The 57,009-nt window shown below is 68.4% G+C and carries 44 protein-coding genes and 7 pseudogenes (1 of these 51 only partly in view); 25 read left to right on the forward strand and 26 right to left on the reverse strand.

What is annotated here, in order from left to right; translation table 11 throughout:
• Positions 1–751 precede the first annotated feature (751 nt).
• From ACIOHP_RS45435 to ACIOHP_RS45465, 7 genes are all read left to right on the forward strand, one after another.
• Positions 752–1,666, forward strand: a complete 915-nt coding sequence (locus tag ACIOHP_RS45435; protein ID WP_401897031.1) for an ABC transporter ATP-binding protein — start codon at positions 752–754, stop codon at positions 1,664–1,666.
• A 149-nt stretch (positions 1,667–1,815) separates the two neighbouring features.
• A complete protein-coding gene (locus ACIOHP_RS45440; protein WP_401897033.1) occupies positions 1,816–2,544 on the forward strand; it encodes an ABC transporter permease in 729 nt (242 codons plus the stop codon).
• A 48-nt stretch (positions 2,545–2,592) separates the two neighbouring features.
• Entirely contained in the window at positions 2,593–3,297 is a 705-nt protein-coding gene (locus ACIOHP_RS45445; RefSeq protein ID WP_401897035.1) for a response regulator transcription factor, read from the forward strand.
• Complete coding sequence (locus ACIOHP_RS45450) at positions 3,294–4,811, forward strand: ATP-binding protein (RefSeq protein WP_401897037.1); 1,518 nt, start codon at positions 3,294–3,296, stop codon at positions 4,809–4,811. Before ACIOHP_RS45445 ends, ACIOHP_RS45450 begins: the two co-directional genes overlap by 4 nt.
• 284 nt (positions 4,812–5,095) lie before the next feature.
• Positions 5,096–7,348, forward strand: a complete 2,253-nt coding sequence (locus ACIOHP_RS45455) for an MMPL family transporter (protein WP_401897039.1) — start codon at positions 5,096–5,098, stop codon at positions 7,346–7,348.
• A 103-nt stretch (positions 7,349–7,451) separates the two neighbouring features.
• Positions 7,452–8,708 carry a sensor histidine kinase gene (locus ACIOHP_RS45460; protein WP_401897042.1) on the forward strand — a complete coding sequence of 419 codons (1,257 nt, stop codon included), beginning with the start codon at positions 7,452–7,454 and terminating at the stop codon, positions 8,706–8,708.
• Positions 8,632–9,303 (forward strand): response regulator, encoded by a 672-nt coding sequence (locus ACIOHP_RS45465; protein ID WP_401897044.1) that lies wholly within the window; start codon positions 8,632–8,634, stop codon positions 9,301–9,303. Before ACIOHP_RS45460 ends, ACIOHP_RS45465 begins: the two co-directional genes overlap by 77 nt.
• 95 nt (positions 9,304–9,398) lie before the next feature.
• Here the strand turns inward: ACIOHP_RS45465 and ACIOHP_RS45470 are convergent, their stop codons facing one another.
• A complete protein-coding gene (locus ACIOHP_RS45470; RefSeq protein ID WP_401897046.1) occupies positions 9,399–10,004 on the reverse strand; it encodes a transposase in 606 nt (201 codons plus the stop codon).
• 468 nt (positions 10,005–10,472) lie between these two features.
• Between ACIOHP_RS45470 and ACIOHP_RS45475 the strand changes: the two genes are divergently transcribed.
• Positions 10,473–11,435, forward strand: coding sequence for a helix-turn-helix domain-containing protein (locus ACIOHP_RS45475; RefSeq protein ID WP_401897047.1), 963 nt, complete (start codon positions 10,473–10,475; stop codon positions 11,433–11,435).
• A gap of 59 nt (positions 11,436–11,494) precedes the next feature.
• On the opposite strand, the pseudogene ACIOHP_RS45480 reads toward ACIOHP_RS45475, so the two are convergent.
• The 3 genes and pseudogenes from ACIOHP_RS45480 to ACIOHP_RS45490 form a co-directional block, all read right to left on the reverse strand.
• Positions 11,495–12,626 (reverse strand): annotated as a pseudogene (locus ACIOHP_RS45480) (RNA-guided endonuclease InsQ/TnpB family protein).
• A gap of 122 nt (positions 12,627–12,748) precedes the next feature.
• Positions 12,749–13,603, reverse strand: coding sequence for an alpha/beta hydrolase (locus ACIOHP_RS45485; RefSeq protein ID WP_401897050.1), 855 nt, complete (start codon positions 13,601–13,603; stop codon positions 12,749–12,751).
• A 14-nt stretch (positions 13,604–13,617) separates the two neighbouring features.
• A complete protein-coding gene (locus ACIOHP_RS45490; RefSeq protein WP_401897052.1) occupies positions 13,618–14,550 on the reverse strand; it encodes an alpha/beta hydrolase in 933 nt (310 codons plus the stop codon).
• A 175-nt stretch (positions 14,551–14,725) separates the two neighbouring features.
• On the opposite strand from ACIOHP_RS45490, the pseudogene ACIOHP_RS45495 reads away from it, so the two are divergent.
• Positions 14,726–14,978 (forward strand): annotated as a pseudogene (locus ACIOHP_RS45495) (IS5/IS1182 family transposase); the annotation flags it as partial.
• A gap of 620 nt (positions 14,979–15,598) precedes the next feature.
• Here the strand turns inward: ACIOHP_RS45495 and ACIOHP_RS45500 are convergent.
• On the reverse strand, positions 15,599–16,222 hold the full coding sequence (locus ACIOHP_RS45500; RefSeq protein WP_401897054.1) for a DUF6000 family protein: 624 nt from the start codon (positions 16,220–16,222) through the stop codon (positions 15,599–15,601).
• Positions 16,223–16,843: 621 nt separating this feature from the next.
• Positions 16,844–18,538, reverse strand: a complete 1,695-nt coding sequence (locus ACIOHP_RS45505) for a SulP family inorganic anion transporter (protein ID WP_401897056.1) — start codon at positions 18,536–18,538, stop codon at positions 16,844–16,846.
• 150 nt (positions 18,539–18,688) lie between these two features.
• On the opposite strand from ACIOHP_RS45505, the gene ACIOHP_RS45510 reads away from it, so the two are divergent.
• The 3 genes from ACIOHP_RS45510 to ACIOHP_RS45520 are packed head-to-tail and all read left to right on the forward strand — an operon-like array spanning position 18,689 to position 22,079.
• On the forward strand, positions 18,689–20,002 hold the full coding sequence (locus tag ACIOHP_RS45510; RefSeq protein WP_401897058.1) for a DUF1254 domain-containing protein: 1,314 nt from the start codon (positions 18,689–18,691) through the stop codon (positions 20,000–20,002).
• A gap of 12 nt (positions 20,003–20,014) precedes the next feature.
• Positions 20,015–21,391, forward strand: a complete 1,377-nt coding sequence (locus ACIOHP_RS45515) for a DUF1254 domain-containing protein (RefSeq protein ID WP_401897060.1) — start codon at positions 20,015–20,017, stop codon at positions 21,389–21,391.
• 7 nt (positions 21,392–21,398) lie between these two features.
• Positions 21,399–22,079, forward strand: a complete 681-nt coding sequence (locus ACIOHP_RS45520; protein ID WP_401897063.1) for a GAP family protein — start codon at positions 21,399–21,401, stop codon at positions 22,077–22,079.
• Between the two features lie 282 nt (positions 22,080–22,361).
• On the opposite strand, the gene ACIOHP_RS45525 is transcribed toward ACIOHP_RS45520, so the two are convergent.
• Entirely contained in the window at positions 22,362–23,300 is a 939-nt protein-coding gene (locus ACIOHP_RS45525; protein WP_401897066.1) for a serine protein kinase RIO, read from the reverse strand.
• Positions 23,301–24,087: 787 nt separating this feature from the next.
• Here ACIOHP_RS45525 and ACIOHP_RS45530 point away from each other — a divergent pair.
• Positions 24,088–25,659, forward strand: a complete 1,572-nt coding sequence (locus tag ACIOHP_RS45530; RefSeq protein WP_401897068.1) for a cation acetate symporter — start codon at positions 24,088–24,090, stop codon at positions 25,657–25,659.
• 26 nt (positions 25,660–25,685) lie between these two features.
• Here ACIOHP_RS45530 and ACIOHP_RS45535 read toward each other — a convergent pair.
• Positions 25,686–25,790, reverse strand: a pseudogene (locus tag ACIOHP_RS45535) (IS5/IS1182 family transposase); the annotation flags it as partial.
• 95 nt (positions 25,791–25,885) lie between these two features.
• Here ACIOHP_RS45535 and ACIOHP_RS45540 point away from each other — a divergent pair.
• Positions 25,886–26,635, forward strand: coding sequence for a Ku protein (locus tag ACIOHP_RS45540; protein ID WP_401897071.1), 750 nt, complete (start codon positions 25,886–25,888; stop codon positions 26,633–26,635).
• An 814-nt stretch (positions 26,636–27,449) separates the two neighbouring features.
• A complete protein-coding gene (locus ACIOHP_RS45545; protein ID WP_401897073.1) occupies positions 27,450–27,968 on the forward strand; it encodes a pyridoxamine 5'-phosphate oxidase family protein in 519 nt (172 codons plus the stop codon).
• Between the two features lie 329 nt (positions 27,969–28,297).
• Here ACIOHP_RS45545 and ACIOHP_RS45550 read toward each other — a convergent pair whose 3' ends face one another.
• The 6 genes from ACIOHP_RS45550 to ACIOHP_RS45575 form a co-directional block, all read right to left on the reverse strand.
• Entirely contained in the window at positions 28,298–31,681 is a 3,384-nt protein-coding gene (locus ACIOHP_RS45550; protein WP_401897075.1) for a S8 family peptidase, read from the reverse strand.
• A gap of 94 nt (positions 31,682–31,775) precedes the next feature.
• Positions 31,776–32,795, reverse strand: a complete 1,020-nt coding sequence (locus tag ACIOHP_RS45555; protein WP_401897077.1) for an ABC transporter permease subunit — start codon at positions 32,793–32,795, stop codon at positions 31,776–31,778.
• Positions 32,792–33,739: an ABC transporter ATP-binding protein gene (locus tag ACIOHP_RS45560; protein ID WP_401897080.1), complete on the reverse strand. Its 948-nt coding sequence runs from the start codon at positions 33,737–33,739 to the stop codon at positions 32,792–32,794. Before ACIOHP_RS45560 ends, ACIOHP_RS45555 begins: the two co-directional genes overlap by 4 nt.
• On the reverse strand, positions 33,736–34,233 hold the full coding sequence (locus ACIOHP_RS45565; RefSeq protein WP_401897081.1) for a GntR family transcriptional regulator: 498 nt from the start codon (positions 34,231–34,233) through the stop codon (positions 33,736–33,738). Before ACIOHP_RS45565 ends, ACIOHP_RS45560 begins: the two co-directional genes overlap by 4 nt.
• A 550-nt stretch (positions 34,234–34,783) precedes the next feature.
• Complete coding sequence (locus ACIOHP_RS45570; protein ID WP_361558876.1) at positions 34,784–35,134, reverse strand: PRC-barrel domain containing protein; 351 nt, start codon at positions 35,132–35,134, stop codon at positions 34,784–34,786.
• Positions 35,135–35,265: 131 nt separating this feature from the next.
• A complete protein-coding gene (locus ACIOHP_RS45575) occupies positions 35,266–35,526 on the reverse strand; it encodes a hypothetical protein (protein ID WP_401897083.1) in 261 nt (86 codons plus the stop codon).
• 242 nt (positions 35,527–35,768) lie between these two features.
• On the opposite strand from ACIOHP_RS45575, the pseudogene ACIOHP_RS45580 reads away from it, so the two are divergent.
• A pseudogene (locus ACIOHP_RS45580) lies at positions 35,769–36,461 on the forward strand (glutamate synthase-related protein).
• 368 nt (positions 36,462–36,829) lie between these two features.
• Here ACIOHP_RS45580 and ACIOHP_RS45585 read toward each other — a convergent pair.
• Both ACIOHP_RS45585 and ACIOHP_RS45590 read right to left on the reverse strand, forming a co-directional pair.
• Positions 36,830–38,064, reverse strand: a pseudogene (locus ACIOHP_RS45585) (IS701 family transposase).
• Positions 38,065–38,197: 133 nt separating this feature from the next.
• Positions 38,198–38,818 (reverse strand): GNAT family N-acetyltransferase, encoded by a 621-nt coding sequence (locus ACIOHP_RS45590; RefSeq protein WP_401897086.1) that lies wholly within the window; start codon positions 38,816–38,818, stop codon positions 38,198–38,200.
• A 359-nt stretch (positions 38,819–39,177) separates the two neighbouring features.
• Between ACIOHP_RS45590 and ACIOHP_RS45595 the strand changes: the two genes are divergently transcribed.
• A complete protein-coding gene (locus tag ACIOHP_RS45595) occupies positions 39,178–40,431 on the forward strand; it encodes a phosphatidylserine/phosphatidylglycerophosphate/cardiolipin synthase family protein (protein ID WP_401897087.1) in 1,254 nt (417 codons plus the stop codon).
• A gap of 338 nt (positions 40,432–40,769) precedes the next feature.
• Here ACIOHP_RS45595 and ACIOHP_RS45600 read toward each other — a convergent pair whose 3' ends face one another.
• From ACIOHP_RS45600 to ACIOHP_RS45620, 5 genes and pseudogenes are all read right to left on the reverse strand, one after another.
• Positions 40,770–41,411: a hypothetical protein gene (locus ACIOHP_RS45600; RefSeq protein ID WP_401897089.1), complete on the reverse strand. Its 642-nt coding sequence runs from the start codon at positions 41,409–41,411 to the stop codon at positions 40,770–40,772.
• 56 nt (positions 41,412–41,467) lie between these two features.
• Positions 41,468–41,848 (reverse strand): annotated as a pseudogene (locus ACIOHP_RS45605) (TetR/AcrR family transcriptional regulator); the annotation flags it as partial.
• A 259-nt stretch (positions 41,849–42,107) separates the two neighbouring features.
• The gene (locus tag ACIOHP_RS45610; RefSeq protein ID WP_401897090.1) at positions 42,108–43,583 is read right to left on the reverse strand and encodes a class I adenylate-forming enzyme family protein; all 1,476 of its coding nucleotides are present in this window, start codon (positions 43,581–43,583) and stop codon (positions 42,108–42,110) included.
• Positions 43,584–43,620: 37 nt separating this feature from the next.
• Positions 43,621–44,544 (reverse strand): alpha/beta hydrolase, encoded by a 924-nt coding sequence (locus tag ACIOHP_RS45615; RefSeq protein WP_401897092.1) that lies wholly within the window; start codon positions 44,542–44,544, stop codon positions 43,621–43,623.
• A gap of 7 nt (positions 44,545–44,551) precedes the next feature.
• Positions 44,552–45,520, reverse strand: a complete 969-nt coding sequence (locus tag ACIOHP_RS45620) for an enoyl-CoA hydratase/isomerase family protein (protein ID WP_401897094.1) — start codon at positions 45,518–45,520, stop codon at positions 44,552–44,554.
• Positions 45,521–45,781: 261 nt separating this feature from the next.
• On the opposite strand from ACIOHP_RS45620, the gene ACIOHP_RS45625 reads away from it, so the two are divergent.
• The gene (locus tag ACIOHP_RS45625) at positions 45,782–46,465 is read left to right on the forward strand and encodes a TetR/AcrR family transcriptional regulator (RefSeq protein WP_401897096.1); all 684 of its coding nucleotides are present in this window, start codon (positions 45,782–45,784) and stop codon (positions 46,463–46,465) included.
• A gap of 33 nt (positions 46,466–46,498) precedes the next feature.
• On the opposite strand, the gene ACIOHP_RS45630 is transcribed toward ACIOHP_RS45625, so the two are convergent.
• The gene (locus ACIOHP_RS45630; protein WP_401897097.1) at positions 46,499–47,395 is read right to left on the reverse strand and encodes an SDR family oxidoreductase; all 897 of its coding nucleotides are present in this window, start codon (positions 47,393–47,395) and stop codon (positions 46,499–46,501) included.
• Between the two features lie 24 nt (positions 47,396–47,419).
• On the opposite strand from ACIOHP_RS45630, the gene ACIOHP_RS45635 reads away from it, so the two are divergent.
• From ACIOHP_RS45635 to ACIOHP_RS45645, 3 genes are read left to right on the forward strand one after another with little or no spacing between them, the layout of a single operon-like run.
• Positions 47,420–47,773, forward strand: a complete 354-nt coding sequence (locus tag ACIOHP_RS45635) for a hypothetical protein (protein ID WP_401897100.1) — start codon at positions 47,420–47,422, stop codon at positions 47,771–47,773.
• On the forward strand, positions 47,774–47,911 hold the full coding sequence (locus ACIOHP_RS45640; protein ID WP_401897101.1) for a hypothetical protein: 138 nt from the start codon (positions 47,774–47,776) through the stop codon (positions 47,909–47,911).
• A gap of 44 nt (positions 47,912–47,955) precedes the next feature.
• Positions 47,956–48,207, forward strand: coding sequence for a hypothetical protein (locus ACIOHP_RS45645; RefSeq protein ID WP_401897104.1), 252 nt, complete (start codon positions 47,956–47,958; stop codon positions 48,205–48,207).
• A gap of 245 nt (positions 48,208–48,452) precedes the next feature.
• Here the strand turns inward: ACIOHP_RS45645 and ACIOHP_RS45650 are convergent, their stop codons facing one another.
• A complete protein-coding gene (locus tag ACIOHP_RS45650) occupies positions 48,453–48,962 on the reverse strand; it encodes a winged helix-turn-helix transcriptional regulator (protein ID WP_401897107.1) in 510 nt (169 codons plus the stop codon).
• A 201-nt stretch (positions 48,963–49,163) separates the two neighbouring features.
• Between ACIOHP_RS45650 and ACIOHP_RS45655 the strand changes: the two are divergent.
• Positions 49,164–49,603: pseudogene (locus tag ACIOHP_RS45655) on the forward strand (RNA-guided endonuclease InsQ/TnpB family protein); the annotation flags it as partial.
• A gap of 580 nt (positions 49,604–50,183) precedes the next feature.
• Positions 50,184–50,468 carry a hypothetical protein gene (locus ACIOHP_RS45660; protein ID WP_401897109.1) on the forward strand — a complete coding sequence of 95 codons (285 nt, stop codon included), beginning with the start codon at positions 50,184–50,186 and terminating at the stop codon, positions 50,466–50,468.
• 574 nt (positions 50,469–51,042) lie between these two features.
• Here ACIOHP_RS45660 and ACIOHP_RS45665 read toward each other — a convergent pair.
• The 3 genes from ACIOHP_RS45665 to ACIOHP_RS45675 form a co-directional block, all read right to left on the reverse strand.
• Positions 51,043–52,104 (reverse strand): alkene reductase, encoded by a 1,062-nt coding sequence (locus tag ACIOHP_RS45665; protein ID WP_401897111.1) that lies wholly within the window; start codon positions 52,102–52,104, stop codon positions 51,043–51,045.
• Positions 52,105–52,283: 179 nt separating this feature from the next.
• A complete protein-coding gene (locus tag ACIOHP_RS45670) occupies positions 52,284–54,173 on the reverse strand; it encodes a propionyl-CoA synthetase (RefSeq protein ID WP_401897113.1) in 1,890 nt (629 codons plus the stop codon).
• A gap of 195 nt (positions 54,174–54,368) precedes the next feature.
• Entirely contained in the window at positions 54,369–55,280 is a 912-nt protein-coding gene (locus tag ACIOHP_RS45675) for an alpha/beta hydrolase fold domain-containing protein (RefSeq protein ID WP_401897114.1), read from the reverse strand.
• Positions 55,281–55,714: 434 nt separating this feature from the next.
• On the opposite strand from ACIOHP_RS45675, the gene ACIOHP_RS45680 reads away from it, so the two are divergent.
• Both ACIOHP_RS45680 and ACIOHP_RS45685 read left to right on the forward strand, forming a co-directional pair.
• Positions 55,715–56,728, forward strand: coding sequence for an NADP-dependent oxidoreductase (locus ACIOHP_RS45680; protein WP_401897117.1), 1,014 nt, complete (start codon positions 55,715–55,717; stop codon positions 56,726–56,728).
• Between the two features lie 171 nt (positions 56,729–56,899).
• On the forward strand, positions 56,900–57,009 hold the start of the coding sequence (locus ACIOHP_RS45685) for an alpha/beta fold hydrolase (RefSeq protein WP_401897119.1). It continues 799 nt past the right edge of the window; only the first 110 of its 909 coding nucleotides appear in the window; it begins with the start codon at positions 56,900–56,902; its stop codon lies off the right edge, out of view.

The following is a 57,009-nucleotide window of genomic DNA, read 5'->3' on the forward strand; positions in this document are numbered from 1 at the left end:
CCCCCCAGGCCATGCGTTCGACAGGGGGAGAAAGTCATGCCAACTCCGGAGGCCGGGCGCCCCATTGCGGGGCCACGAAGAAGGTAATGGGGGGGCGCAAGGCGAGTCGGCCACTGGCTCCCATCAGCTCACGTCCGTCAGGCGGCAGCGCTTGCTGCGTGCCCGGCCGGGCGGTCGACAGATCAACGCCAGGACACTCACGGGTCAGTCACAAGCATGAGGTTGAGAATTCCCCACCTCCTAATCGGGGTGGGGGACAGACCTGCTCGCCCGAGAAGCGTCGGTCCACGCGGTCGACACGAAGTTCGACGGCAAGCGGATGGTCGTCGGGTGCACGAAGGAGCACCTGGCCGAGCTGGTCGAACAGTACAAGCACCGGTCACTTCGGAGCCCTTGTAGACCTCGGCTCGGACGGCGACTTGATCGGCTTGGACGGCGTCCAAGGTTTCGCTCCCGTCGTGTCGCCGGTCAACAAGGCCACCCGCGTTCGATTGCCAGTCGGCGCCGGTCTCTTCCTGCAGTTCCACTTCCCGCCGCGCGGGGACGGCCATCGGTGCCTGCCGGCCGGTGGCCAGCATGTGAGTTTCGTGTGAGTCAGAGGGCTCCTCGGTGTAGGTTGCCGAGTCTTCCCAGGTCACAGGCTTGGCATTCCCATGTGACGTTCATGTTCGCTCAGATCCGGTTCACGGCGGCGGCGGACAGTCAGTGGTGCACGCGACCTCGCGTGCACCACCGCCGGTCTGGAGTCTCGATGATCGAAGTACGTGGCCTGTCAAAACGCTATGGCGAGGTCCTGGCCGTGGACGATCTGACGTTCGCTGTCCGGCCCGGGGAAGTGACGGGGTTCCTGGGGCCCAATGGGGCCGGCAAGTCGACCACCCTGCGGATGATCGTGGGCCTGGATGCCGCCAGTTGTGGGACTGCGACTGTGGGCGGTCGGCCGTACGTCGCGCAGCCCACGCCGCTGAAGGAGGTCGGGGCGCTCCTGGATCCAGGCGCGGTGCTGCCCAGCCGCACCGCCTATCACCATCTGCTGGCGCTGGCGGCCGGCAATGGGATCCCCAGCAGCCGGGTCAAGGAGGTGCTGGCGGAAGTCGGCTTGGAGAACGTGAGCCGCCGGCGTGCGGGGACGTTCTCCCTCGGCATGCGTCAGCGGTTGGGGATCGCGGCGGCTCTGTTGGGTGATCCTCCGGTGCTGGTCTTCGACGAGCCGCTCAATGGGCTGGACCCGGAGGGCATCGTGTGGATCCGCTCGCTGATGCGGAGGATGGCGGCGCAAGGACGTGCGGTTTTGATGTCGAGCCATCTGATGAGCGAGATGGAGCTGACCGCCGACCACTTGATCGTCATCGGCAGGGGACGGTTGATCGCCGACACCTCGATGAAGGACTTCATCGAGGCTCACTCCGAGCGTGCGGTCTTTGTCCGCAGTCCCCAGGCCGAGGAACTGCGCGGCATGCTCAGCGCAGCCGTTGAGGTGCGGACCGAGAGCAGCGACGCTCTGCTGGTGACGGGCTTGGAGGCCGCCGAGATCGGCGCGCTGGCGTCGGCCAACGGAGTGGAGCTGCATGAGCTTGCTCCGCGCCAGGTGTCGCTGGAGCGGGCGTTCATGGAGCTGACCCGGGATGCGGTGGAATACCAGTCGGAGAAGGAGACGAGCCGTTGATTCGTGCGACCACGCAAACCGTTGCCCGGGCGACGAAAGCCCGCCGACGCACGCTCCTGCTCCGTCTTCAGCCGCCACCGCGTCGTGCGGGGGATGGGAGGGCGACCTTCTGGCACTGCCTGCACGCCGAGTGGATCAAGATTCGTACGATGCGGTCGACGTGGTACGTGATCCTGGGCACCCTGGCGTTCTGCCTCGGGCTCGCCGCGCTGAACGGCTCGTCCGCCGGCAGCGAGTTCGCGGACCTGAGCCCCGCGGACCAGGCATCGTTCGACCCGCTGGCCACCAGTCTGCGCGGCTACCTGCTCGCGCAGATCGCGCTCGGTCTGCTGGGTGGTCTGGTCATCACTTCTGAGTACGGCGCGCGAACGATCGTCCCCACTCTGATCGGGGTTCCGCACCGGGTGCGGGTGCTGGCATCCAAGGCCGTGGTGCTGGTGGGCGTGGCGCTCCCGGCCGGGGTCGCGGTGTCGCTGGCCGGGTTTCTGGTCGGGCAGGCGTCGCTGTCCGGGGCGGGCGCTCCGCACCTGGCGCTCTCCGACGGCGTGGCGCTGCGCGGCATCTTTGGTGGCGGCTTGTACCTGGCACTGGCCGGGCTCTTCGGACTGGCTCTGGGCACGGTGATCCGCTCCACGACGGCAACGGTGACCACATTGTTCGGGGTGATGCTGATTGTTCAGGCATTCGCTCCGGCCCTGCCCGGAGGACTGGGCGACTGGGTGTCGAAGTACTGGCCGCCGATCGCGGGCGGACAGATCGTTACCAGCTATCAGGACCCCGACTTGCTGAGTCCCTGGGCAGGGGTGGGTGTCATGGTGGGGTCCGTGGCGGTTCTGATGGCGGCGGCATTCATTGTCTTCCGCAAGCGTGACGCGTAGCGGGGCGGGACAGTGAAGACAGAAGATCATCGGTCGGGGACAGGTGCCATGGCGACGACACAACGACTGCTGCTGGTCGAGGACGAGCCCACGCTGTGTGAGCTGCTGTCCGCGAGCTTGCGGTTGGCGGGCTTCGAGGTGATTGCGGCCCGGACGGGAGGCCAGGCCCTGGAAGCGGTCCGCGATGACCGACCCGACCTGATCGTCCTGGATGTGATGCTGCCCGACTTCGACGGCTTCGAGGTGGCACGTCGTCTGCGTGAGAAGTCCTCCGGTCTGGGAAGCGGACAGCCGCCGATCCTCTTTCTGACCGCCCGGGACGCGGCGGAGGACCGCATCAGTGGTCTGCGGGCAGGAGGGGACGACTACGTCACCAAGCCCTTCAACCTCGAGGAACTCATCCTGCGCATCCAGGCCGTGCTGCGCCGCACCAGCGGCCGTCGGCCCGATGGGCTCCTGGTGGTGGACGACCTGGAGCTCGATCCCGACAGCTACCAGGTGACCCGCAGCGGCCGGCCGGTGCAACTGTCTCCGACCGAGTTCAGTCTGCTGCGCGTGCTGATGGAAAACGCCGGCCAGGTCCTGTCCAGGCATCAGCTTCTGGACCAGGTCTGGCACTACGACTTCGACGGTGACGACTCCATCGTCGCGTCCTACATCAGCTACCTGCGCCGCAAGATCGACATCGTGGAGCCGAAGCTGATCCACACGGTGCGGGGGACCGGCTACGTTCTGCGCAGGTCCCGCGCATGAGTACCGCCTCCACGCGCGGGCCGATCAGCCGGATGTCGCTGCGCGGGCGGGTCGTGGCTATCACGCTGCTGCTGGTCGTCACCGCCCTGCTGGCCAGCAACGCCGTACTCGTCACCCTGCTGGAGCGGCAACTGGTGCACCAGCTGGACGACCGGCTGCGCGCCGCTGCCGCGACGGCGGCGCGGCTGTCGAACCTGGAAGTCGTGCCCGGTGAGACGGCACCGGAGCTGCGCGAGGCAGTGGAGCGCGACCTGACGGGTGACGTTTACGTCGTCTACCTCGATTCCCAGGGCCAACTGCGGCGTACGCTGCGTCCGGCTGCGCACAGCGCCCCACGTCTTCCCGTCCTTGACACAGCGGCCGTCGCCGTCCGCGCACAGCGTCCCTTCCAGGTGGCGTCCCAGGGCGACGGCGACGAGTGGCGGGTCATCGCTGCTCCTTTGGCCCCGGGTCAGGACGTGGACGCGGGCAAGGGCGGCAGCGTCGTGGTGGCGGGTTCTCTGGCTCCGGTCCATACGACGATCCGGCACCTGGGCGTGTGGATGCTGGTGATCGATGCGGCGGTGCTCATCGGGTTGGGCGTCGTCGCCTGGTTCGCGGTGCGGGCCGGTTTGCGGCCGCTGCGGCGCATCGAGAGAACGGCAGCTGCCATCGCGGGCGGGGACCTGTCCAGCCGGGTGCCGCAGCCGGCCAGCATGCGCACAGAACTGGGCCGGCTGTCCGCCGCCCTCAACGGCATGCTGGACCGCATCGAAGCCGGTGACACCGCCCGCGCGGCCACCAACGCGCGCATGCGTACCTTCATCGCGGACGCCAGCCACGAACTGCGTACCCCGCTGTTCGGGATCAAGGGCTTCACCGAGCTGTACCGGATGGGCGGCATGCCCCAGCGCGCGGACGTCGATGCCGCCATGAGCCGTATCGAACGTGAAGCGGCCCGCCTGGTCCGCATCGTCGAGGAACTGCTGCTGCTCGCCCGGCTCGACGAAGACGCCACCGCTGATGCCCACCTGCCCCTTCGCCTGACTCCCATGGACCTGCGCACCCTGGCCGCCGACGCCCTGCACGACCTGCGGGCCATGGCACCCGACCGTCCCGTCACCCTGACCGGCCCGGACGGCGGCCCGCCCGGTGGCGCCCCCGTTCTGGGCGACGAGTCACGCCTGCGACAGGTCACCTCCAACCTCGTCGGCAACGCCATCGCCCACACCCCGCCCGGCACGGCGGTACGCATCGGCGTCGGCACGCTGGAGGACCAGGCCGTCCTCGAACTCAGCGATGAGGGACCAGGGATGACAGCCGAACAGGTCACTCACGTCTTCGACCGCTTCTACCGTGCCGACACCGCCCGCGGCCGCACACAGACCGGCGGTGCCGGACTCGGCCTGTCCATCGTCCGCTCCTTGGTGACCGCTCACCAAGGCCGTGTCGAGGTGTGCTCTGAGCCGGGGGAGGGCACCACGTTCCGCGTCCTGCTGCCATTGCATCCCGACAACTCCGTCGGCGATTCATGAGGATCGCCCGACCTCTTCGGCCTGCTGACGCGGACAGCGAGCAGTAAGCGACACACCGCTTGTCTCAACAGAACCGATGGCGTGCTCCGCCCAGGCGTGCCGCCGTCCTGCTTGCGCGGACTCCTGCCGTTCACGGCCGGAGGACTACCAGCGGGAGATGACATGCCCGTCGAGCCCTACTTGTTTTTGAGTACAGGGGATTGTCGCTACGGCCGACGACGCGAATGAGGCCGGCCCGGCAGGGTGAATGGCGTTCCCGATATCCAGATATGGAGATGTCTTTCATGGCGACTTTCTTGCATCGGGTGGGCCGCTGGGCCTTCCGAAGGCGTCGCACTGTGGTGCTGGTCTGGGTGGCCGTACTGGCTGCTGTATTCCTCGGCGCCTCCAGCGCGTCCGAGGCGCCGGAGGACTCCTCCTCCCTGCCCGGCATCGAGTCGCAGCAGGCATTCGACCTGATCAATGAGAGGTTCCCGGGAGCCGAAGCGGACGGTGCGCAGGCCCGCATCGTGTTCGTCGCGGAACACGGCCAGCAAGTCACCTCCGCCGCCGGCCGGTCCGCCATCGACGGATTGGTCGAGGCGGTGGCCGACGGGCCACAGGTCGCCGACGCGGCCAGCCCCTTCGAGGCGAACGCGGTCAGCAAGGACAAGTCGACCGCCTACGCCACCGTCACCTACAAGGTCGCCAGCGACGATCTCACCGATGCCAGCAAGACGGACCTGACCAGGGCGGTCGAGCAGGCCCGGGACGTGGGCCTGACCGTCGAGGTCGGCGGCTCCGCGCTGGAGACCGAAGCCGCGCAGGGCGTGGGTGAGGTGCTCGGCGTGCTCGTCGCCGCGGTGGTTCTGCTGATCACCTTCGGCTCGCTCGCCGCGGCCGGCCTCCCCCTGCTCACCGCAATCCTCGGCGTCAGCATCAGCCTGGCCGCAATCACCGCCCTGAGCAGTGCCTTCGGGTTCTCCTCGACGGTCGGTGAACTGGCGATGATGCTCGGCCTCGCCGTCGGCATCGACTACTCCCTGTTCGTGGTCTCGCGCTACCGGGAGGAGCGGGCCAAGGGACACCAGCCGCAGGAGGCGGCGGCCTTGGCCGTGGGCACGGCCGGAAGCGCGGTCGTCTTCGCCGGCCTCACCGTCGTCATCGCTTTGCTGGGTCTCTCCGTCATCGGCGTCCCGATGCTCAGCAAGATGGGTATCGGCTCGGCAGGCGCCGTCGTGGTCGGCGTTCTGATCGCCCTGACCGCAGTGCCGGCACTGCTGGGATTCTGGCCCGATGCGGTGCTCTCGCGCCGTGACCGCAAGGGCGGACGACGCACCCGCGCCAAGATCCTCAGCCTCGTCGGCAGGACCAAGACGGCCGGCACCACCCCGAAGGCCCCCCGGGGTGTTCGCTGGGCACAGTTCGTGGTGCGCCGCCCGCTGCCGGTTCTGCTCCTGTCGGTGATCGGCCTCGGGGCGCTCGCGGTGCCGTCGCTGGACCTGCGGATGGGTATGCCTGGCGATGAGGCCAAGTCGACCGCGACCACCGAGCGCCGCGCCTACGACGCGCTCGCCGAGGGCTTCGGCCCGGGCTTCAACGGTCCGCTGACCGTGGTCGTCGACGTCAAGAAGGCCAAGGATCCGCAGGCGGCCGTACACGCGGTCTCCGACAAGCTCGCCGAGACCAAGGGAGTCGTCTCCGTCTCCCCGGCACGGTTCAACGAGGCCAAAGACACAGCGGTGATCGCCGCCGTCCCCTCGACCGCACCCACCAGCCGGCAGACGCAGGACCTGGTGCACACCATCCGCAGCGAGCGCGCTGCGGTGGAGTCCGCCGTCGGCGCCGAATTCAAGGTCACCGGCACCACCGCCCTGAACATCGACGTGGGCCAGAAGATGCAGGACGCTCTCATTCCCTACCTCGCGGTCGTCGTCGGTCTCGCCTTCTTCCTCCTGGCCCTGGTCTTTCGTTCGCTCCTGGTGCCGCTGAAGGCCGCGCTCGGCTTCCTGTTGTCCGTGGGTGCGGCTCTCGGTGCGATCGTCACGGTCTTTCAGCAAGGCCACGGAGCTGGTCTCTTCGGCGTCGACGAAACCGGCCCGATCATGAGCACCATGCCCATCTTCCTGGTGGGTATCGTCTTCGGCCTCGCCATGGACTATCAGGTCTTCCTCGTCTCCCGGATCCGCGAGGCGCACATCCACGGAGAAGGGCCCGGCCAGGCCATCGTCACCGGATTCCGGCACAGCGCCCAGGTCGTAGGGGCAGCGGCGCTGATCATGATGGCGGTGTTCGGCGGGTTCATGACGGGCGGCGAATCCCTGGTGAAGATGGTCGGCTTCGGGCTGGCCAGTGCCGTCTTCTTCGACGCCTTCGTCGTCCGTATGGCCTTCGTGCCCGCGGTCCTGGCGCTCCTCGGCAAGCGGGCATGGTGGCTGCCGCGCTGGCTCGACCGGATGATGCCGCGCGTCGACGTCGAGGGCGAAGCACTCACCCAGCAGGTCTCCGCGCCGAATGATCGGCCCGCCGACGATCCGCGGGCCTCCGTGACTGTCTGACGCACGTGCGACCGGGCCGCTCCACCCCAGTTCCAGAGCGGCCCGGTCTGACCCTCGCTCTGTCCACTTCTTCAGCCCTCGGTCACGGCACTGCGGAGAAACCATGGTCACCCGCCTGCGACGTCGCGTCGATCAGCACCCGCGCCTGGTCGAAGCGGCTTTCCTCCTGTTGATCTATGCGGCCACCAGCAACCAGTACCGCCGGGCCGGCGACGACACCCTGTGGTGGCCGGGCTTCGCCCTCGCGGCAGTCACCTGTACGAGCCTGCCGGCGCGCCGCCGGCGCCCCGGCGCCGTTGTCGTCCTCACCACTCTCGGCACCGCCGTCGCAGGTGCCCAGGGCAGCACCTTCGGGCCCCTCCTGCTGCTCCCCGTCATCGTCGCCCTCTACGAACTGACTCTCCAGGTCTCTCAGCAAGCCATCCGTGCCTACGGTCTCCTGGTTGCTGTCATCCTCGTGCCCACTGCCCTGCGCTGGGACGCCGAGGACGAGCCCTGGGCGAACGAAGCGGTGAGCCTGGCCTTCTGGATCCTGCTGCCCATCCTGCATGGATTGGCCGTGCGAGCGCGCCGCGCGTACATGGACACCGTCCGCATCCGCGCTGAGGACGCCGAACGCACCCGCCATGAGGAAGCACAACGTCGCGTCACCGAAGAACGCGTCCGCATCGCCCGGGAACTGCACGATGTCGTGGCCCACCACATGGCCCTGGCCAACGCCCAGGCCGGCACAGCCGCCCACCTGTTCCCCACTCATCCCGCGCAGACCGGCCGCATCCTCACCGAACTCACCGGCACGACCACGGCAGCGCTGCGCGAACTCGAGGCAACCGTGGGCCTGTTGCGCCAGCCTGAGACCGCCGAGGAATCGCTGAACCCCGCACCTGGACTTGACCGGCTCCCTGACCTGGTCGCCGCCTTCGCCGCCGCTGCACTGCACATCACGATCGCTGTCGAAGGCCCCGTGAAGGCCCTGTCGGCCGGGGTGGACCTGACCGCCTTCCGGATAGTGCAGGAAGCGCTCACCAACGTTGCCAAACACGCCGCGGTGAACACGGCACATGTCCACCTCGTCTACGGCCAGGAACAGTTGACGATCACTGTGAGCAATGACAGAAGTCCGATCACGCCCCCGCGGGCACCCGGCGGAGGCTTCGGTCTCATCAGCATGCGAGAACGCGCTCAGTCCGCCGGGGGCACCTTTCGCGCGGGGCACTGCCCGGATGGCGGCTTCACCGTCACGGCCGAACTTCCCATCAGCGCCAGACCAGAAAGTGAGTTCCATGACGATCCGCGTACTGATCGCCGACGACCAGGCCCTGCTGCGAGCGACCTTCCGGGTGTTGATCGACTCCTGTGACGACATGGAGGTCGTCGCCGAGGCCGCCGACGGACAGCAGGCCATCACGCTGGCCGGCCGCCACCGCCCGGACGTCGTTCTGATGGACATCCGCATGCCCGGCACCGACGGACTGGCCGCGACCGCCGCCATCTGCGACCAGAGCGAGCTGCAGGACACACGCGTCCTCATCCTCACCACGTTCCAGACCGACGAGCACGTGGCCCAGGCCCTGCACCTGGGTGCGAGCGGCTTCCTCGGCAAGAGCACCACCGCCGATGCCTTCCTCGACGGCATCCGCACGGTCGCCTCCGGTGACGCCTTGCTGTCACCCGCAGCCACCCGCTCACTGATCACCCGCTTCCTCGCCCTGTCCGTGCCCAGCTCCGGCGCCCCTGCCTCCGAGCGATTCAGCAGCCTTACTCCGCGAGAGCTCGAGGTGCTGGCCGTGGTCGCGGAGGGCAAATCCAACGACGAGATCGCCGACGCACTCTTCCTCAGCCCGCTGACCGTCCGCACCCACGTCCAGCGGGCCAAAACGAAGACGGGCGCCCGCGATCGGGCACAGCTCGTCGCCTTCGCCTACCAGTCCGGTCTGATGCAACAGGCGCGGTGAGACCGGCGGTTGCGGTGCGTGGTCGGCAGGTCCCTAATCCCTCAGCCTGGGCCAGCTAGTCCCTGAGAGGGTGCTGCGACTGAAGACCGGATAGTTCATGGGCTGTGCCAGGTTATGGGTGTTTCGCCGGTTGCTCGTTTCGCGAGGCTTGAGATCATCGCGAGGCGGATCATGCTCTCGGAGTGGGTGGGTTTGATCTCGTAGTCGCGGGCGGGGCGGCGGTGCATCATGATCCATCCAAAGCTTCGCTTGTAGCCGGTGTCGACCCGCGCCTTGGTGGTCGTGGGGTGGTCGGCGGCGACGCGGGTGAGGAGCTGCTTGCCGGCCTCGTTGTCGGAGACGCTGGTGGCGGTCACCATGACCAGCAGTAACAGGCCGAGAGTGTCGACGACGATGCTGCATGTGCGCCCCACGATCTTGTTGCCGACGTCAGTTCCCTGGGTGTCGGTGGGCACGCTGGGGGCGGCGGCCTTGACGCTCTGGGCATCAAGGACGCAGGCGGTGGGCTCAGCGGTACGACCTTCCCGCTCACGGACCATCCGGTGCAGATGGAGGCCGAGTTCCTCGATGGTGCCGTCGGAGATCCAGTCGCTGGAATACCCGAACACGGTGGTGTGCGGCGGGAAGTCGTGCGGCACGTAGCGCCACGGGACGCCGGTACGGTTGAGGAAGAGGATCGCGTTCATCACTTCGCGCTCCATCAAGGCTCAGCGGGCGTCAGACAGATCAATCAGGTACGGCTCGCGCTGCTGCGAAGCGGCCATGGGGACACTCATGCACGAGGCTCCTGATCGGGCATATCGCTCGATCGGGCGAGGCGAAAGCTAGTCTCAGGTGCGTATTCGAACCGGACAGGAGCTATCGGTAGCAACCGGGGTGAAACGCAAGATCAGGCGCGTTGCGACCGCAGAGACATACCGCCTACTCTTCCTGTACACCCCGATTCCAGGCACGCGCCAACTACCGCAAACCGACGCATAAATGCACGAACGTCCTCTGAGAGGGCGGTTCGTGAGGTGTTATCCGTTTGCGGGTCAGGTAGGGGGCCGATCTTGCTCACGGTCAGGGACCGATTCGGTGAACTGTCCGTTCGTGCAGGGATGTTGTCTGTCTCTGCGGGCTCCCAGCCGAGGCGGGACGGCGTCCTACAATCGGCTCATGGAGTGGAGATGACCTTCATCATCGACACCGATGCCGTTTCGCCCGGCGATCGTGCCGAGGCGATCCGCGAGGTGATCTGGGATTCGGTCGTGCGTGTGGAGATCGAGCATCAGCCTGATCCGACCCGCATCATGGCCACGGGCCGGATCAGCGATGTGGCGGGGATCAATATCTGCACCGTGCGGTCGAACGCCACGACGATCCGGCGGACACGGACGCTGGTCAATGACGATCTCGAACCGTCAGTGTTCGTGAGCCTCCAGCGATCGGGCACGAGCGGGGTTGTCCAGGACGGCCGGGAGGCGGTTCTTCAACCGGGTGACTTCGCGGTCTACGCCACCGAGCGGCCGTACATGCTGGCCAACGACCACGGGATCGACCTGCATTACTTCCGGATCACTCAGCGCGATCTCGGGTTGCGGCCGGACGCCCTCGTGGCAGTCACCGCGATCCGGCTCGGCTCCGGAGATCCGATCGCCGAACTGGCGTCCGGGCATCTGCGCAGGCTCGGCGAGGCTCAGGGACGGTTCACTGCCCGGCAGGCTCAGCTGCTCGCCCCGCCGACTCTCGACCTGTTGCGCGCTGCGCTCACCAGTCGGTTACGCGATGACCGTGCTTCAGCCGAGGCCCTGGACGCCGCCCTGGAAAGCCGGATCTTCGACTTCGTCCGCGCTCACCTCACTGATGCCGGTCTCACCCCGACTCGGATTGCGCGCGCCCACGGGATCTCGCTCCGCCGTCTCTACACCGTCATGTCGGACGCAGGTGTCAGTCTCGCGCCCTGGATTCGTGACCAGCGTCTCGCGCATGCTCGGCGCCTTCTTGTCTCCTCCAGCGTCGGCCATCTCACCATCGAGGCTGTCGCGCGCCGGTCCGGCTTCGTCAGCGCCGCTCATTTCAGCCGCGTCTTCAAGGCGGCCTATGGCCTTTCACCCCGCGACTGGCGCGATTGCCGGCGCACTGGCAGCTGATTCCTCAGCCACCAGAGCCCGGTGGTCAAGGAGAAACGCTGGTTGACTTCCTCTCCCGCTTAAAGGCGGGGGATTCCAGCGGTCGCCCACTGGGGTTCCTGCTTCGGCGACGACCGCCCCGTCCGGGAGGTTTCCCGTTGAGGTCTTACATCGTCTCCACAGGCAGACGCCGCCAGCCCGGCGGCCAGGATGTTGCGTGCCGCGTTCACGTCGCGGTCATGCATGGTGCCGCAGGCGCACGTCCATTCGCGGACGTTCAGCGGCAGTTTCCCGTGGGCCGTCCCACAGTTCCCGCACAGTTTGCTGCTGAGGAAGAAGCGGTCGAGCACCACGAGTTCACGCCCGTACCAGGTGCCCTTGTACTCCAGCATGGAGCGCAGTTGCGTCCACGACGCATCACTGATGGCGCGTGCGAGGGTGCCGTTCTTCAGCGGGTTGCGGACGCTCAGGTCCTCGATCACGACCGTTTGTTCTCACGGACGAGTCGAGTCGACAGCTTGTGCAGGACGTCCCGGCGCCGGTCGGCGATCCGCGCATGCACCCGGGCGACCTTGCGGCGAGCTTCCTCCCGGTTGTTGGAGCCCTTCGCCTTGCGCGACAGCTCACGCTGCGCCTTGACGAGACGGGCGCGGTCACGGCGCTCGTGCCGGGGTTGGCGACCTTTTCCCCGGTGGACAGAGTCACCAGGGAGGTGATCCCGGCGTCCAGGCCCACCGCGTTCGTGGTAGTCGGGGCCGGGGCGATGGTGTCCTCGCACAGCACGGACACGAACCAGCGGCCCGCCGCGTCCCGGGACACCGTCACCTTGGTCGGCTCCGTCCCCTCGGGCAGCGGGCGCGATCAGCGGATGTCCAACGGCTCGGCCATCCGGCTCTTGTAGCGCGGATACTTCGCGCGCTGAGCGAAGAAGTTCCCGAACACTGTCTGCAGATGGCGCAGCGCCTGCTGCAACCGCACCGAGGACACCTCCGCCAGGAAGGCCAGTTCCCCGGTCTTCTTCCATGCCGTGAGCGCGGCGGAGGACTGCAGGTAGGAGATGCGGCGCTGCTCGCCGTACCAGGCCCGGGTGCGTTCCTCCAGCGCCTTGTTGTAGACGAGGCGGACACAGCCGAACGTGCGCGACAGCTCAGCCGCCTGCTCGCCGGTGGGGTAGAAGCGGTACTTGAACGCCCGCTTGACCTGCCGCGTCACGCCTCACACCGTATCAACTTCCGCGTGGCAAGCGGGTGTCGTCGGGTGGACGGCGCACGCCGGTCCGCCCTGGCGGCGAACCGGCTTCCCCTGCTCCGCAGGAGCTTCGTTTCCTCCCCGGCCTAAAGGCCCGGGTATCCACGAAGGGCAGACCCAATGAACCGCAGGGCGGTGTCGGCGACTTCCCGCCAGCCGCTGTCGATGGTCAGGGCGTGGCCACGTCCGGGGATCTCGACGATCTCGGTGACGGCCTCGTTGCGGGCCTGCTTCTTGTAGGCGGCGTTGGTGAGGGCCCACGGGACGGTGTGGTCCTTCTCGCCGGAGATCAGCAGCAGCGGCCCGCGGTCGGGGTTGCCGGTGTCGACCTTGGTCTCCGACCACGGGTTGAAGTTGGCCACCGCGGCCTGGAAGAGGGGCTCGCCCGGGGCGGGGACGGCGAAGGTCTCGTACAGCTCGCGAGCCTCGGCCTCGCCGACGGCGTTGGCGAAGGCGTACCGGAACTGCTCGTAGGTGAGGGGGACGGCCCGGTGGTAATTGGCGGGGTTGCCCAGGACCGGCGCCGCCGACCGCAGCGAGGAGATTGGCAGCGGCAGCACGCCCTGGAACGGGGCGGGATCGATCGCGACCGAGACCGCCGACAGCCCTCGTCCAGCGAGGATCTGGGTGATCAGGCCGCCGAAAGAGTGCCCGACGATCGCGGGCTTGCGCTCCAGCCGTCCGATCACCTCGGCGAAGTGGTCGGCGACTTCGGCGACCCCCTTGCGCGCGAAGGTCTCCGGATGGGCATGGGCATCCGTGACGGTCTCGGGGTCGTCAGGCCAGCCCGGCGCGATGGCCGCGAATCCGGCTTCCTCGAAAAGGGCGGCCCAACGGTCCCAGCTGGAGGGCAGCAGCCACAGACCGTGGATGAAGACCACGGGTGTCCTGCCTGAGGTGTTGGCTCGCTCGACGATGTTGAGCTCGTGTTCTGTTGGCATGGTGTCGGCTCTCCTTACTTGGTCTGGAGCACGTCTGACAGGAAGGCGACCGCTTGGGTGATCGCGGCTTGGGCGGCGTGGGTGTCGCGCAGTGCGTTGAGCATCACGAAGTCGTGGATGATGCCCTGGTAGCGGACGGCGGTGACGGGCACGCCGGCCGCGCGCAGTTTCGCCGCGTAGGCTTCGCCCTCATCGCGCAGTACGTCCGCTTCGGCGGTGATGACCAGCGCCCGGGGCAGCCCGGCGAGTTGCTCGAGGGTGGCCCTCAGCGGTGAGGCCGTGATCTCCGCGCGCTGCGCGGGGTCGGTGGTGTACTGGTCCCAGAACCACTGCATGGCGTCGAGACGCAGGAAGTAGCCTGTCGCGAACTCGTGGTAGGAGCCGGTGTCGAAGGACGCGTCGGTCACCGGGTAGAACAGCACCTGGCCCGCCAGGGCGATGTCGCCGTGCTCCTTGGCGGTGAGAGTCAGCGCGGCGGCCATGTTGCCACCGACGGAGTCGCCTGCGACGGCCATCCGGGAGGCATCCAAACCGTGCTCCGCGCCGTGCTTGACGACCCATCGGGCGGCTGTGTGGTTCTGGGTGATCGCCACCGGGTAGCGGACCTCGGGTGAAAGGTCGTAGTCGGAGAACACCACGGCCGCGCCCGTGCTCAGGGCGAGTTCGCGGACCAGCCGGTCATGGGTGTGGTTGTTGCCGAACACCCAGCCGGCGCCGTGAAGGTAGAGGATCACCGGAAGCGGTCCGGCTACCTGTTCGGGGCGGAAGATCGTGACCCCGGCCTCGGCAAGGGTCTCCTTGGTCGTGCCCGGAACGGTGACCTCGGAGCTCTGTACCTCATCGACCGTCCTACGACCCTGTTCAGGGCCGAGATCGAAAAGGAAGGGCGGGGAGGCGGTGGCCTCGGCGAACGTCTGCGCCGCAGGCTCCAGTACCGGTTTACTCATCCTCATCGGATCCTGCCTCGTTGCGGCTGCTCAACTGCTGAGCAGCACCTCCAGGAATGGTGGCAACGGCGACGCGGCCGTTGTTGACCTCCCGTGCAAGCCATTTGTCGATCTACGCGGCCGGGCCGGCTGTCTCGTAGGGGGCGATAAATGGGCTGATGAATGTTTTGTCGTCGACCTGCTGCGCTGGCATGTGCGCGAGAAAGCCCGGCGGAAGGCCGACCCGAGCCTGGTGGTGCTCGACACCCAGAGCATTGACGCGGCGCCGGGGTGCCCGCACAGTCGGCGGGACGTGATGCGGCAGAAGGGTATCGGGCCGCAAACGCGGCCTGGCCGTTGACGTGCTGGGCCTGGTGATCGCGGTGGTGGTGCTCGCCGCGTGCGCGTACGACAACGCCGCCGGCATCGCGCTGCTGGACAAGGTCGCAGCCGACACCGCCCTACCGGGATGGGGCCACAGCTCTCGATCCTTACCGTGCCGTGCCCCTGCCTCCGCCTGTGGGGTGAGCGTGCTGCTGCGCTCAGCCCGTCAACTTGCTCGACAAGGGCACGGCGCTGTTACGACAGCCGGTCGCGGAAGAACTGCCGCACCCACAGCTGGACCACGTCTGCTCGTTCGGGATTGTTTTCCAGGCCGCCACCTCAACCTGCGAAGTCCCCGGAGGGTGGTGCCGAGAGGCTATCGCTGTGCCGGCAGGCCGAGGAGTACGGGCCCGCCTCCGGCCGCCGTGTCAATGTGACTGGTCTTGGACTCAGCGTCGGTCAGGCTGATGCGGAGTGCTTCGATCTCGCCCAGCCAGCCCTCCTGCTCTGCCTCAGCAATGCGGTCAACGAGGTTGTCGCGGATCTCGACAGACGGCCGCGCTGGGCGGGATCGGGGCGAAGAAGGGAGCAGCGGAGGCCCCGTTGGCTGAACGGACCACATTGATTGTGCAGTTCAGAACGCTGGTGGGGTTGCCGCCCAGTACGGTTTGCGGTCGTGATGGACGATCGTGTGTCCGAGCGGGGTCTGTCGAGGTTGGCCGTTCTTCGGTGGGGCCGGGAGGGCTCAGTGCCTGGTTTCCGTTCTGGCAAAGAGTTCAGCGCACTCGCTGGCGAAGGAACAGAGCTGGGCCACGATCTGCTGGTACTCCTGCGGATCCCACACCGTATTCGGCGTGGCGTCGGCCCACTGCTGCCACAGGCCGCCGACGGCAAGGTATGGGGATGCTCGCTCGGTTCCACGGACGGCATCGAGGTGAAGCAGTGTGCTGAGAGCAAAGGTCCGGTCGTAGGCGAGCTCGGGTTGAGGCAGGTAGCGATCAAGGTATCTGCAGACCAGATCGGCGTCCGCGCTGGTGCCGAAGGTGGCAAGCGTGATGCAGTAGGACCCGCCGTAGGGGCCTCCGCTGGCCAGCAGGAGTTCGCCGATGCGGCTGCGGAACTCGGTCCTGCCGGCTACAGCAATCAGCCAGGAGGCAGTCCTGCACTCTCGCCAACCGCCTTCGAGAAGGATGCCGAGCTCAGCGGGAGTGATCTCCCCGGCAGCCTGGACCAGCTCGCTCACGAACAGGTCGCGCTCAGGCCCGCTCAACTGGAGCGACCTTCCACCCAGCCGCATGTACCGGCGGCCGGGCGTGACGAATCGTCGGACCAGGTCCATGAGTTCGGGGTCCGTGTTGGGATGGCGCATGGCTGCATCTTTGCCCGCCGAGGACCCAGCTGCCAGCGGTTTACCCAGAGCCCCGCGTAGCGATCGCCAGTTCAGAGAAGCAATAACTCCTGGACAGTCTGACCCGTCGTCGCGGACGGCTTCTCTGTCAAGTCCAGCTCGTTGAGCTAGCGTTCCGCCATCGCGCCTGCGCACGCTGCGCGACCCGGACGTGCCGGAGCTGAACGAAGACGACGACCATGGCCAGGAATGACCTTGGGCTGCTCCGGCGGAGCGGCGAACAAGATACAGATCACCGAGCGCGCAGGCCGGGCACCTCCTCCCGGCGCAGCAGCCGGGCTCTACAACGAAGGTAATGCGCGCCACCTGGCGACCAGCCGCGTCACCTGCGTCGGCCACCAGATGGGGATCGTCTCCAGCGAGACGGGCCGGGTGCGCCACTTCGCGGTCGAGGGGGGCTCCGGACACCACCACGTGCGCGGGAACGTTTAGCCAGGCGAGGGCGGCGCCGACGACACCGGTGTCCTTGTAGGGCCACCAGCCGCCGACCAGCGCGGTCTTCGCCCAGGCGGGATCGTGTCACCCCTGGTCCTTGGTTGGACCGTGGACAGCGCGGCGAGCGCCACGATGCCGGCCCTGTGTTCAGCTCGTCCCGCCGTTCGCCTCCGAGTTCGCCTTTGAGACGGCGTCGTCCACGGTGCGGTGCAGGCGGTGCGGTCCGATGTGGTCCGACAGGGCGTGCCGTGCCAGGTCCCGTTCGGCGCGTGCCCGTACATGAGCGAAGTACAGGGTGATGTCTTTCCTGGCCAGTTCCCCTCTCAGTTCGTCGAGGGTGTCGAGGACCGGGATGCCGAGCCGGTAGCTGCCGGTCAGATCCAGGACAACGGCACGTGAGGGTGGGGAGGTGTCCGCGGCCAGATCGCGGACGGCGAGGCGGACGCGGTTGACGTTGCCGAAGAACAGGCTGCCGTCGGGCCGAAGGGCGAGCACGCCGGGGGTGGTGACCGCGTCCGGGTGCAGTGCGGTGTCGGCGTACAGACGAGTGCCGGGCAGGCATCCGAGGACGGCGACATTGCGGCGGCTGGCGGCGGCGATGAAGAGAGCGAGGGAGAGCGTCACGGCCAGCAGCAGTCCGGGGAGCAGGTCGAAGAGGAGGACGCCGATCAGGGCGGTGAGTGCCACCCACAGGCTCTGCCGGTCCAGCGCGGCGTAGCGGCGCAGTTCGCCCACTCGCATGAAGCCGCGTACGGCCACGATCACGATGGCCCCCAGGACCGGTTCGGGCAGGTCGGTGAAGAGCGGGGTGAGAAAGGCTCCGGTCAGCAGGATCAGGCCTGCGGCGATCAGGGACACCATCGGAGTGCGGCCGCCCGCTCCGGTCGCCGCGGCGCTGCGCGAGGCGCTGCCTGAGACCACGAAACCCCGGACCAGGCCGACGGCGATGTTGCTGAGACCGACCGCGGCCATCTCCCGGTCAGCGTTGACCTCCTGGCCGTGTTCGCGCGCGAAGCGGTTGGCGATGCTGAACGCTTCGGCGAAGACCACCAGGGCGACGCCGAGGGCACCCGCCGACAGGGCGATCCAGTCCTCGGCCGCGACGCTTGGCAGGTGCGGTACGGGGACGGCTGCGGGAATCTCGCCGACGACGTCCACGCCGTGGTCCTTCAGGCCCAGCGGTGCGGAGAGAACCAGTGCGAGGGCGAGCACGATCAGCGCGGCGGGCAGGCGGGGCGTGAACCGTTCCAGCAGGAACAGCAGCGTCAGCGCGCAGGCTCCGACGGCGAGCGTGGCGAGGGACCAGTCGGGGGCCTGGCTCAGGAGGGTCCACAGACGCTCGAAGAAGTTGCCGTCGCCGCTGGAGACGCCGACGAGCTTGGCACCCTGCCTGACGACGATGGTCAGGGCCATCCCGAACAGGAAGCCCACCAGAGCGGGCTCGGCGAGGAAGTTGGTGAGGAACCCCAGGCGGGCAACGCCGGCGATCAGCAGAACCGCTCCGACGGTGACCGCGAGAGCGGCCGAAAGGCCGACGGCGTCCTGCGGATCCCCACTGATGGTGGAGACTGCCGCCGCCGACAGGACCGCCGCCGCCGACGTCGCCCCGACGATCAGGAAGTTGGACCGGCCGAACAACGCGTACACCAGCAAAGCCACGGGGGCCGCGTAGAAGGCGTTTTGCGGAGGCAGCCCGGCGATCTGCGCGTAGGCGACACTCTCGGGGACGATCAGCGCCCACGCCGTGAGTGCCCCCAGTACGTCGCCCCGCAGCAGGCCCGTGCGGTAGTGCCGCAGCCAGCCTGCCACCTGGCTGTTCGGGTGTTCCTGTCCGGCCCTCACCCGGATGGCCCCGGAGAGTACCTCGTGAGCCCCATGACCGGCTCCTTCCTGCGTCCGGTTCGGTGCCCGAGGGACAGGGCTTGCGGATGCGACCCACGACGTAGCGTGACATTTTGAGGGGATATGTGCGCCCTGTGCGAGGAGGCCGGTGTGTCGGAGCTGACGGTCGAGGAGGCGCGGAGGACCGCGGCCGAGGGGTGGATCTGGGGGTTCGCGCTCCTGGAGAACTACCGGACGATGTACCCGCAGGCGGTCGACTCCGACGACCGCCGCTATGTGGGGGGCTTCGGGCGTTTTCGCCACTACTCGCAGCCATTCACCGCGGCCAACACCGACGTGGTGACACCGAACAACGACACCCCGTACTCGTGGGCCTGGCTGGACCTGCGCACCGAGCCCTACGTGATCTCGGTGCCGGCCGTAGAGCGGTACTACGTCCTGCCGCTGCACGACCTGGACACTTCCTACATCGGCTACATCGGCGCCCGGACGACCGGCTCGCAGGCGGGTGACTACCTGGTCGCCGGGCCCGGCTGGGACGGCGTCGTTCCCGAGGGCATCGCGGGCGTGCTGCGCGCCGACACGTTCCTGGTCGGCATCCTGGGCCGCACCTATCTGGCCGGCCCCGAGGACGTACCGGCCCTGCGGGCGATCCAGGAGCAGTACGTGCTGCGGCCGCTGTCTGAGTTCACCGACACTGGCGCACCCCACCCGGTCGACGAACCAGTGTGGCCGGTCTGGCGGGAGGAGGATCTCGCAACCGTCGAGTTCTTCACCCTTCTCGACTTCCTGCTCCAGTTCTTCCCTGTCCTCGGCAGCGAACGGGAGCTGCGGGACCGGCTCGCCGCACTCGGTGTCACCGGCAGCGGCGCGTTCGAGCCCGCCGCCCTGAAGCCTGAGATCCGCGCCGCCGTCGCGCAAGGCATCTCGGAGGGCCGCGCACATCTGGAGGAGGCGAAGAAGGACGCCGCCGACTCCACTCACTGGTTCGGCACCCGTGCCGAGCACGGCGACGACTACCTGACCCGCGCGGTCGGCGTCGACAAGGGCCTGTACGGACTGCCGGCGGCGGAGGCGTGGTACGCCGGCTGGGCCCAGGACGACCAGGGCAACCGGCCACCGAACGCCTCCACGCACGGCCACGTCATCCGCTTCGCCCCCGGCGCGCTGCCGCCGGCCCGCTACTTCTGGTCGGCCACCATCTACCGGCTGCCCGAACGGCTCCTCGTCGCCAACGAGATCGACCGCTACTCGATCGGTGACCGGACCCCCGGACTGATCCACGACGACGACGGCGGCCTCACCCTCTACGTACGCAAACACCGTCCGGCCGACCCGGATCAGCTGGCGAACTGGCTGCCCGCGCCCGACGGGCCCTTCACCATCGCCATCCGCGTGTACGGCCCCGAGACCTCGGTCCTGGACGGCTCCTGGTCCCTGCCCGCCCTGAGCGTCGACGCCTGACAGGAGTCCGCGATGACCAGCACGACCAGTCCGAGCAGTTCGGCCGGCACCGACAGCCTCGCCGACCTGGCCGCCGACGCGTACGTCTACGGCTACCCCCTCGTCTTCGACGTCTCCATGATCTCCGCGTTCATGCACCAGGGCTTCGGCTCGCTGCCGCCCACTCCCTTCAACCGGTTCGGGCACTCCACCAAACTCGCCACGCCCGACGCCCAGTTCGTGTCGGTCAACAACGACACTGTCTACTCCATCGCCCAGGTAGACCTCTCCGGCGGCCCCGTCCTGCTCCACGTCCCGGACACCGCCGGCGCCTACTATGTCCTGCAGTTCGTGGACGTGTGGAGCAACAACTTCGCTTACCTCGGCAAACGCGCCACCGGCACGGAAGAAGGCGACTGGCTCATCGTCCCGCCCGGCTGGGCCGGCACCGCACCCGACGAGGTGCGCGGGGTGATCGAGGCACCCACCGTCGTCATCTCCCTCGTGGGCCGCAACGCTTGCGACGGGCCCGACGACATGCCCCGTGTCCACGCCCTGCAGCAGCGGCTCACCCTTACCCCGCTCGACGCAGCCGCCCATCGCAGGGGTCTGCCCGCACCGGATCCCGCCGTGCCCGAGGAACTGCGCTTCTACGAGCAACTGCGCCTGTGGATGGCGGACTTCCCACCAGCCGGCCCTGACCAGGACTACCAGGAACGCTTCCAGCCCTTGCGCCTCCTCGAAGAAGGCCCCTCGCCGTACGTGAACACCGACCCCACCCTCGTCAAAGCCCTCACCGATGGGCTCGCGGCCGGCAAAGCGCGGGTCGAGACCGCGTCCAATCCGCCCGCCGCCGACGGACGCCCGCCGGGCGCCTGGGAGACGAACCCGCACCTGTTCGACTACAACCTCGACCATTTCGGCATCGGCACCCTCGACGCGCCGCAGTGGAAGATCGCCGACCGGGATTCGTCCTACCTCGTACGGGCCGCCGCGGCGCGGGCCGCGCTGTGGGGCAACCACGGCTACGAGGCGGTGTACGCGCACACCTTCACCGACTCCGACGGCAACCAGCTGAACGGATCCCGGTCCTACACCCTGCGCTTCGAGCAGCCGCCGCCCGTCGAGTCGTTCTGGTCGGTGACCATGTACGACACCCCCGACTACTACCTCGTCGCCAACCCCGCCGGCCGTTACTCACTCGGCGACCGCACCCCCGGCCTGGTGTACGGCGAGGACGGTTCGCTGACCGTTGCCATCCAACGGGAACGGCCCGACAGCCCGGCCGAGGCCGCGAACTGGCTGCCCGCCCCGGAAGGCGACTTCCGGCCCATGATCCGCCTCTACACGCCCAGGCAGTCCGTCCTCGACGGCACCTACCAGCTGCCGCCCATCGTGGCGACGAGCTGAGGCCGCCGTGGGAGACGCCATCGGGCAGATGCTCGCCTCCGCGGTCGGCATCGCCATCAGCCCCCTGCCGCTGATCGCCGTCATCCTCATACTGGCCACCCCCAAGGGCCGGGGCAATGGCATCGCGTTCACGGCGGGCTGGCTGGTCTCGCTCGGCGTGCTCGTCACGGCCGTCGTACTCGTCGGCTCGGGCGGCGACGCGTCCGGCGACGATGACGGTCCTGCCTCCTGGACGCTGTGGCTCAAGCTGGGCCTGGGCTTGCTGTTCCTGCTCATGGGCGGCAAGCAGTGGAAGGACCGGCCGAGAGAAGGCCACGTGGCCGAGCAGCCGGGCTGGATGAAAGCGATCGACACCTTCACCCCCGGCAAATCGGCCGGACTCGCCGCCGCGCTTGCCGTCGCCAACCCGAAAAACCTCGTCCTGGCGGTCGGTGGCGCCGTCTCCATCGCCGCGAGCACGGCCTCGACAGGCGGAAAGGCAGCCGCCGCCGTCCTCATGGTGCTGATCGCGTCCCTGTGCACGCTGCTACCGCTCGGCCTCTACCTCCTGGGCGGCCGAAAGTCGGCGAAGGTGCTCGGCGAGTGGAAGGCATGGATGGCCGCCCACAACACGGCCATCATGACCACCGTCCTGCTCATCCTCGGCGCCAAGTACGTCGGCGACGCGATCAGCGGGCTGACGGGCTGAGCTCCCTGCCAGCAGGGTCCACCGGGGATCGTGCTGTCCCTGTCCAAGATCCGAGGGCAGGCAGCAGGCCGTAGCCGTGGGCCCGGCTTCCCTCGAAGCGTCAGCGGAGGCGTGGAGTTGGTTGGGGGCGCGTGCCGATACCTGCACACGCCAAAAGTGCCTTCCGCCTGGACCGACAGAACCCTCGACAAGGTTCGCCGTCCCAGCTCAGAAGGCACTTTCGCGTTTCCTGCCTGCTTGCGGCCCCGGCTCAACCGGAATGGTGAGGCCGGGTTGCCCGGTTTAGAAGGCGTGCGTCATCAGCTCCGCGAACAGTGCGTGCTCGTCGACCTCGAGGCCTCGTGAGCGGAACCAGCCGCAGATGTTGGCGCAGTCGCGCTGGAGGAAGGTCATCCCGTTGAGGTTGCCGACCAGGTCGACGATCTGCGGCAGGTCGATGATGACCAGCCGCTCGCCCGCCGCCAGGATGTTGTACGCCGATAGGTCGCCGTGCACGACGCCGTTCTGCACCATCGTTGCGAGGGCATCGGTGAGTTGCTCGAAGTAGACGGCCAGCAGTTCGGGTGAGGGCCGCGTCTGGGCAAGCCGGGGCGCGGTCTCGGTGGCACCGTCCTCGTTGACGACGGTGATCCACTCCATCAGGATCTCGGTGCCGTCGATCTGGACCGGGTAGGGGACCGGCAGCCCGAGTTGCCAGAGCCGCACCAGTGCGCCCCACTCGGATACCGCCCACTCGCCGGCCGCGACCTTCCGGCCGAAGGTGCTCTTGCGCTTGACGGCTCGCTCGTCACGTGAGCGCTTCATCGAGCGGCCCTCGGTGTAGGACGCGGAGCGGTGGAAGGTTCGGTGTTCGGGGGAGCGGTACCGCTTCGCCGCCATGACCACGGCGGCGTCGGGGTCGAGCAGGTCGGCGCGTTCGATGAGGTGGACGTCGGCTTCCTTGCCCGTCTTGAGGACGCCGAGCTCGGTGTCGATCGCGCCCTGCGAGGTCATGACCCAGTCCGGGAGCGGCTCGGGGCCTCGGCAGAGGGGTTCGACGCTGCGCCAGGTCGACCAGCGCTGCCCGTCCTCGAGGTCGTCGTAGTAACGGAAGTCGAAGACGAACCGGTCGTCGACGTCGCTCAGGTCGTGCCGCGGTGGGGCAGAGCGGTAGGCGTCGGTGCTGAAGGCGTCAGGAAATGCCGGGTGCTGAGGGTGCTGCGAGAGATCGTCGAGACTCATTGCTGGAGGTGCTCCATGAAGTGCGAGAGGGGCGGTCTGCGGGCAGGCCGAGGACAGTCGTCATCACGGTTGTGCCTCCTCTCGTGGAGCACCGGGCAGCTCCCGGCGTCTCGCCCATGGTGAGGGGCGGACACCGGGCGCGGCAACCGAATAAGACGATGGCTCAGTTGGCGTGATTGCTCGATGACCGGGCACGATGCACCGGCATGGCAGCCCCAGAGCTTGAGCAGGTCAACGGCATTGCCCTCACCGCTGCGGTGGGTGCACCGGAGGCGACCGTCACGCAGCCGCACGAGCGCATGATCTATTGGGCCAAGTCCTCTTAGGACTCCCTTAGGTTGCTCTGGCTCTTGGCTTTGAGCTGGTGGTGGCACCACAGCGACAGGGGTTCGCCCCTGGTGCGCCTGAACGGCACCGTGCTCCGCCTGCGCAACGTGGGCGTCCCCAGCCTGAGCGTGGTCGAGAGTCGTGGCTGACGAGGGACGACCGTCGCCTGTGGCGTCGTAGCTGAGGCCCGGCGGTTCCGGGCCGTCTGTGCCCGCGCACACAGCCTGTCCCGGCCCGTTGTGCACGGGTCTCGCGATGTTGAAGACTCCTGGACGACGTATCGGGCGGCTGATGACATGACCGCCATGTCAGCCGCATCTGTCGTCCCGCCGCAGGGGCCTGCCCGCACGTGGCCCGCATGCCAGGCCCTCGCCGTCACGGGCGCCGCCACCACGTTCACCGCTCAGGAACGGGATGTCTTAGCAGTTCACGGCACCAAACTGGCAGCGGGGCCTCGCCGGTGAGCTCCACCGATGGGCAGTCCCTCGCCGCGATGGTGTTCCTCGTCTTCGTCGCCGGATCCCTGTTGCTGTGCGGGCTCGCCGCCGCCGACCTGGACGAGCCCGAGCACTTCTACGCGGGTGGCGGCGCCGCCTTCGGCCCGGCCGGCAGTGGGCTCGCGCTCGCCGGCGACTACGTCTCCGCCGCCACCTTGCTCAGCACCACGGGCGCGGTCGCACTCGACGGCGCCGACGGCATTCTCTTCGCGACGGCCACGGTGGTGTCGCTGTGGCTCGTGCTGCGACTCCTGGCCGAACGCCTGCGCAGCGAGGGGGTGTTCACCCTCGGCGACTTCGTCACGGCCCGGCTCGGCGATCCCTCCGCGCGCAGGGCGCTGGGAGTGGCCGCTCTCGTCGTGCTGACCCCGCTGCTTCTCGTGCAGCTGTCGACCGCCGGACGCATCATCGTGGCCATGTTCGGCCTACCCGAAGCAGCCACCTCGGCGTGCACCATCGGGAGCGGCGTCCTGATGATCAGCTACGCCGCGTTCGGCGGCATGCGGGGGACCGGTTACATACAGATCCTCAAGATCGCTGTGGTGCTGATCGCCGTGCTGCTGCTCGCGGGCCTCGTCCTCGCGCGGCACGGCTGGTCGCCCCTGGCCCTGTTCGAGGCCGCGCGCGATAAGTCGGGAGCGGGAAGCGACTACGCCGTTCCCGGACTGCACTTCGGGCCCTCCCTCGTCGGCCGACTCGACCTGCTCAGCTTCGCCGTCACCCTGCTGCTCGGCGCCGCCTGTCTGCCGCACCTCACCATGCGTCTGCATCCGTTGCGCGACGCCCGTACCGCCGGCCGCGCCGTCAAATGGGCCGTGGTCCCGGTGACACTGGTCTGCCTGGGCGTGGCGGTCGCGGGGCTGGGCGCGTGTGCCCTGCTCGGCCGGGACGCGATCCGGGCGGCCGACCCCACCGGATCGACCGCCCTGCTCATGGTGACGGGCGCGCTCGACCCGTCCGCCGTCGGCACCCGGCACAGCATGCTGTTCGCCATCGTCGCCTGCGCGGTCTTCGCGACCACCCTCGCAGCCGTCGCGGGCATCACGCTGGCGGCAGCGGCGGGCTTGGTGAGGGACTTCGTCAACCGACCCGACCGCGACCGCCGCGCGAGCCGTGAGGTCCGCCGTGCCCGGGTGGGAATCGTCCTGTTCGGAGCCGCCGCCGTAATCCTGGCCGTCCTGCTGCGTGATCGCGGCACCCTCACACTGATCTCGCTGTCCCTGACGACAGGCGCGTCCGTTCTCGCCCCGGTCCTGCTGTACACGATGTTTCTGCCCCGTTATACGGCGGCCGGAGTGCGCTGGACCGTGTTCGCGACCCTGCCGCTGATCGTGACCCTCATGACGCTCTCCCCAGCGGTCTCCGGCTCTCCGACGGCTCTGTTCTCCGACCACGACTTCCACCTCTTCCCCCTGCAGACGCCTGGCCTGCTCACGATCCCCGTCGGCTTCCTGCTCGGGCTTCTCGGGAGGTCCCGCACACACCAGGCGCGACCGGCCTGGGGGAGGCGGCAGACGGGGGTGGGTGTGCGCTGAGTGGGGTCGGGTCGCCACCGGAAGGCCGGGGCCCGGCCGTGACGCTCATAGCGCCATGCGGACAGCGCCGGCTCGATCAACTCCCAGCGGGCATCGGACAGATCGCTCGGATACGCACGACGGTCGGACATGACACGGACGTACCGCCGGCCAGGCGCCCGGCCGGTGTGGTCACCCGGGGCTGCGGGGCTCCCTCACGCGCGGACGCACCTCCGTCGCGACCGCCGTGTCGACGGCGGCTACCGCAAAGCACTTCGTCGAGCACGCCGCCACCCTCGGCGTGGGGCGCGTGCGGGTGCGGAAGGTGCGCGAGCTGGAGGGCCGGGAGGTGGCGCAGTCGGAAATCGGCAAGGGGTACGAATACGCCAGGGACCAGGTGGTGGCGATCTCGGATGCGGAGTTGCTGCCGCTGCCGCTGCCGACGGCGAAGGCCATCGAGATCCAGGCGTTCGTGCCGTTGGAGTCGATCGATCCGATCCGTATCGCGGAGGGCTACTACCTGGTGCCGGACGAGGTCCGCGATCCGGCCGCTGGTGCTGGACGGGCAGTACACGCACGACACCGTCGCCGCTGGCAGACTGCCGTAGCTGCTGGTTCTCGTTCGTCGAACCGGGCCGCGTACTCCTCCAACGGCCCCGGCGTGGGCGGACACGGACGACGAGCAGTCATCGACAGCCCGCCAGCAAGCAAGTCGACTGGGCGCAGGCTCGACTCGTCAACAGCGCTGCCATTGCCTCGATCGCCGGCCCCAGCTTCACGCGGACTGCACGCTGCAGGCGGCGCTGGGCCTACTCAGCGCGTCCGAACCGTGGCACCAGCCACGCTATTCCAGCCTTGCCAGCGAAGCCAACGCGCAGTGCAGGGAAGGGCGTTGAGGTCCGGACTGTGTCCAAAGGCGGTCGGCTTGCGGCAAGATGGCACTGCATTGACAAGGTCGAAGTCGGGTTACCCGCGACCTTCCATGGAAAGATCTTGAGCGCATCGCAGTGAGTCGGAGGGGGCTACTCATGAGCGGTACATCACAGTCGCGTCATGACAGGACGGAGCCGGGGCCGCCGCCCGAGCGCGGCTTCGATCGCTTCAGCGACGATCCGCCTGATCCCCTCGCCTCGCTGCTGGCCAAAGTCAACGACGGGGAACACATAGCGACTCCTGGAGACAACGCGGGTGGCGAAGACCGCGACCCTCATGACGAGGAATGGCGGGAACATGATCGCCACGGCCCGTACGCGCAGGGGCGTCGCCGGAGGAACTAAGCCAGAGGGCCGGACCGCTGATGCGGTCCGGCCCTCTGGGCTGCGGAGGATACGAGATTCGAACGTGTGAGGGGTTGCCCTCAACACGCTTTCCAACTGGGGTGGTGGGTTGTGTGCCGGGGCGTTCACCTGCGTCCCGGATATGCAGCCTGCGGAAGTCCTGGACCAGTCCGAGGGGTACGGATGCATCGCCCACTTGGCGCGATGGCCAGCCTCGCCATGCTCCCTGAGTACAGTGTCGGCGGCGTTCCGAACACCCGATCACTGCGATGGCGAGAGGAACCACGAAAGCCGTCACGGCGGCACATCGTGGCTGCTCAATCAATTCAAGGGAACACCGCGTCGTGCGGCCTGACAGCAGGACCAACGGCATCACACCTCGTCAATCAACCGCGAATACATGAACATGTCCCAGCGTTCGTGCCCCACCTGTTGCCATCCACGCAGCACCGAGCGTGACCCGCGCGGAGCAACCTCAGCGCTGGTTCATCAATGAGGACAGAGGATGTCGGGTTTACGGCCGACGATGGACGTATGCGCGAAACCCCAGAAGAACTCGACAAGCTCCAGTCCCTCCTCGACTCCTCCCTCTCCGGGGCGACCACACACCTCCGCTCGATCGGCGAGGGCCGCACCATCACGGCGGCGCAGCTCACCGGGGTCCTCACCGGCATGTGCACGCTCTCCCTCTCCACGGTGACCGCAAAGGGCGAACCGCGGATCAGCGGCGCCGACGGGCACTTCCTGCACGGCCGGTGGCACTTCGGCACGGCGCGCAACGCCGCCAAGGCTCGTCATCTCGCGGCCCGTCCGGCCGCCAGCGTCGCGCACATGCGCGGCGAGGACCTTGGCGTGTTCACCCACGGCACGGTGGAGGAGATGAACCCCGAGGACGCCGAGACCACGGCCGACTGGCAGGAACTCCTCGCCTACTTGAAGGACTTCTACGGCGACGACGCCTTCGACTGGAACCGCGAGGTCGTCTACTACCGGCTGAACCCGCACTGGATGACCGTCTACGCCCCCGACCTCGACAAGCTCACCGGCACGTGACGCCGGCCCCGTCGACAAGGGCCTGCACCCTCGCTGGCCTGGGCAGCCTCCAGATCGGCTGTGCCGAACGATGACGATACCGGGATCCCGCGGCCCGTCAGGAGCGCCTTGGCCTGGGGATGCAGATCAGTGTGGCCCGGCAGTGGCTGGCTGGTCTCTGGCGACTGCAGCCCCGTGTGCAGCCTTGTCTCAACCCGTTCACCAAGGGTTGCGGTGGATGGGAGGAGATAGCGTGCGCAAGTACCGCCGTGCGGAGGGTTGACGGCGAGGGCGACGAAGCAGATGGCCCCGCCGGACGTACGGCGGGGCCATCGGCGCTTCCTGACCTGCTACGGGCTGGTGCGGTAGGCGCGGTGGATGGTCTGGGTCAGGGTGTTGCCGTCGGCGTCGGTGAGGGTGACGCGAAGGGAGACGGGGCCGGGCTTGGCGGGGCTGTGCAGCTTGAGTAGCTTGCCGTTCACGGCGGTGGTCTTCTTCCAGGTCCTGCCGTCGTCGTAGGAGACGGTGAAGGCCAGCTTGCGCAGCGTGCCGACCTTGGTGGCCGCGCCCTGGAGGCTGAAGGGCACGGTGAGGGTCGTACCGGCCTTGGCGGTACTGGCCGTCGACAGCTTGGGCGTGTAGCGGACGACGGTCAGCGGGAGCCGCTCGGGGGTGTCACCGGGGACGTGGGCCGAAGTGAAGGTCCAGGTGGCGGTCGTACGGGTGCTGACCGCGGACTGTGCCGGAGCGCGCGAGACGTCCACGGCGAGCTTGTAGGTGCGCTTGCCCGCGGGAACCGTGTACGCGTCGCCGTTGAGCGCGTCGTTCACGGCGAAGATCTTCTTGCCGTCGGCGTGGAGCGAGCTTCTGGCCTTGGTGTGGTCGGAGGAGCCCAGGTTGCCGACGCCGTCGGAGAACAGGGGGAGGTACGCCGTGAAGGTGTCGCCGACGCGTACCGCTTCGGGCCGGTCGAGGACGGTCGCGAGGGGGCCCGAGGGGAGGGTCGGGCCGAAGACGCCGATGTTGAAGCGCTGGGTGTGGTCCTTGCCCGCCGCGTACGCCCTGGGGACGCCGGCCTGCGTGCTCTCCCACGTCGGCTCGCCCTCGGCGTCGGGGGCGCCGTACTGGCTGGCCTGGTAGAACCACTTGATTCCGTTGGGCAGCACGTAGTCGGTGCCGGTCAGCGGCAGACGGCCCGCGGTCGTGTGCTGGTTGTAGAAGCCGCCGTACATCAGCGGTGCGGCGGCGATGGTCGTGGTCTTGCCCTTGACGGGCGCACCGACGACGACCTTGACCTTGGTGAGCTGGGCGCGCTTGACGTGCTTGGTGAAGCCGGACAGGTCACCCGTACGGTTCCAGGCCAGCCGGTAGTTGACGGCCTTGTGGGTCCAGATGCCGTGGTACATCGCGGACACCTCGGCGGCCGGCGCCGGGGCACCTAGCTGTCCGACGCGGAGGCTGCCGAAGGAGCGGACGTCGTACACAGAGGTATACGGCTTGTCGTTGACGTCGACGTGGAAGAAGAACATCGCGCCCGCGGGCTTGGCCGCGCCGTCCGGCACGGTGATCTTGACGGGCTTCGTCTTCCGGGCGTCCATGACCAGGGTCGTGTCCTTGGTCAGCGCGAACTTCGGGTGCAGCAGCACGGACCCTCCGGCGCCGGCGGTGCGGAGCACGCCTTCCAGGGCGTAACGCCCCTTCGGCAGACGGATGGTGACCTCGCCGTCCTTCTCGTCGGAGGCCTCCGTCCAGACGTCGTTGTCCAGGCCGTAGATACTCGTCGAGGCGTCGCCGAGGGCCTTGCCCTTGAGGTCGAGGTGCTTGATGGTCAGGTCGTACGACTCGACCTCGCGGACCACGCCCAGGGAGGTGCGCGCGGTCGTCGTGCCGTCGGCGGTGGTGGCGGTCAGCGAGCCTCCGAAACTGCCTTCGGCCGTTCCCACGCGGGTGTCGGTGGTCACGGTGGCGCTCGCCTCACCGCCCGCCGGGACGGTGAGCTGCTGCGGGGAGACCGTGAACAGGCCCTCGGCCGCGGGCTTTCCGTCGTTGCCGTAGGCCTCGGTGGCCAGGTCGAGGGTGACCGGCTCGGTGCCCGCGTTGCGGTAGGTGACGTCCTTGGTGACCGGCTGGTCGTCGGTGTGGGGGTACGCCTGTGTCCCGAAGCCCAGCGCGGTCGGACTGCTGGTGAGCTGCTGGGTGATCGCCCTGGCGACGTCCACCCGGCCGGTGCCCTGGATGTATGCGGAGGTGACGTCGGTCGGCTTCGCGGAGGCGGTGAGGGCGGCCTTGATCTGTGGGCCGGTCCAATCCGGGTGCTGCTGCGCCAGGATCGCCGCGGCGCCCGCCACATGGGGGGTCGCCATCGACGTACCGCTCATGGAGACATAGCCATCGGCGGCGGGGTCGCCCATGAAGCCCTCAGCGGCCTTGGCGGCGACGATGTCCACGCCCGGCGCGGTGACGTCGGGCTTGAGGAAGCCGTCGGCCGTGGGGCCGCGGCTGGAGAACTCGGCGATGGCGTCCTTGCGGTCGACCGCGCCGACGGTGAGCGCGGCGGCCGCGCTGCCGGGGGTGCCGATGGTGCCCTCTCCCGGGCCCTCGTTGCCGGCGGCTATGACGAACAGGGCGCCTGAACTGGCCGACAGGTCGTTGACGGCCTGCTCGACGGGGTCGATGCCGAGGGTGTCGGTGCCGCCCAGGCTCATGTTGACGACCTTGGCGCCCTGCGCGACGGCCCACTGCATGCCGGCGATGACGCCGGAGTCGTCGCCCGAGCCTTCGTCGTCGAGCACCTTGCCGACCAGGAGCCGGGCGCCGGGGGCGACGCCCGCGTACTTCGCGCCTGCGGGGGACGCGGTCCCGGAGCCCGCGATCGTCGAGGCCACGTGGGTGCCGTGGCCCGCGCGGTCGACGGTGTCCGCGGCGGCGGAGAAGTTCTTCACCGCGTCGATACGGTCCTTGAGGTCCGGGTGGGTGGCGTCGATGCCGGTGTCGAGGACGGCGACCTTGACGCCCTTGCCGTCGAATCCCGCCGTGTGCGCCGCGGGCGCGCCGATCTGCGGCACGCTCTTGTCCAGGGTCGCCCTGACCTTGCCGTCCAGCCAGATCCTCTTGACCTTCGCGGAGCCGGTCGCGCTGGTGAGGGTCTCCCACAGTGCGGAGCCCTCGGACTTACGGGCGCGTACGGCGTCACCGTTGATGCTCGGCAGATCCCGCCGGACGGTCGCGCCCGCGCCGCGGAACGTGCTCGCCGACAGGGACGTGCCCTTGTCGTAGGTGACGATCAGCGGCAGGTCGGAGCGGCGGGCGTCGTCGTAGCGCGAACTCACCAGTCGCGTCACGTCGAACAGCCGCCGGTCGGCGGTCCCGTTCGCGATCAGCGGTTCGGCGTCACGCGGCAGGACGTACGCGTGGCCCTCGGCCTGCTGGACGCGGAAGGCCATCTCCTCGCGGCCCTCGGCGGCCACCACGCCGGTGACCCTGCCCGTGGCGTCGAGGGTCACCTTGTCGCCGGTGACGAGGGTGACGGTCCTCGCCGGGGCGCCGGCCGGGGGCGCCGGCCGGGCGGCCTCGGCACTGTCGGATGTGCTCATCAGCAGTCCGGCGCCGAGCGCCGCCGCCAGGGCGGCCGCCAACGGGACGGTGGTGACCACGCGTTTCCTGCGCTTGTGCGACTTCAACTTGGGCCTTTCAATATGGTTCATGGCGATGTGCCCGCCGGCTCGGGGCAGCATCAGGGCGCGGCCGAGCGACGCTGTGGCCGCTCGGCCGCGTAGAGGGCGGAAGACCGCCGGAGGATCGGGTCGGACGAGGCGCCTGGCCGGACGGTCAGACGAGGCGCTTGCGACCCCAGAGGATGACGAACGCGGCGATGCCGGCGGTCAGGGCCAGCAGGATCGAGGCGCCGAGCCACTGCATGGACGACATCTGGGAGATCGGGAGGTAGTCGACCGACCAACCGACGACCTGCGCCTGGTCCAGGCAGGCCTCGCGGGCCTTCTCCGTCGGCTCGGCACAGCTGCCCCAGCCGATGAGGTCGCCGGAGGCGGTGAGGTAGAACTCGTCCAGCTGGTGGGCGCCCTCGGGCATGTTCGGCGCGGAGTCGTTCCCGACACCGTTGTGGGTGGTGAGGGTGATGACGTTCCCGAGGGACAGCCGGAAATACGACCAGACCACCTGCAGCGCGACGGCGAAGCCCAGGGTGACGACCATGGACAGCAGGGTCCTGCGCAGCAGCATGCCGATCGCCACGCCACCGACGACGGTGAGCAGGGTGAGCGCCACGGGCACGGGTCCGGTGTTGTCGAAGGCGGGACCGTCGGCCCAACTCATGAAGTACGACGACGACTTGATGGGCGACCACCACCAGGTGAACGCGGCGGACAGCGCCATGGTGCACACCACGACCACGAGCGCGGTCACCCCGAGCTTGGTGGCGATCCAGCGAACGCGACTGACGGACTGCGCGGTGACCAGCTTGGCGGTGCCGGTCTCCAGGTCACCGGCGAGCAGGGGCGCACCGACGAAGACACCGATCAGGACGGGGACGAACCCGAGCACCATGGCGGCCATGTTGAGCGGATCCTGGTCGTATTTGGTTTCCCAGCCGGACTTGAGGTCGGGGTAGCCGTACCCCTCGAGATACGTGATCATTTGCTGGCGTTGGTAGACGATCACCGCCACGGTGATCGCGGTGGCGGCCAGCAGCGTCCAGTAGGCGGCGCGGTGCTGACGCCAGACGAGCCAGTTCATGCCGCTGAGCCGGAGGCCGCGGCCACGACCGGTTCCGCCGCGGGCCGAGTCTGAGAGGGTGCTGCCGGCGCCGCCGGCGCTGGTCATCGTGCTCATGCCGCCACCGCCTGCGGCGCGACGTAGGAACTGGGGCTGATCAGCGGCGGGGCTTCGGGCGAGCGTAGATAGGCGAGCAGGAGCTCCTCCAGGTTCGGGGTGCTCGCCTCCCACGGGCCGCCGGTGACCGGCCCGTCGGGGCGTATCAGTGAGGTGAACTGCCGTCCGCTGGTGCGGGTCTCGACCACGGTGTGGTACGCCAGCTCCGGGGGCGTCCGCCCGTCGGACTGGACCCCGGTCAGCACGGCGTGAGAGGTGCGGAGTTCGTCGACCTCACCGGCCAGGCGCAGCCCGCCGCCCGCGATGACCAGCAGGTAGTCGCAGGTGTTCTCCAGCTCGGCGAGCATGTGGGTGGACATCAGCACGGTGGTGCCGCGTTCGGCGGCCTCGGCCAGCAGGGTGCCCATCAGCTCGTGGCGGACCAGCGGATCGAGGTCGGACATCGGCTCGTCGAGGAGCAGCAGGTCGGGACGCTTGCCGAAGGAGACGGCGAAGGCCACCCGGGTGCGCTGGCCGCCGGAGAGTGTGCCGATCTTCGCATCGAAGGGCACGTTGCCCGCGCGGACGATGTTCTCGGCGGCCCGCTGGTCCCAGCCAGGGTTGAGCTCGCGGCCCATTCTCAAGGTCTCGGCTACGGTGAATCGCCGGAAGAGGGGCTTCTCCTGAGCGAGGAACGCGGTACGCCGAGTGGCCTCCGCGGACTCCGGGGCCGCGCCGAACACGCGCAGGGTGCCGGTGGTCGGCTCCAGCAGGTTGGCGGCGATGGCCATCAGCGTGGTCTTACCGGCCCCGTTGGGACCCACCAGACCACAGATCCGCCCGGCCGGCAGCCGGAAGGAGCAGTCCCGCAGCGCCCAGCCCCGGCGGTACTTCCGGCCTACCCCGCGGGCTTCTATCGCGGACGTGTCCGCCGGCCCCCCGTAGCCCGTTTCGTAGCTCGTCATGCGTGTCCCCTTGTCCCCGTCGTTCCTGTGATTCCTGTGGTTCCTGCTGGTCCTGCAGGTCCTGTTGCTGGTCTCGCTGATGGCTCGGCGGCGGGCCTGGTCCCGGCGTACCGCTCCTCCATCACCGACGTGACCAGAGCGGTCACGTCGTCCTGCTCAAGACCCGCCTCGCGGGCCCGGTCCATCCAGCCCTCCAGCTCCCCGCGCAGCGGCGAATCCGCCGCCGCCTGCGGACGAGCCAGCGACTGACGCACGAAGGTCCCCAGTCCCGGCCGCGCTTCGACCAGGCCCTCGCGCTCCAGTTCGCGGTACGCCTTGAGCGTGGTGTTGGGGTTGACGGCGGAGGTCTCGGCGACCGCCTTGGCCGTCGGCAACTGGTCCCCGGGCACGAGTACGCCAAGCCGCAGCGCCTGCTTGGTCTGCTGAACGATCTGCTGGTAGGCGGCGACTCCGCTCCGCCTGTCGATGCGGAACTCCAACCCCTTCACCACCATTCCACTAGTCGACTAGTGGAATGATGATGGAGCACAGTCGCGAACCTGTCAAAGACCACAGGTGGAGCCCCGGACACGACGAAGCCCCCGGCGTCCGTCGGACGCCGGGGGCTCCAGATCTCACCAGGGTGCTGCGGATGGTGCTCAGTGGAGTGCGCGGTTCGTGGGCGATGTCGCTGACCATGACCTTGCGTTGCTGTTCGGTGCGTGCTCGGTGCGCGGAGAGTTTCGTTGAACGCCGCCGTGAGCCGGCCGACCTCGTCGTGCCCGGCACCGGGGGCAGGTGTTCGTCGCTGTCCTGGGCTGCCCTGGTCAAGACTCTCAGCGGGCGGATCAGATGGATGCCGGTCATGACGGTGACGAGCGGCGCCGCAGGGGCGACGTAGGGCGCGACTCGCTGTTCTTGAACTTCGACAGGACTACGACGGGACGTCGATTGTCCGACAGCACCGCGAGGACCGGCGACGATGCCGGGGGGAAGCCCGGGCGCAGCGAAGGGCGGACGCCGGCAGAACGCCGGTGCCCGCCCCTGTGTGCCACGGAGTGACGGTCAGGCTCGGTGGTCTCCGTAATATCCGCCGACCTGCTCGTGGTAGCCGGGGTCGCCGACGTGCTTGTCCTTGTCGAACTCGGGGGAGTTCTTGATCTCGTCCTTGGTCCGGCCTACGTGGATCGTCTTCCCCGCGACGTCGATGGACGAGATGACACCGGCAGGGAGAAGAACCGTCTTGCCGAAGATCCACACTCCGGTGTCGACGACGATGTACGCGGCCCCGACGTCCTCCGAGTGCTTGTCGACCTTGCCGATCGAGCCGTCACTCGCCTCGACCTTGAATCCGGTCAGGTCCGTCCCTGTCTGGTGGCCCGACTCGGCCGGGTAACCCCACATGTTGTCCGTCATACAAACCTCCCCTTGTAGCACGTGAATACCGAGGAAGCCCCCGTCCGATATTTCGGTGGGTGGCCCTCGACAGGGCGAGTGCCCACCGTTTCCCGTCCCACACAATTTCTGATTTCGAGTATGGGAAAATATCAGGCGACAAGAAGTGCAAGAATCAACACAGTCGCGTCGATTCGCTTTTCAATCACCTTCTGAAAATCAACGGTACCCACCTTGCCGTATAACATGCGAGTGTTTTCCGGCCCGGCCCTGGTCCGCAGGAAACGGGCCTGGCGGGCCACTCGCGGGCCGTGGTGAGAACCGGAATCGTCGCGGTGGTCGTGGGCGCCGTCCTGGTGGTGGATGGCAGCGCTGCCTCCGGCAGTGATCGGCGTGATGCGGCAGTACTCCACCGAGGGGAAAACATCGACGGGCTGCCTTCGACCGGGATATCCGCAGCGTCGTCTACGAGCGGGCCAAGGGCACCGCCGCGGGGGAGCCGTTCGCGACCGAGCGTGACGTCTGCCAGGCAGGCTACGAGTACCTGGTCCCGTCAACGGCGCCCCGCCCGGTGGCCGAACACCCGCCACATCTACGGATCGGAGGTCCGGAATGCACCCGGGCGTACGACATGGCACTGCTGAGCGTCTCCGCGATGAACTTCGGCTCCCTGCCGGCCAATACCGTACTGGCGCTCAACCAGAGTGCCGCGGCAGGCGGCTTCGCGCACGACACCGGCGAGGACGGACTGGCGGAGTGCCACCTGCGCCCGGGTGGTGACCTGGTCCGGGAGATCGGTACCGGCCACTTCGGCTGCCGGACCCGGGACGGGGACTTCCATGCCGGGTAGTTCGCCGAGAAGGCGCCGGGCGAGAGCATCAGGCGTGGGTCTTCGAACGTTGTCGCAGGGCGCCAAGCCCGGTATCGGGGATGCGCTGCAGGGGCCGACGTGAACGCGGAGATCGCCCGGGTGCGAGACGTCCCCGAGAGACGGACGGTGGTCTCACCGCCCGGCCACCGGGCGTTTTCCACGCCTCGTGAACTGGTCCGTTTCATCGCACGCATGCGGGAGCTGTCCGGCGCCGTGCCGGCCGGTTTCAAGCTGTCCCCCGGTTCACGGTCGTGGCTGATCGCCCGGCCTGAGGAGGGATGGTCAGCGGCGGCGCAGAATCATGACGACAGCGATGATGACGATGATAATGACGACGGTACCCAAGCCTATGTACACGAGTTTCTCTTTCCTCTGGGGAGCGGCATCCATCGATGCCGCAGAAGGCCGAGTGCCCCCATCAATTCATTTCAGCCCGCTCCGGCGAGACTGTTGCCCCGCTGTGACATGCATCCGTGACTGCTGGCGGCGTGTCCGTACTGGACCTGTTGTCCGCCGCTGAATTCCTCGGTGCCTGTCAGGGTCTGATCAAGTCGCTATGCCGCCGGGGCCAGGGTGGTTGCTGTCGTGCAGAGTGCTGTCTCGTGGCCGGCGTCCGCCGTTGGCCCCGGCAGTTACCGGTAGTTCGTTAAATCCCATGGTGGCGTGGGGTTTGAGGGCGGGGCGGGCTGGTCGTAGGCCGATGGTAGGAGTCAACTGGCTTGCTGGGGGCTGTAGATGGCGGCTGCTCGCCGTCCGTGTCCGCCTGCGCCGGGGCTACCCCTGCCCTGCTCCGCAGGAGCTTCGTTTCCTCCCCGGCCTAATATTCCAGCCGTAGTTCGTGATCTTCATGCCTGCGCGGCTTGTCGTCGGTAGTGGCTGGCCTGAGATCGGGCCTGGTGGTGGCGTCGCCAGTGGGACCAGCTGAGCCGGTGGGCTGTGTCGTGGACGGGTCGGATGAGGACAGTGATGAACAGGCGCTGGATTTCGCTGAAGGTGAGCGGAATGAGGGTGTCTGGTGCGGGGTGGCGGGCGTGTTCGTCGGCGCGGACGACTGCGAGGAAGGCGTGGGCGAGCATGGCGAGGGTGACCCAGCGGGACCAGGACGCGTAGCGGCGGACCTGGTGCTCGTCCAGTCCGGCCAGACCCTTGACGGACTGGAACGTCTCTTCCACTCGCCATCTTGATCCAGCGACTCGTATCAGCGTGGCCAGCGGCACTGGCGCGGGTGAGTAGCAGCGGTAGTAGGCGAGTTCTCCGGTGGCGCGATTGCGGCGGATCAGCAACTGGCGGCTGCCTGTGGCGGGGTCGGGCAGGTCGATGGCAGCCCAGTCGTAGAAGCGGTGCCCCTTCGCCCCCGCTCCTGCGGACAGCTTCTGCCAGGCTCGCTTGGGCAGCTTCTTGACCAGGGTGTCCGCGCGGAACTTCCCGGCTCTGGTGGTGACTTCATGGGAGCAGGCCACGGCCAGCACGTAGCCGGTGCCGCGCTCCTCCAGTGCGGCACGCAGTGTCGGGTTGCCGCCGTAGACCTCGTCCCCCGCGACCCACGACGCGTGGTGGCCGGCGTCAGGGAACCGGGTGATCATGCGGGTGGCCAGCTCCGGTTTGGTCGCGAACGAGGCTTCCTCGCACAGCCCGGCGGCCCGGCAGCGATCGGGGTCGGCCGTCCAGGAGCGCGGGACGTACAGTTCCCGGTCCACCGCCGCATGCCCGCGCCGACCGGCGTAGACCAGGTAGACCACGACCTGGGAATTCTCAATCCTGCCCGCGGTACCGGTGTATTGCCGCTGGGCGCCGACCGTGCGCGTGCCCTTCTTCACGTCCCCGGTCTCGTCGACCACCGGCACCGCCTGGTCGTCGCATAGATGCTCCACCACGTACTCGCGCACGTCGTCGCGTACCTGGTCGGCGTCCCGCTTGGCACGGCTCAGCAAGTGCTGCATGCCGTCCGGGGTGGTTGCTCCGGCCCACTCGGCGATGGTCCAGCAGTTCTTGCGCGGCAGGTCCGATAGCAGCCCGAGTGCCAACTGCCGGACATGACGCCGGGGTTCGACCGTGCGAACCGTCCTGATATCCGGTCCATCAGGCCCTCGAATGCCTCCTGCCAGCGGGCAGGGTCTACGCTGTGATCTGCCGCTAACACATGATCGTTTGCCTTCACACCGATGATCAACGGTGGCCGCACCATTGCCCGAACAGGCTCCCCACCAGCAAGATTACAAACTATCGCTGGGGCTCGGCCGCCATTCCGCTTCGAGGATGCTGAACATCTCGGAGTCCCGCCAGCCGTCCCGGATCAACGCGGTGTGCCGATGCCGCCCCTCGTACGTCATGCCGAGCTTGCCCAGCAACCGAGACGACGCGAGATTGCGGGGGTCACAGGTCGCGTAGATCCGGTGGAGTCCCAGTTCCCCGAAACCGCGCGACAGAAGCTCTCGTCCGATCGCCGTGCCCACGCCACGCCCCCAGGCCCCCGGGTGCACGATGTAGGAGATTTCGCCCTGCCGGTGGCGACGGCTGCGAATGTTCAGCTCACCCATGCCGACGAGTTCGTTCTCGAAGCGAGCAATGTAGACGAATCTCTGCTGATGGGCGTGCGACCAGGCTTCGACGGCGGTTTGCACGAACGCGCGCGTCTGGTCCTCGGTGTTCGGCCCCCAAGGCTGGTAGCGACAAGCCTCCTCAAGGCCGGCCCAGGAGTGCACTGCTTGCCAGTCGTCGAGCGCGAGCTTGCGCAAAGTCACCATGGATTGGCTCACAAACGGATCTTGCCAGATCTCGTATGCGGCACGAGCCCGGACTTGGTAGCCCGCCACCGCCGTCAGGCCGAGCCTCACAGACCGGCGTCACCTTGCGCCAAGATCACGATCTACGGCTGGAGTATTAAATCCACGAAGGACAGACCCGATGAGCGTGTTACGGCGTCGGCAGGCCCGAGGGCCGTCCTCTGGCTCACCGCCGTATGCCCGCTGGCCTTCGGCCCAGCCCCGTGGCGGTCGGTCTTGGCGGGGGCGCAGGCGGCCGGTGGACGAGTCCGCGGCCAGAGATGGTGGCCCGGTCGCCGATCGGCATTCACCGCTTCTGCACGAAGGTGTCCGTTCGGAGGAGTGCCGCGGTCTCGGCAGGGCAAGCGGCTTCTCGGGCTTGCTGGTCTTCCTGCACCGAGCCCACCTCATGATCCGACGGGAGACAGCGCGTGATTCTTGACGGCATACCGACAGCCCCCGCCGACGCCACGGCTCCTGACACAGCCCCCGCCGCCGCCACGGCTCCCGACACCGCCCTCGCCTCACCCGAGGCACGCAAGCAACGCCTGCGCCGTCGCCTGGAGCGGCTTATCGGTGTGGCTGCCACCGAGGGCAACGAGCTCGTCCGGCTGCGCAATGGTGACGAGATCTTTCCCGCGATGCTCGAAGCGATCCGTTCGGCTCGGTACACGATCGACATGATGACGTTCGTGTACTGGCGTGGGCAGATCGCCCAGGACTTCGCCCGTGCCCTGGCCGATCGTGCACGGGCGGGAGTGCGGGTCCGGCTGCTCCTGGACGGCTTCGGCGCCCAGAAGATCGAACGGCGGCTGCTCGACCTGATGGACGAAGCGGGCGTGCAGGTGGCGTGGTTCCGCAAGCCCGTGTGGCTGTCGCCCTTCAAACAGAACCACCGCTGCCACCGCAAGGCCCTCATCGTGGATGAGCACACCGCGTTCACCGGCGGTGTCGGCATCGCCGAGGAATGGTGCGGGGACGCCCGGGGCCCGGGCGAGTGGCGGGACACCCATGTGCAGGTGCGCGGTCCGGCCGTCGACGGCATCGCGGCCGCGTTCGCGCAGAACTGGGCCGAGTGCCATGAGGAACTCTTCGACGTCCGCGACCGCTTCACCGGCCACCGGCAGGCCGGTTCGGCCGTCGTCCAGGTCGTGCGCGGGTCGGCCAGTATCGGCTGGCAGGACATGCAGACGCTCATCCGCGTCCTGCTCACCTCCGCCGAGGAACGCTTCCGGCTCGCCACCGCCTACTTCGCACCCGACACGTACTTCATCGATCTGCTGTGCCAGACCGCCCAGCGCGGCGTGCAGGTGGAAATCTTGCTCCCCGGGCCGCATACGGATCAGCGTGCCTGCCAGCTGGCTGGTCAACACCATTACTCGCGCCTTCTGCAGGCCGGCGTGCACATCCGGCAGTACCAGCCGACCATGATGCACGCCAAGATCATCACGGTGGACTCGGTGGCCGCTCTGATCGGCTCCACCAACTTCAACCGCCGGTCCATGGACCACGACGAAGAGGTCATGCTCGCGGTGCTCGACGAGACCCTCACGGCCTCACTCGACCGCGACTACGAAGAGGACCTGAAACACAGCGTGGATATCGATCTCACCCGCTGGAGACGGCGGGCCCTGCTCCAGCGCGCCAAGGAAACCGCGGTCACCCCTATCCGGCGCTTTCTGTGATCACAGGCCTGGTGCGGTGATGGCCATGAGTGCGGTGCGGGGTAGGGACCTGGTTGAGCACGGGCATGCGTCAGCGCGCCGAGGCCGGGGACGGCGATGGTGTGGAGAGAGTGAGTGCGCATGTGGGGTGTGTCGCCGCGGCGTCGGGGGTCAGGTCGTCCCGTACTCGATGCATGCAGGGAGTCGGTCCCCACCTGGGCAGCCGCCGACCTGACGGCATGCTTGCTGATCCGCACGGACCTCCGTGGTGGATGGGGCGTCGGGCGACAGCCCCATGAGTTGAGCGCCCCCTCGCTCCGCGGTTGCGCTGGGCCGGCCGGGATACGCACCCTCACCCACTAGACCTGCGCGTCCAGTCCCGCACGTCGGAGTGCCCTGGTCATCGCCGGAAGGTCCGGGGCGCCTCCCTCCAGCGAGGAGACGTGTTCCGCGAGCAGTTCCGGTGTCAGTCGGCGGCGCTCGGCGTGGTCCATGAGGAGCTCACGGGCGGGACTGCCGTACCCGACGTACTCGTCCAGCAGACGGTGGGCCTGGTCGCGCTCCACGAACCGGCTCATCCCGCAGTCCAGCCCGTCGTCCTTGAGGTCCTCGGGGTATGGGGCGCGGGCCCAGGCGCCGTTCTCGTACCAGTACACGCAGCCCAGCTCGTTCCCCGCGAGGCGGTCGCGCAGCTCCTCGTAGGGCAGCCAGTCGGGGCCACCCGCCAGCATGTCGACCGGCGGCTCGTACCACTTGCAGTCGCTCGACTCGTCCTCGCCGTACAGCACATACCGGCCGTCGCCGAGGCAGGCGTACGTCCACCAGGTGCAGCCGCAGTCGTCGAGGTGCAGCCCCTCGTGGTCGATCCAGGTACCGGTCCGGTACCGCGGGCTTTCCTCCGCCTTGGTGGTCGCCTCCACGACGGCCACGAGCGCCCATCGCGCCCACAGCACCGCGGGGTCCGGAAGGTTTTCCGGCAGTCCCGGCCTCTGGATCGTCATCTGCTCTCCCCTTGTTCGATCATCAGGGACCGTACCGTGCGGCGCGGACAGGCCACCCTTCCACGAGCCGACTGGGAGTCCTCAGGTGACGGGCGGGCGGCGATCTCGCCCCAAATGTCCCGCGCGCCGGTGTAGGCATGCTTGGTCTGGCCCGCGCGGCGGTCGATCTCGTCGAACAGCGCGGCGGAGGGCCATCCGGTGCCCGGGTGGTCCCGGTGCGCAGGCGACAGGTGCTCGCGGACGAGGTCCTCGAGCCCAGCGCGGCCGGGCCGCAGCGTGCCGTAGCTCGCGACCTGCGTGCGCACGTGGTCGGCCATGACGTGGGCGACGAGGTCGTCCGTGGAGGCGGTGTGCGCGTAGAAGGCTCCGTTGGTGAGCCCGGCGTCCGACATCAGCGTGGAGATGCCCGAGCCGTCTATGCCGTCCGGCTTGAACCGTATCGTCGCTGAGGTTCCTCACGGTCTGCGGCCTGGGAGCGAGCGCACCGGTCAGGCTGGGCGGCGACGGCCCTCACCGTCGCCGCCCAGTCAGCCGAGGGCCTGCGCCGCCGTTGCGAGCAACTCCGGGGATGTCCCCGGCAGGCGGGGCGTGTGGCGAGGCTCGCGCAATTCCGGGGGCGCCCGGAACTGCCACTTGGCCCCTGGCACGGAGCTGAGGGCCGCCACCGCAGACAGCCCACAGCGCCATCCATGGAGGTCAGGTCCGCGCAGAGACCTCAGTGTGGGCTGCGCGCAGCGAGACCTTGTCGATCTTGCCGACCGCGTTCTTCGGGATGGCTTCCACCACGAAGAACGCGGTCGGGCGCTTGAAGCCGGTGAGGCTGCGTGCGCAGAGGGACTGCAGAGCCGAGGGGTCGACGGTCGATCCCGGTCGGGGCTGGACGTAGGCGACGACGACTTCTCCCCATTTCTCGTCGGGGACGCCGATCACGGCGGCCTCGAGCACCGATGGGTCACCGACGAGGACGTCCTCGATCTCCTTGGGGTAGATGTTCTCCCCGCCACGGATGATCATGTCTTTCGAACGTCCGACCAGGGTCAGGTATCCGTCGGCGTCGAGCCGGCCCACGTCGCCGGTGTGCAGCCAGCCGTCGACGAGGACTTTGGCTGTTTCTTCCGGGCGGCCGAGATAGCCCCGCATGACGTTGGGGCCCCGCACGACGACCTCTCCGTCCGCGCCCGGCGGCACCTCGCTGCCGTCGGCGTCGACGATCCGGATCTCCTGGCCGGGGAAGGGCAGTCCCACGGTTCCGGCGCGTCGGGGGCCCGCGACAGGATTGATGGTGGATGCGCAGGTTCCCTCGGACAGCCCGTACCCCTCGACGAGCGGGAACCCGTAACGGGCCTCGAACCGGGTCAGCAGCTCGGCGGAGGCGGGTGCCGCGCCGCAGACTCCGAAGCGCAGGGACGAAGTGTCCGGGCGGACCTGGTCCGGAAGCGCCGCGAGCATGGTGTAGATCGTCGGGACGGCGCTGAAGAAGGTGGGGCGCTCGCGCTCGACGACGTCGAAGAAGGTCTCGGGATGGAACCGGTCGGCGATGACGACGCTCGCGCCCGCCAGCAACGGGATGAGGGTGCTGACCACGATGCCGTTGACGTGGAAGAGCGGCAGGATCAGCAGGCACCGGTCGGCCGGCCCGACCTCCAGCGCCCGACGCCCCATGTCCGCCATGGCGTCGATGTTGACGTGGTCGAGCATCACCCCTTTGGGAACCCCGGTCGTGCCGCTGGTGTAGATGAGCAGGGCCAGCGCCGACGGGTCCGCAAGGGGGGCTTGATCCGGCTCCGCCGCTCCGTCGTTGCGCAGTTCGCCCACGGCGAGGACGGCAGCCCCGTCCGCCACGGCGGTCTCACCGTCCTCGCTCACCAGGAGGCGTGCGCCGGAGTCTGTGAGCTGTCGGGCCACTTCGACGTCGGTCATGCTCGGATTGACCGGCGTGACGGTGGCGCCGAGCCGCCAGGCGGCGAAGAGCAGGAGCACGAACTCGACGCGGTTGGTCAGCCTGAGGGCCACAACATCGCCGGGGCCGATCCCGAGGTCCTGCAGGTGACGTGCCGCCGCCTGGACGCGACGCAGCAACTGGACGTTGGTGAGTGCCTGGCGGCGGTCCGAGACGGCGGCTCCGTCGGGGTCGAGGGCCGCGCGGCGGTCGGGCAGAGATGCGAAATTCATGGCGAGGGCGTACCTGTCTGAGTGTGATGCGGTCCGGTCACGGAGCTGACGTGGCGGCTGCCGGGGTCAGCTGGCGGGTGAGGAACTCGATCTGGTCGCGCACCAACTCCTCGAAGGTCTCGCCGGTGTAGAAGTCGAAGTGGCCGGCGTCGTACCTCTTGATCTCTCCCTTGGGCGCGGTGCGCGCGTAGCGGAGGGTCTGGGCGGGAGGCGTGACGGAGTCGGTGTCGCTGACACAGAAGAGGATCGGGAAGTCGATCTTCTTGGCCGCGCGCCCGGGCCGGTAGGTGAGGATGGTCGGGATGACCCGCGCCGCCACCTCGTTGCGGAAGGTCGTTCCCGCGGGCTGGAGCGCCTGGTATCCGGGCAGGGCGTCGGGGGCGTTCATGAGGGCCGGTGTGCCGGGGGCGGCGGCGATCGGAACCATCACGGGCGGCTTTCCGCGGCCTCTGGCCGCCAGATCGCGGGCTACCACGGGGAGGACCTTGAGCGAGGCGGCGGGGCCCAGCGCGAGCGCCGAGGCGAGACCGTCGGTGAAGGGGCACTGGGCCACGGCCGCGCGCAGTTCGGGGTGGCGGGAGGCGACGGTGATGGCATGGCCGCCGCCGAACGAGCTGCCCCATACGGCGATACGGGTCCGGTTGACGTCCGTGCGTGCCTTGACGTAGGCGAGGGCGGCGTCCCAGTCGGCGAGCTGTCGCTTGATCGACAGGAGCTGGCGAGGGTGGCCGCCGCTGTCGCCGAAGTGGCGGTAGGTGAAGGCCACCGCGGCGATGCCGGCCCTGGCGAAGCGCTCGGCGAAGGCGTCCAGGCGCATCTCGCGGACGGCGCCGAGGCCGTGCCCGAGGATGACGACGGGCGGGGACGTGACGCTTGTGGGGAGGTAGAGCCAGCCGGCGCAGTTGCTGTCGCCGGAGGGGAAGGTGATGTCGTGCCGGGTGAAGGACTGCTGAGTTGTCATTGTTGGATTACCGCCCGCTCGTCGAGCGACGGCCCGGCACGCTGCCCGAGGCGAGGGCCCGAGCGTAGGTGCCCGGTGTGTAGAGCGGGAGCTCGCCGGTGGCGTCGGTGGTGGCCTGGTAGTCGAGCATCAGTTCCTGGCCTTCCTTCGACATGATTTGGGCGAAGAACTCGGCGCGTTCGACGTGCAGGCCGTCTTCCAGTGACATCGAGCCGCCGAAGTACACCGACCTCTTGGCGGCCGCGACCGACGCCTTGGACCGCTTCCCGAAGTGCTCGGCGAGGTCGACCGCCTGCGCGACCACCTTGTCCTGCGCGACGACCTTGTCCACGGCCCCGTTGGCGAGGGCCTCTTCGGGCGTGAACGGCTTGCCTTCGAGGATCGCGGCCAGGGACCGGTGGGTGCCGATCAGGCGGGTCAGCCGCTGGGTGCCGCCCCCGCCCGGGATGATGCCGAGCAGGATCTCCGGCTGGCCGATGAAGAAGTCCCCGTCGGCCATGACCCGCAGATCGCACGCCCAGGCGAACTCAGCGCCGAGGCCGAGAGCGGAACCGTTGAGGGCGGCGACGTAGAGCACACCGCTGGCGTTCATCCGCAGGAAGGTCCTGTGCAGCCGTTCCAGCTGCAGAGCCCCCCGCATCGGGGTTCTGCGCATCACGGACCCGAGGAGACGGGACCGGTCCACGTGCTTGGCCATGCGGACGACGGCTGAGGCAGCGCGCCGGCCGACCGTAGGGCTCGCGGCGCCCTCTTCCTGCAGCCACCGGACCGCGGCATGGCTGACGAACCGCTCGGGATGTGCCCCGGTGAAGACGACGGCACGGATGTTCGGATCACGGTCGGCTCGGGCCACCAGCTTCTCCAGCTGCTGGGCGATGTCGAGGCCGAACTCCTGGAGCGGGCCGCCGTCGATCCGCGCGATCAGAACGGCCCCGCGATCTTCGACCGTGAGACGGCCTTTGTCTTTGTATGGCATGGGTTCTGCTCCCGTGCTGAGTTCATGGGGTGGGAAAGTGCGTGGAAACGGCCGCGGATGCGTGTCGCAGCGATGAGGTCGGGTTCGGCCCGACACGCTGTGCCCGCACGGGCGGCAGGAGACTGGACCAGCGCCTGATGACGTGTCCGAGAGCGGACGCGCTTATCCGAGGCGGCAGGTCACACGCGATGTGTACTATTGCCGTGAAGAATTACATAACCAAGTTATTTCGTGTATGTCAACGGTGGAGGCGTGCGGAACATGGCAGGGCGGGCGAGGCTCGAAGACGCACCGGAACGGCTTGTGCAGGCGGCCATCGGCTTGCTGGCCGAGCAGGGCCCGTCGGCTTTGAAGGTGCGGGCGGTGGCGTCGGCGAGCGGACTGTCGACGATGGTGGTCTACAGCCACTTCGGCGGGATCCCCGAACTGATGGGCGCTGTCGCCGACCACGGGTTCAAGGAACTCGGCGCGGCGTTCGGCCGGGTACCGGTGACGGAGGACCCGATCGCGGACCTCTTCGCCATGGCCTTGACCTGCCGTCGGCAGGCCCGCGAGAACCCTCACCTGTACGACCTGATGTTCGGACTGTCCACCCGGGCCACGTACCGGCCGCTGCCGGACACGGACCGTCGCCTGAGCGGGCATTCCCCGGCCTTCCAGGAAGCCCACGCTCATGTCACCGCGGCGTGCGAACGGCTCGTGCACTCCGGCAGGGTCGAGCGACAGGAACCCGAAGCCATCGCCGCCCAGCTGTGGAGTTACGTGCACGGTTACATCACCCTCGAACTGGCTGAGCACTTCGCCGAGTTCGACGACGCCGTGGCCCAGGTGTTCCTGCCGCTGGGTGTGAACTTCTGTGTCGGACTGGGTGACCGGCGGGAACGTGCCGAGGCCTCCCACGAGGCCGGCGCGCGCCTGTACGACTCGATCGTCCAAGGCGGCTGAAATGCCGGGTGACCGGGCTCTGCCCCGTCGCGGCTAGGACGCCCTGGGCTCCGCGGCAGGGGCATCTGCGCCAGGCGTGAGTTGGTCATGCCTCCCCAGCGCCGCGACCTCCCGTTCGAGGGACGGAACCGCCCGGGCCGCGAAGCGCCTCGCCCAGGGCCAGGCCACCGGCGAGTTCAGCACCGCCTTGGCCCAGTTGGCCACGACGACCGCACGCGGGACGTACACACGGCTGCGTCGGCGCACGAGCCCGTCGACGATCGCGGCGGCCGCCCGGTCGGCGCTCGTGGTGACATTGCCCGGGTAGGGCAGCCGCGCGCGCAGGTCCTGGAACGAGGGGAGGTCCGACTCGGCGCCTCGCACGAGGTCCGTGTCGATCCAGGACGGGTGCACCACGCCGACCGTGACGCCGAGGTGTGCCACCTCCTGGCGGTAGGTCAGGGCGAGCAACTCGGCCCCGGCCTTGCTCGCCCCGTAGGAGGCCATCGCGGCCAGCGGCATGAACGACAGCGCGGACGCCACGACCAGCACGTGGCCCCGGCTGCGCTCCAGATGCGGGGTCGCGTACTTGAGGGTGCGGAACACGCCGTTCAGGTTGATGTCCAGGACCCGCTCGAACGACGCCTCGTCCGTCTGCCGCACCGTCCCGTACGCCACCACGCCGGCGTTGGCGACGACGAGGTCGATGCCGCCCATGACCTCGGCGGCTTCGTCGATCGCCGCTCGCAGGGCGGCCCCGTCGCGCACATCGGCCTCACGCCACGAAGCGGCGGGACCCAGCTCGCCGGCGAGGGCGCGCAACCGATCGGCTTCGAGGCCGATTACGGTCACCTCGGCCCCTCGGGCGGCGGCCAGGCGGGCCACCTTCTCCCCGATACCGCGTGCCGCTCCGGTGACAACCAGCTTTCTGCCCAGCAAGTTACGTTTCATGGCGGCAACATAACTTCGTTATTGATGAAGCACAAGAGATTGCGCACCGATCGCTGCTCGGTTCACCTGCTGGGTCTCACAATGGGACGGACCTATGCTGCTGTCTTGAGGGGGACATCCTTTGCGCAATGGCCCTGCTCGATCGCGCGGACCATGGACCTGCTCGGAGAAGCACGTCAACCTCGGCGCGCGGACAACCTGGTCGATCATGAAGCAGTCGTCGGCGGAGACACGACCGATGGGAAGGTGATGGACGAGAAGGAGGTGAAGGAGGAGCCCGGCAAGGGCAAACTGTTCGGCGCGCGCGTCGTGCCTGACGACTTCACCTCCTGCACCTGCGCGCTGATCGGCACAGCGGCTGAGAACGCCTCGCTGTAAGTGGGCACGGAGCTGACCTCGCAGTCCGGAGCGCAGGAGGCGAAGCTGCCCGCTGCGGCGCGCCTCCTGCTCGCCGACCCGGCCGACGCCACCGTGAAGGGCGGGCATCCGCTCGACTCGCACAGGGCCTGGGCCTGACAGCGTTCTATTACGCGCTCACCCTCGCCAATGGCAGCACTCTCATGGCCGGACTGTCCCTGTTGATGGGCACCCCGGTCATGGCGGGCGCGGTCGGCCTGACGGGCATGGATGCCTCTCACCTGCCGCTGCTCTGGCTGTACTCGGTCTGCGTGATCGCAGTCGTGTTGGCGCTGGAGACGCAGCTCAGGATGGCGACGCCCGACCCGGGGCGCAGGGTTCTGACCGTGCCCGCCGCCCGCGCCGCGGTGATTGCTGCGCTACTTGTTCGGGCATTGCCTGCGCCCGTGGCGTGACCTGCCGGGAGAGGTGGTGGGTGCGTGACCGCTTCAGGGTCGCGCTCGGCGGGGGGCCGGAACGGGCGTTGTTCGATTCTCGGGGCCGCCTGGTCCACGTCCGGAGACCGACGCCCGCAATCGCCGCTGGCGGTCCAGGTCCCGGCGGCGACCGCCAGAACGCAGACCCCGGCCGGACCGGGCGAGCGCGAGCGCACCTGGACGGACCGAGCCCGTCGCGAACTCCCGGCGCCACCGCGCTCAGTTCACTCGGCGGGCCTCAGGCGAAAAGCGGGGCCGGGGATGCTCTCGATGTCTTCAGGCTGTACGGCGTGGCCCTGGTCGCAGCGGATCTGGGCGTCGACGTGCGCGCCGCATCCACGGTGCCGGGACAGCATGGCCGGGCCCTCCGGGTCGGCGCGGTAGCGGTCCCCCCACTGCAGGAGCCCCATCACGGCCGGGACCAGATCCGCACCCTTGGGTGTGATCACGTACTTCGGCCGGCTTCGCGAACCGGGCTCCTTGTAGGTCTCGGTGGCCAGGATCCCTTCCTCTACGAGCATCTTGAGTCGCGCCGCGAGGAGGTTGCGAGGGCAGCCGAGGACGCGTTCGAACTCGCTGAAACGGGACGAGCCGTACCAGACCTCGCGCAGGATCAGGATCGTCCACTTCTCGCCCACGACCTCAAGGGTTCGGGCGATCGAGCAGTTCGCCGTGTCCCGGTCGAGACGGGGGTCCCTGCCGGCGTCCTGCAGAGCTTCGGTCGTTGCGTCCATGGGGTGATTGTAACTCTCCTGGGTTTACTTATCTATACTCAGAAGGTAGTCCAGTGGTCGGCACATCACCCCGGCCCGCGGGCGGGAAATGGGTGCGCGGGGAACCCGCCCCGAGAATTGCGGCGACCACCGAGACCCCACGCAGAAAGGCGGTCGGTGTGAAGGCGTTCGTAGTCGAGAAGTACGGCAAGGGCGGCGCCCGAGCTGTCGACTCGGCTCGTCCGTGAGAACTGAACGGTCGTGATCGAGGACCTCACCGTCCGCGACCTGCTGAAGAGCGGCACGCACGCACGTGCCATTTCCGATGCGTCGTGGACGCAACTGCGCGCCATGCTGGAGTACAAGTGCGCCCGGTGCGGGCGTGAACTCGTCGTGATCGACCGCTTCTTCCCCAGCAGCAAACTGTGCGGGAACTGCGGGAGCGTCCACGGGAAGCTGCCGCTGAACGTCCGCGTGTGGACGCGTGCTTGCGGCGCGGTGCATGACCGCGACGTGAACGCGGCGCGCAATATCCTGGCCGCCGGACTGGCGGCGTCTGCCTGTGGAGACGGTGTGAGGCCTCAATGGGAGTCCTCCCGGACGGGGCGGTCGTCGGTGAAGCAGGAACCCAGCGGGCGACCGCTGGATTTCCCCGTCTTTAGGCGGGGGAGGAAGTCAACAGTGCCGAGATGCCCGAACCGTCGATGCCGTGTCGCTTGAAGCGGTGACCGGCTGCCTTGATGGTCCGCCGCCTGGTCGCCTGCTTGTGCTCACTCCTGTATCGCGTCACGCTCTCCTTCACGCGCCGGAGGCAGGGTTGCTCGCCCTTGGTCCGGCTTCTTCACTGTATTGTATTCTGAACGTAATTCAATGATGCGGAGCGGGTGGCCGCCGTTCGCGCGTGGGGTGTCCCGGTCGACCTGTGCCCCTGGTGTCAGGATCCGCAGGCCGCACTGGCCGAGCCGCTGGACGACTCCGCAGGCAGAGATCTCCGCGGACTGGCTGGGGGAGCTGCTGCGGCGTGAGGGATTGCGTTGGGAGCGCATCCGCGACAGCGTGCGGCACAGGGCCAGCCCCGTCCTTGAGCAGGCCGACCGGGCCCAGCGGGAGGATGTGCGGCCTTACGGCAGGCCGCACATGCGGGAGACCGCGATCTGATCTTCCTGGACGAGCCCGGTTTCACTCCCACCATGCCCACCGGCTACGGAGGGCATCCTGGGCCTCCGGGTCAACGTGCTCTGCGTGATGATCGTTGGTAGTGAGCCGGACCTTCTCTGGCAGCGCACCAGCGGGAAGGTCGACGCGGGGACGCTGCTGGACTTCGTCTGTGTGCGGCTGGCGGGCCTGGGCGGTGGCGCGGCCGCGTTGGGCCTGGCCGCCGACGGACTCGGCGTCGACATCATGCCGGTCCGGGAGAGGCGCAGGCCGTGTGCGGTCGTACGGGACAACGCCTCGGCCCACACGGCCAACGCGTTCAAGGGCTGCCGCCGTCAACTGGCGGAGATCGGAGTGGAGTTGTTCTGTTGACCGCCATACAGTGCGGTGTTGAACGACATCGAGCTGGTGTGGCGTCGGGAAAGTACGAGGACTACCCACAACGCGCCCACACCAGTGCCGACTCCCTCGGTGAGGCCGTCGACCGGGTGATGACTCAACGGCAGGACCGGACCCGAGGACCAGCAAGGAACTTCGCCCAAGTCGCTCAGCGGACCGAACGTCCTTCGAGCTGGCCGAGCAGCGCGCGTACCTCGAGGGCACGTGCCCGACGCGCGTCGAGCACCGGGTTGATCACCCCGCGCAGCACGGACAGAGGTGTCCAGTGAGGCGGACGGATCGATGCCGACGCGCGCGCCGCGGGAAAGGGAAGCCCGGGTCGTCGCGGCGCCGAGCCCAGCGTGCCGCCCGGCAATGGTGTCGCGGTGATCCCTGCTGGTCACTCTCGGGCCGTGTACGCGGCGAAGTCGACGAGGCCCGGCGGGAGGCTGCCTGAGGTGATGTCGGGTTCCACGTCGGCAGCCTCGCTATTTCTCGGTCCGGCGTGCCCTGATGGCACGTCGAAGTGGCCGAGTGAGGTGAATCCCTCGGGCTCCTCACGCTCTTCTCAGGCGGCGTGGGTGGGGTAGTCGGTGTAGCCGGCAGCGTCGCCGCCGTAGAAGGTGGCGGGGTCGGGGGTGTTCAGGGGTGCGCCGGTGCGTACGCGCTCGACCAGGTCGGGGTTGGCGAGGGCCATTGAACCCACGGTGATGACGTCGGCGATGCCGTTCTCGATGTCCTTGGCGCGGGTGGCGATGTCGGTGCCGGCGCGGTTGAGGAGCAGCGTGTTGGGCCACAGCTTCCGGAGGGTGTGCAGGAGTTCGTCGTCGCCGCCGTGGGCGATGTGCAGGTAGGCGAGGTCGAGGGGGGCGAGGGCGCGCACGAGTGCCGGGTACAGCTCGTGGGTGTCGCTCTCCGCTATGTCGTTGAAGGGGTTGCCGGGGGAGATCCGGATGCCGGTGCGGCCGGCACCGATCTCGTCCGCCACGGCGGTGGCGACTTCCACGGCGAAGCGGATGCGGTTGTCGAGGGAGCCGCCGTACTGGTCGGTGCGCTGGTTGGTGTTGGTGGCGAGGAACTGGTGCAGGAGGTAGCCGTTGGCTGCGTGGATCTCGACGCCGTCGGCGCCGGCCGCGATGGCGGCCGCGGCGGCACTGCGGAAGTCGTCGACCGTCGCGGCGACCTCCTCGGTGGACAGTTCGCGCGGCGCGGGCATCTCCTGGGGCCCGGAGGGCGTGAACATGACGCCCTGCGGCCTGATGGCGGAGGGAGCCACCGGCTGCCGGTGGTGGGGGGTGTTGTCGGGGTGGGCGATTCGCCCCGCGTGCATCAGCTGGATGACGATGCGTCCGTCGGCCTTGTGTACGGCGTCGGTGACCTTTCGCCAGCCGTCGATGTGCTCGACCGTGTAAATGCCCGGCGTCACCGGGTACCCCTGCCCATCGGCGGACGGCTGGGTGCCCTCGGTGATGATGAGCGCGTGCGAGGCGCGCTGAGCGTAGTACTCGGCGTTGAGCTCGGTCGGCACGCCGCCCGGGGTGGACCGGCTACGGGTCAGAGGAGCCATGGCCAGCCGGTGGGGCAGGGGGATCTCTCCGGTGACGGTCGGGTTCCACAGGGCGTTGAGCATGGTTGGTTCCTCAGGGTCTGGGCGGCTGACGGCCACGGGGGCTGGGCGCCGTGTGGGCGCGAACAGCCAGAAGGGCATTCATTAGAAGTACGATCGTAATGCTAAAGCTTTGGGGCGACGTGGGCAAGCGCGATCCGTGCCGCTGCACCACCGGAGATCAGGTGGCCGTCAGTGGTCGGTCACGGGGTGGGATCTTCGCGTCGAAGCACAGGGCGAAGGACCTCGATGACACTCGCGTCGTCCACGGTGGAGGGGATTGGTTCGTCGTGGCCGTCGGCGATGCCGCGCATCGTTTTGCGCAGGATCTTTCCCGAGCGGGTCTTGGGCAGGGCGGCCACGACCGTGACGCTCTTGAGGGAGGCGACGGCGCCGATGCGGTCGCGTACGAGTTGGACGAGTTCGGCCTCGACCTCGGTCGCGTCGCGGCTGACGCCGGCTTTGAGGACGACGAAACCGCGCGGTACTTGTCCCTTCAGCGCGTCGGCGACGCCGATGACGGCGCATTCCGCGACATCGGGGTGAGCCGCCAGGGCTTCCTCCATACTGCCGGTGGACAGCCGGTGCCCGGCGACGTTGATGACGTCGTCGGTGCGGCCCATGACGAAGACGTAGCCGTCGTCGTCGATGTGCCCGCTGTCGCCGGTGAGGTAGTAGCCGTCGAAGGCGGAGAGGTAGGAAGCGACGTAGCGGTCGTCGTCGTTCCAGAGGGTGGGAAGTGCGCCTGGCGGCAGGGGCAGCTTCACGACGATTGCGCCGTCGACCCCCGCGGGCACCGGATCGCCTGACGGGTCAAGGACGCGTACATCCCAGCCTGGCAGCGGGCGGGTGGGGGAGCCGGGCTTGACGGGCGCGGCTTCGATGCCCACCGGGTTGGCGACGATGGGCCAGCCGGTCTCGGTCTGCCACCAGTGGTCGATCACCGGGATCTCCAGAAGGGTGCTTGCCCAGTGGTATGTCTCGGGGTCGAGGCGCTCACCCGCGAGGAAGAGGTGACGCAGGCTGGTGAGGTCGTAGTCCGCGGTGAGCGAGCCGGTCGGGTCCTCCTTGCGGATGGCCCGGAAGGCGGTGGGGGCGGTGAACATCGTCTTGACGCCGTACTCGGCGACGACGCGCCAGAACTGGCCCGCGTCCGGGGTGCCGACCGGCTTGCCTTCGTACAGGACGGTAGTGGCGCCGGCCAGCAACGGTCCGTAGACGATGTACGAGTGGCCGACGACCCAGCCGACGTCCGAGCCGGTGAACATCGTCTCGCCGGGGCCCACGTCGTACACGGCGCCCATCGACCAGTGCAGAGCCACCGCGTAGCCACCGCCGTCACGTACGACACCCTTGGGTTTTCCGGTGGTTCCGGACGTGTACAGGATGTACAGGGGGGCGTTCGCGGCAACGGGAACGCAGTCGGCCGGTGATGCCGCGGCGACCAGGTCAGCCCAGTCGATACCGTCGGTCCCCAACTCGGCCCGCTCCTGGGGGCGTTGAAAGATCACGCTCTTTTCCGGCTTGTGGACCGCGAGTTCGATGGCTCGGTCGAGCAGAGGCTTGTACGCGATCACTCGCTTGCCCTCGATGCCGCAGGAGGCGGAGACGACCACCTTGGGGGCGGCGTCGTCGATGCGGAGGGCGAGTTCGTGGGGGGCGAAGCCGCCGAAGACCACCGAGTGGACCGCGCCGATCCGCGCACAGGCCAGCATCGCGATGGCGGCCTCGGGGACCATCGGCATGTAGATCACCACTCGGTCGCCCTGTTCCACGCCGAGTCGCGCCAGCCCTCCGGCGAAGGCCGCCACCTCGTCCCTCAACTGTGCGTAGGTGTAGGTGCGGTGGGTGTCGGTCACGGGCGAGTCGTATATGAGGGCGAGTTGATCGCCGCGGCCCGCTTCGACGTGCCGGTCGAGCGCGTTGAAGCAGACGTTCAGCCGACCGTCGGGAAACCAGCGGTAGAAGGGGGCGCCGGAGGCGTCCAGGGCGTGCTGCGGAGCGACATCCCAGTCGATGCCCTCCGCCGCCGTAAGCCAGAAGTTCTCCGGGTCTTCGGTGCTGGCGCGGAAGACGTCCTCGTACTTTCCCATTGCGCACTCCTTTGTGGCATCCGGGGGCCGGGGGAGGGGGCGGTGTGCGGCATGATGCCTCAACGCATACCCCAGGTTGGCCGGAACGGCCGAGCAGGATGCCGGTGACCGGATTCTCGGGCACCGGCATCGCGGTGATGTCGGCGGGTCCCTGAGGGGCAGGCCCTGCCCCCGGGCCCCGCCCTCAGGCCCTGGTCAGGCGCCGAGGTGCGTGCGGAGCCACTGCCCCATCCGTCCGATCGCCTCGTCCACCTCGGGCACGCGGCCCGCGCCCATAACGAACGAGTGCTGACCTTCGGGAAGGCCGTGGGTCTCGGAAGTGACCTTGAAGTCGGCGAGCCGGCGCCCGAGTTCGGCACCGTCGTCGGCAAGGGTCTCGTACTCGCCGTAGTAGACGAGCGTGGGCGGCAGGCCGGTCAGGTCGGCGTTGGCGATGCTGACCCGGGGGTCGGCGGGGTCGATGGCGGGGTCCTGCACCCAGGCTCCGCGGAAGAACTCGAGGGTGGCGCGGCTGAGGATCTTGTCGTTTTCCTCGTTGGCGTCCACCGCCGGGTTCTGGAGGGTGAGGTCGGTCCAGGGCGAGACGCTGACGATCGCACCGGGGGTGGGCTCGCCCTTGGCCAGCAGGCGCAGGGGCAGCAGGATCGCGAGCGTGCCGCCGATGGAGTGGCCGGTGCTGCCGATGTTTTGGGGCTCGTAGCCCTGGGAGAGCAGCCACCGGTAGGCCGTCTCGACGTCGTCGAGCTGCGCCGGGTAGGGGTGCTCCGGCGCCAGGCGGAAGTCCACGACCAGGGAGCGGACTCCGGCAGCCCTGGCGATGTGGCCGGCGGCCTTGCGGTCGGAGTGCATGGAGGCGGCGACGGATCCGCCGAAGTGGAAGTGGAGCAGCGCCTTGTCGGGGGCGGCACCCTCGGGGATGGCCCACAGGGCCGGTACGCCGTCCGCGTCGACCTCGGCGTAGGTGACGCCTTCCGGTTCGGTCGACGCCTTGTGATGCGAGTCGATGATGTCGCGGACGATGCCCAGGTCGAGCCCCGGTGTCCCGGCCTTCGCAGTCACGCTGGCGAGGAACTCCGCGAACTCGTGTGCTTCCTTGCTGACGCCCATGATGGCGCTCCTTCTCAGATGGGTGCCGTGACGGGGTGTCCGCGTGGCAGCCGGATCGATGTGCTGGTGACGCTACTCTCTGAGTATTTGAAAGTAAACTCAGCTCTACTCCCGGCGCACTCTCGGATGCCCTCGCAATCTGCTCGCGGCACGCCTGCGGGTGCCGATAGAGGAAGAGGTGTCGGCTGCCTAGATGTGCAAGGAGCCCGGTCCCGGCTGAGTTTACAATTCTATACTCAGGCGGTAGTGTCGTCTCGTACGGACGGCATACCTGAGCGGCCTCGCGACGGTTGTGAGTCCTGAGGCGCAGAGGCTCGGCCAGTCAATTCCCGGCCGCTCCTGCTGAGGGTCGAGGCTCGACGTGGAGATCCATACCGCCCTCACCCCGACCGCTGAGAAAACGACCGACAAGATCACGCAGAAGGCTGGCTGACATGAAGGCATTCGTCGTCGAGAAGTACGGCAAGGACGGCGTGTCCGCCGCCGACGTACCCGAGCCCACCGTCGGGGACCGCGACGTCCTGGTGCGGGTGAGTGCCTCGAGCATCAACCCCTTGGACAAGATGGTCCGCAACGGAGAGTTCAAGCAGCTCCTGAAGTACAAGACTCCGTTCGTGCTCGGCCACGACGTGGCCGGCGTCGTGACGCGGGTCGGCTCCGCCGTACGCAGCTTCAAGGTCGGCGACGAGGTGTACGCCCGTCCGCGCGACCTGCGGATCGGCGGCTTTGCCGAGTCCATCGCGATCGACGAGGACGACGTCGCGCCCAAGCCGGCGTCGCTCACCCTGCAGGAGGCTGCCGCAGTGCCGCTGGTGGCCCTGGCCGCCTGGCAGATCCTCGTCGAGCGTGCCCGCGTGAAGCCGGGCCAGAAGGTACTCATCCACGCCGGTGCCGGCGGTCTCGGGTCGACGGTCATCCAGCTCGCCAAGCACCTCGGTGCCACGGTGGCGACGACCACGGACACCCGGACCGAGGAGCTGGTGCGCAGCCTCGGAGCCGACCTCGTCATCGACTACACCAAGGAGGACTTCTCGAAGGTCCTGTCCGGCTACGACTTCGTGCTGGACTCCCTTGGCGGTGCCAACCTCGAGAAGTCGCTGACCGTACTGAAGCCGGGCGGCCTCGCCATCGGTGTCGCCGGCCCGCCGGATTCCGGATTCGCGAAGCAGGCCGGTGCCCCCGGATTCATGGGTGGGGTCATGAACCTGCTCAGCCGAAAGGTCCGCAAGCAGGCCAAGAAGCTGGGTGTGCGCTACCAGTTCTTCTTCATGGAGGCCAACGGCTCCCAGCTGCGCAAGCTCGGTGCCCTGTACGACAGCGGCAAGCTCCGCCCGGTCATCGACCAGGTCTTCCCGTTCGACCGGACGCTGGAGGCCATGGCGCACGTCGAGCAGGGGCGCACCAAGGCCGGCAAGGTCGTGGTGTCGATGGTGTCCGACGGCAACTGAGGTCGGCGCAGATCTCCGGCGGGTTCGGCCTGCCGGAGCAGCGATCGCGCAGCCGACGAGCCGCCACATGTCGAGCACGTTCTGGCTGAGTACTTCGCGATCCCCGTCGAGCAGACGGAGCGTGTGGATTGACCCTCTACGAGGGTTGGCTACCAGTAGGGGAGAGGGTCCATGAGCCAGCCGGCAGTGACCGCGGGAGTCACACAGGTCGACGGAGTTCGCCTGCACTACCTCCGAGCGGGATCCGGGCCCCTGCTGGTCCTCCTGCACGGCTGGCCGCA

This window comes from Streptomyces sp. NPDC087859, assembly GCF_044742595.1.
GTDB classification, from domain to species: Bacteria; Actinomycetota; Actinomycetes; order Streptomycetales; family Streptomycetaceae; genus Streptomyces; species Streptomyces canus_F.

Bases quoted from the DNA above. Each gene is read 5' to 3' on its own strand.
- ACIOHP_RS45435 (WP_401897031.1), top strand. From the start codon at position 752: ATGATCGAAGTACGTGGCCTGTCAAAACGCTATGGCGAGGTCCTGGCC.
- ACIOHP_RS45440 (WP_401897033.1), top strand. From the start codon at position 1,816: ATGCGGTCGACGTGGTACGTGATCCTGGGCACCCTGGCGTTCTGCCTC.
- ACIOHP_RS45445 (WP_401897035.1), top strand. From the start codon at position 2,593: ATGGCGACGACACAACGACTGCTGCTGGTCGAGGACGAGCCCACGCTG.
- ACIOHP_RS45450 (WP_401897037.1), top strand. From the start codon at position 3,294: ATGAGTACCGCCTCCACGCGCGGGCCGATCAGCCGGATGTCGCTGCGC.
- ACIOHP_RS45455 (WP_401897039.1), top strand. From the start codon at position 5,096: ATGGCGACTTTCTTGCATCGGGTGGGCCGCTGGGCCTTCCGAAGGCGT.
- ACIOHP_RS45460 (WP_401897042.1), top strand. From the start codon at position 7,452: ATGGTCACCCGCCTGCGACGTCGCGTCGATCAGCACCCGCGCCTGGTC.
- ACIOHP_RS45465 (WP_401897044.1), top strand. From the start codon at position 8,632: ATGACGATCCGCGTACTGATCGCCGACGACCAGGCCCTGCTGCGAGCG.
- ACIOHP_RS45470 (WP_401897046.1), bottom strand. From the start codon at position 10,004: ATGGAGCGCGAAGTGATGAACGCGATCCTCTTCCTCAACCGTACCGGC.
- ACIOHP_RS45475 (WP_401897047.1), top strand. From the start codon at position 10,473: ATGACCTTCATCATCGACACCGATGCCGTTTCGCCCGGCGATCGTGCC.
- ACIOHP_RS45485 (WP_401897050.1), bottom strand. From the start codon at position 13,603: ATGCCAACAGAACACGAGCTCAACATCGTCGAGCGAGCCAACACCTCA.
- ACIOHP_RS45490 (WP_401897052.1), bottom strand. From the start codon at position 14,550: ATGAGTAAACCGGTACTGGAGCCTGCGGCGCAGACGTTCGCCGAGGCC.
- ACIOHP_RS45500 (WP_401897054.1), bottom strand. From the start codon at position 16,222: ATGCGCCATCCCAACACGGACCCCGAACTCATGGACCTGGTCCGACGA.
- ACIOHP_RS45515 (WP_401897060.1), top strand. From the start codon at position 20,015: ATGACCAGCACGACCAGTCCGAGCAGTTCGGCCGGCACCGACAGCCTC.
- ACIOHP_RS45525 (WP_401897066.1), bottom strand. From the start codon at position 23,300: ATGAGTCTCGACGATCTCTCGCAGCACCCTCAGCACCCGGCATTTCCT.
- ACIOHP_RS45545 (WP_401897073.1), top strand. From the start codon at position 27,450: ATGCGCGAAACCCCAGAAGAACTCGACAAGCTCCAGTCCCTCCTCGAC.
- ACIOHP_RS45550 (WP_401897075.1), bottom strand. From the start codon at position 31,681: ATGCTGCCCCGAGCCGGCGGGCACATCGCCATGAACCATATTGAAAGG.
- ACIOHP_RS45555 (WP_401897077.1), bottom strand. From the start codon at position 32,795: ATGAGCACGATGACCAGCGCCGGCGGCGCCGGCAGCACCCTCTCAGAC.
- ACIOHP_RS45560 (WP_401897080.1), bottom strand. From the start codon at position 33,739: ATGACGAGCTACGAAACGGGCTACGGGGGGCCGGCGGACACGTCCGCG.
- ACIOHP_RS45565 (WP_401897081.1), bottom strand. From the start codon at position 34,233: ATGGTGGTGAAGGGGTTGGAGTTCCGCATCGACAGGCGGAGCGGAGTC.
- ACIOHP_RS45570 (WP_361558876.1), bottom strand. From the start codon at position 35,134: ATGACGGACAACATGTGGGGTTACCCGGCCGAGTCGGGCCACCAGACA.
- ACIOHP_RS45600 (WP_401897089.1), bottom strand. From the start codon at position 41,411: ATGACGATCCAGAGGCCGGGACTGCCGGAAAACCTTCCGGACCCCGCG.
- ACIOHP_RS45610 (WP_401897090.1), bottom strand. From the start codon at position 43,583: ATGAATTTCGCATCTCTGCCCGACCGCCGCGCGGCCCTCGACCCCGAC.
- ACIOHP_RS45615 (WP_401897092.1), bottom strand. From the start codon at position 44,544: ATGACAACTCAGCAGTCCTTCACCCGGCACGACATCACCTTCCCCTCC.
- ACIOHP_RS45620 (WP_401897094.1), bottom strand. From the start codon at position 45,520: ATGCCATACAAAGACAAAGGCCGTCTCACGGTCGAAGATCGCGGGGCC.
- ACIOHP_RS45625 (WP_401897096.1), top strand. From the start codon at position 45,782: ATGGCAGGGCGGGCGAGGCTCGAAGACGCACCGGAACGGCTTGTGCAG.
- ACIOHP_RS45630 (WP_401897097.1), bottom strand. From the start codon at position 47,395: ATGAAACGTAACTTGCTGGGCAGAAAGCTGGTTGTCACCGGAGCGGCA.
- ACIOHP_RS45635 (WP_401897100.1), top strand. From the start codon at position 47,420: ATGAAGCACAAGAGATTGCGCACCGATCGCTGCTCGGTTCACCTGCTG.
- ACIOHP_RS45645 (WP_401897104.1), top strand. From the start codon at position 47,956: ATGGCCGGACTGTCCCTGTTGATGGGCACCCCGGTCATGGCGGGCGCG.
- ACIOHP_RS45650 (WP_401897107.1), bottom strand. From the start codon at position 48,962: ATGGACGCAACGACCGAAGCTCTGCAGGACGCCGGCAGGGACCCCCGT.
- ACIOHP_RS45665 (WP_401897111.1), bottom strand. From the start codon at position 52,104: ATGCTCAACGCCCTGTGGAACCCGACCGTCACCGGAGAGATCCCCCTG.
- ACIOHP_RS45670 (WP_401897113.1), bottom strand. From the start codon at position 54,173: ATGGGAAAGTACGAGGACGTCTTCCGCGCCAGCACCGAAGACCCGGAG.
- ACIOHP_RS45675 (WP_401897114.1), bottom strand. From the start codon at position 55,280: ATGGGCGTCAGCAAGGAAGCACACGAGTTCGCGGAGTTCCTCGCCAGC.
- ACIOHP_RS45680 (WP_401897117.1), top strand. From the start codon at position 55,715: ATGAAGGCATTCGTCGTCGAGAAGTACGGCAAGGACGGCGTGTCCGCC.